Origin of the sequence: Ferrimicrobium sp. (assembly GCA_022690815.1) — a bacterium.
GTDB lineage: Bacteria > Actinomycetota > Acidimicrobiia > Acidimicrobiales > Acidimicrobiaceae > Ferrimicrobium.
Genome location: JALCZJ010000019.1, coordinates 1 through 50,461, shown reverse-complemented (window position 1 = coordinate 50,461; position 50,461 = coordinate 1). Strand labels below are relative to the sequence as shown.

Genomic DNA, 50,461 nt, shown 5'->3' with positions numbered 1-50,461 from the left:
TTTCCCATCGGTGTAGTGTCACTGAGTGGACTCTAAGCTCTTGTGCCACAACCCAATAGGTACTCACCTTGTTCTAGAGACATGATGGCAAACTATGTTCAAGAGTGACCAACGTAGCCGTATCGGTAGCGTGCCCAAAACGCTGGACGGTGGCATGATCCGCTCGACGCCTTGACATCTCCTATCACACGCTTGGGAGTAGTTTCACATCATCGCCAACGAGCCCCAGGGTGCTCTCAAGGCGGCGTACCAGCCGCTGGTCGTCTAACCCCCACCAGCGCAACCGAACACTTGGTCCCTGGCCTCCTGATCACACGAGCGGGTACCCTGGTACTACGATTGAGGCATGGTAAACACAATTCACGGGGTCGAGGGCCTCAAGGAAATCGTCGGTACCGACCTTGGATACACCGAGTACCGCGCCGTCACCCAGCATCAGATCGATACCTTTGCTGACGCAACGGATGATCATCAGTGGATCCATGTGGACCCCGAGGCCGCCAAAGCGGGACCCTTTGGAACCACGATCGCCCACGGGTTCTTGACACTCTCGCTCGTCTCTGCAATGTTGCCAGAGGTCTTGCAGGTCGATGGCATCTCTATGGGCATCAACTACGGTACGAATCGGGTGCGATTCCCCGCACCGGTACCCGTCGATTCTCGTATTCGTCTCGGTGCAAAACTTGGAGAGGTCACCGATATCGAAGGAGGAGCGCAGGTCCGAGTCGATGTGACCATCGAGGTCGAGGGTGCAACCAAGCCCTCCATGGTGGCTGAGATCCTCTTCCGCTACTATCGTTAGCCGCTGACGCCGCTCAGCAACGCATTCTCGCAACAGCCCTGGCGCCAGGGGGCCGTGAGTCAACCGACGCTGGCGATCTCAAGTTGGAACTACGCGATGAAACGACCTGCAACGGCTACGGCTTTCACAACGGTTCCCACTAACGGACAATAAATGCACCAAGAACCCAAATACCGGCAGCTACCACCAAAATCAAGAACAAGAAGGTGACTGCGAGCTTGAAGATCAGCCGGACGCCGATGAGCACCACCACGATAATGACGAGAAACTCAGGCAAAGTCCGCAAATTCCAACTCGGCAAATGGCTAATGTGCATTGGATATCGTCGCTCCTCTAGTCTCCAGGCAATGCGGTCGCACGTATGATCGTACCGTATCGGGATCAACCGCGAGTTTCAGTATTGCCGAGTCATGTTCGCAAAGGGCATTAGCTCACGAAATAAGAGTAGGGTCGTCGTTATGAAATCTGACGCAACCCCTGCACCGGATCATTGCTGGTCTGAGCTCACGCGACTCGTCCGCCACGGAGCCATGCCATCGGAGACCGCCACAGTGCCCCATGCCCCCACCCTCACCAAAACCGAAGGGCACCACCTTCTCCATGGTGCAAACCGCTCGCTGGTGGCTCTTCAGGAGGCCCTCTACGCCCAAGGTGCCGACGGGCTTCTCGTAGTGCTCCAGGGCTTAGACACCGCAGGCAAGGACGGCACATCGCGTGCCATCTTCGACGGCGTCAATCCTCAGGGGGTGGTGGTTCACGGCTTTAAAGTGCCCACTCCATACGAGGCCGCCCATGACTACCTCTTCAGGATCCATGCAGCCGTCCCTGGGAGAGGGGAGATCGGCGTCTTTAACCGCTCTCACTACGAGGATCTGATCGTACCCTTTGCCACAGGGACCCTCAACGAGCACGATCTACATGCACGCATCCAGGAGATCCATCAATTCGAACGTTACCTACGTGATCAACACATCGTCATCGTCAAGCTCTATCTTCACGTCTCGTACGAGGTACAAGGCAAGCGCCTCCTGCGACGCCTGAGCCGGCCCGACAAGTACTGGAAGTTCTCTCCCAACGACCTCGTCACCCGCGAGCACTTTGAGAGCTATGCCAACGCCTATCGCCGCATCATCCCAGCCACATCGTTCGACGAGGCTCCGTGGCACATCGTCCCAGCAGATCACAAGTGGTATCGCAACGCCATCGCCGCCGCTATTGTCAACGACGCGCTCACACAACTCGCGCCACATGTGCCGAGCGTCGATATCGCTCACATCAAAAAGATACGGGCAACGCTCGAAGGCGAGCTCAACCGACACCACACCGAGGACCGGCCTGGCTAACGCTATCGCCTGAGAAGCGCCATCACTCACTCGCCGTCTTGGCTTGCGCGTCCACATAAGGCGCATGGTCGGGGCGAGCCTTGCTTGTCTAGGGGATCCGATGTCGAAGGGCTGGCTTGAGAGTTCAGGCGCAGATCAAAGCACATGCGCGAACCACCGACGCTGACATCGCCCCGCTGGCAACATCTGCGAAAGCGATCTTCCCAACGTACGCTTTGTCGCCACTACACCGCCGATTCGGCGTCACAGGAGACCAACCCTGAGGCCGTGCTGGACGACCTTGTGACTCCGAGCCCAACGAACGACGCCCATAATCGACACGCATCAATGGCCGTGCCCTTCGCCCCATGATCATGCTAGGCACTACGCCCCAGTGCTTTTTCGATGGGTGCTTTTTCGAGGAACTCGGATCTCTTCGCCAGGGAACCACCCGCACCTTGGCGCGATACCCGCCAGGGAACTGGTCAGTGAAACCAGGTCTTGGCGTACATCCGTGAGTGTGGATGGACGAACAGCGCAAACATCACGATAACCAAAATGACGTTCAAGAGCTCAGCACCAAAAAGCGCCGAAAGACCAACGGTCAGCCCAAGGTAGATCAGCAACAGCAACGGGAGCCCAGTTGCCAGCAACGCTGCGTAATACCCGTACTTACGCGCATTCGCCACGCCGTAGGCACCGCCAAGCGGCAAAACGATGTCGATCAAGAGAAACGGCAGGGACAGGCCACCGCCGAAAAGAAGACCCAAGATTGCAAGGGCCGCATTCAGGTAAAGAAGGAGGACGCCGATCTGCAAGGTCTGCGGCTGCGTCCGATCAAACAGCTTGAGTTCTCTCATGACTCCAGTGTAACCTAGTTGTACGAATAAATCCCAACACAGCTCTCAGGAAATCAGTCTCCCGTCATTTTAGCTTCCGCTGTGAAGTAAGCTGACAGCATGGAAACTCATCACAGCTCCCATCGTGACATCTCCGGCGGAGGTGCCCGTGCTGCGGTGTTCGGCGTCTCTGATGGCCTTTTATCGAACGTCGCCTTGATCCTCGGTGTCGCCGGCGCCCACCCCGCTCCAAAAGCGGTCGTGATCGCTGGCTTAGCCGGCTTGGTGGCTGGTGCCTTCTCCATGGGGGTCGGCGAGTACATCTCAATGGGAGCACAACGAGAGCTTTTTGCTCATGAACTCCGTATCGAAGAGCGCGAAATCCAGGAACGTCCAGAGGCCGAGACCCGCGAACTGGAACAGCTCTACGTCTCGCGAGGAGTCCCCACCGAGCTTGCTGCTGAGGTCTCGAAATACCTGATGCAAAACCCCGACACGGCGCTCAAGGTCCACGCGCAGGAAGAGCTCGGTGTAGCACCTGACTCCATCGGCTCACCCATTCAAGCCGCATTGGCATCGTTCTTCTCGTTTGCTGTCGGCGCCGTGATCCCGCTGATCGCCTGGTTCATCACCGTTGGGACGGCGGCTGTGGTCGCATCAGCCATCTCGGCGGGCGTTGCAACCCTGCTTGTCGGGGGTGGCCTCGCCGCCATGACTGGCCGGAGTGTTAGCAAGGGTGCCCTGCAGCAGTTCCTGTTGAGCGCGATAGCAGCGTTAGTCACCTTCGGTGTTGGCTACCTGCTTGGAACGGCAATTCACTAACGAGGCGTCTGGGGGACACCCGCGGCGCTAACAATGGGAGGCTCCCGCAACGATGACCGCACAATTGGAACCATCTCCAACCACAAACGAACAAAGTCCACCACCGAACGTCCCTTATTGCTATCGACCGTTAGCTTTCGATTACCAACACTCCTCGTAGCAATTTAGGTGCCGAGCATGCACGCGCAACAGCTCGGTTACGGCATCAGTTGCAACGAAGGTGACTTGTCCGAGAAGTCAGGGAAATCATGGTCACGGGCTTTCCTTTCTGATTGTCGTTGTTTTCTTACTGATCTTTTACTAGGAGATCCAACACAACCAGTTCACTCACCTCAATTTTTATTCACCACGATCATTCGTGGGCCATACACAAGTTGTTTTCATACTTACTTGCACCCTCTAGGAGCGTGAGGCACAATCCTAACACCCTATACATGGAAGCTGTTAGTCGCATCAGCATGCACACGAAATGCTCGTATCTCAACCATATAATTGAATTATGCAGCTCTACCCAATTCTCACCTATGCTCCTTTGGATAACGGGTTTCAGCGATAACATGTGGCAAAAATTCGCGAGGATACCCACAGATCCACAACAGGTCTGAACCTTGAGGCCTGCCCGGACATGGCCTACCTAATGTGGGTTAGACTTCTATGGTCGGGCTGGCGGTGGCAAAACCTCCCCTTCTCTTGGTCCCCAGTCTCGACGTCTACCACACCAGTTTTTTCGTGGCTACAGCGGTCGACCCCACAACGTGTTCAATGCCACTGGATTGGAAAGCGACCAAGACGATCGCAAATGATCGAGGTGTGCCACCGAAATCGATAATCGATTAGCCGAGTCGGAGTTTGAGGGCCGTCGTACCTACGAAACTTAGCGACGAGACGCTTCTGATTTCGCCTTTCAGGGCAGTCCACGACCTCTGCTACGACTTGACTAAGACGAGCCACGGTGCCAAAGTGGATCCCATCGAGCCTCAACCCATGGCCTTGGAGAACCTCAGCCTTAATGGCAAGCATCCTAAGATTTTTGGTTGCAATTTCACTGATAGATGGGCTTCATAGGCCACAAATTCAGCCTCGCTTTTGGGCTTACGGTCTAATCCTTCCAAGACAAAGGACTCCAAGAATCCTGGCTAAAAAGGCCTCTCTGAAATGCTGCGCTCCTCTTCCTGGACAGACTTGCGGCGTCCGAAGAAGCGGGGTCTACTCTCATCCAAGTCCGTCTAGTCGTAACCCCTCTTTACTGAACACTAGTAGCTGGGAAGCCAGCGCTCGCACACACTGATACTGAGACCTAGGGCTTCCCTACCAAGGACTCTGGCGTCTCCTTGGACCGGACTCTCACCGGCTAGCCATCGTGAACTTATCGCTCGGTCTATGTCAACTGAACTCCTTGTTTACTGTGACATACGTCCGAGCTTGTGGACGCACGTAGACTCACGCATATGGCTTTAGCGCACACGATCGAGACTCGACGGGTCATCACCATCCACGATGGCGTTACCGGTCTCATCATGGATTCCCTACTTCAAGAGCAACCACTGGTCATCGACGTGACGTGGCCTGGGGGCGAAACCCACTTCACCACGACTATGCGAACACCAGGAGACGATTTCGCACTAGCCGTGGGTCTCCTGGCCACTGAAGCCCAGGTCACGAGGGAGCTCATTCATCAAACCCGTTACTGCGTCGGTGCCGGCAATACCCAGGATTACAACAAGGTCACCGTCTCGCTTAAACAGCCAATCGACCTGCAACCGCCAAGCCTACGCCCGGTGTCCTGTGGATGGTGCGGCGTCGCCGATCTCGTCGATCGACTGATACCCACGACCACGACAGCGATCGATGCCATGGTGAGTACCGACGAACTCTTCTCGCTCGCCAACGAGTTCGGCGAGCGTCAACGCCAATTCGCTAGCACCGGCGCTTCCCACGCCGCGTTGCTTAAGACTCATGATGGCTCACGTATCATTGGGGAGGATGTCGGTCGACACAACGCCCTCGACAAGGCCATTGGTCACGCCGTCCTCGACCAGATTGAAATTACCAACGGCATCGCCCTGCTCTCGGGAAGAGCCGGATCCGACCTCGTGCTCAAGGCCGCTCGGGTTGGGCTTGCCTACGTTTGCTCGGTGTCAGCCCCTACCGCCCTCGCGGTCGACCTCGCCAATGAAGCGGGCATTACGCTGATCGGCTTCCTGCGACCAGGCAGGATGAACATCTACAGCCACCCAGAAGGGATCACTGAAACTTATGACGCGACCCGCGCCCTGCGCTGAACTCTGCGAATTCGCCGGATAACCCGTCGCTCTTCTTCGTCCTTGCCGCCCCATATGCCGTACTCTTGATTCGTCCGCAAGGCGAACTCAAGGCACTCAAGTGACACCGGACAATCGGAGCAAAACTCTTTCACGCGCCGAATCTGAATCTCGGCGTCACCCGTCACCCCAACGGGGAAAAACCATCCCGGATCAGTATCACGACACTTCGCGTTGCTACGCCACGCCTCATAATCCCAGGTCGCCAACTTCGCCGACTCCATCGAGCACCTCCGAATTCGTTCCTTGGAACCTCGATCCCCCGAGTTCGAGCTACCAACCGAGTCGTCAAACCAACGAGCAGTGCTCACGCCGGACGTCATTGTCCCTCAGCTCATCGCCCACTTGACCGGACGACAATATAAGTATAATACAAGCTTGCGACCATCGGTATACAGAAAGCCACAATAACTCTGATAACGTCGCAAGGTTGATAATCCTTCCGACAATCGCGCGTATCGATTATTACTAGCGATTGTCACAGTCTCACGTGCCTCGCTCGATACACCGTGCCCTACTGGATCTCTAGCACCCCAGCAGTATCCTTCAAGCTTGCGCCCTACTCCCCCCCTTCCCCGCCGATTGCTTCAAGCCGACCGATCATTCCTCGGACCACAGCAGCCGTCTCGATAGGTGCCACACGCAAGACATCGTGTCCCGCTGAGGGCAGCACCTCGAGCTGGACATCCGCCAAATGCTGTGCGGCTTGCGCCATGGCTGCCAGCGGAACCACCCGATCACGAACGCCGACGATGACGATCGAAGGACAGACAACCAGGGGAAGTTCCCCCTCAACCAGGCGCAATTCGCCGAGTAAATGACGCTGCTCGGCAAGGAAGCTACGCCTGGTGCGCCGAAACTGCGCTCTGCGTGCTGGCCCAAGGCTCACCCCTGCGATCAGTGCCGAGGTCATCTGTCCGATAAAACGGGCGGCCAGCAGCCGGTCGATCGCCACCAACGAGCGCTGGGTGATCGGAGGAGCGATCAGGATCAGACCCGCAACACGATCAGGGAAGAGCTGCGCTGTTCGAACCGCGATGGTAGCGCCCAACGAGTGTCCAATCAGCAGCACGCGGCGCGTCTCAAACTGGCGTGCCACCCACTCGGCGTTACCCTCTATCCCAATAACGCCCAGTGGATTCGACCCCCACCCTGGTCGATCCAGACAACGCAGACGCAACCGGGGCTCCAGCCACTCAGACACCAGGGCAAAATCTTCCTTTTGTCCCGGTTGTCCGTGGAGGAACACCACCTCAAGATCACTCCTGGTCATGAAGTTTCACGTTGATGCGCACCTCGGAGCGCGCCAAGTAAATAAGCGCAAGGATCTCCACCGCGAGGGCGATCACGCTTACTGGCGTACGCACCCCGCCTGCAAACAATGGCGTCTGCAACGCTGCGGTGCTGATGGCGATCGCGGCGATCGGTTCCCCAACCGTCACCAGCGGGAGGACGCGCGCGAGACTCTGTTGCTGGAAGGCACTTTGTACCACCAGAAGGGCCAGGGTCCCCACCACGACCAACACCCAAAGCTCCCAATGTTCGAGGGTTCGCACTGCCCCTTCGTCGCTCCAGACGATTCCTACCTCACGCTCAAAGATCGAGACAACCCCGAGCAGCAGCGCTCCAACCATCGCCTGGATGCGCCCATGGCCCGCAAGCGCCGGACGAAGCACCGTGATAGTAGCAACACCAACCGCGATGCCGATGACACCAACCACGATGGATGGTCCGACATAGATCATATGACCGCTGGCCTGGGGGCTGAGCACCAAAAATGCGATCAAGGCCCCACAGCTCACCAGCAGAGCGATCACATCCCCAACAGCAATGGGCCGACGTGCAAGAAAGTGCTCGAGGAGGATGGCCAAGACAAATCCGCTGGCCAAGATCGGCAAAACCTGTGCTACTGACCCATATTTCAGTGCAAAGAACTGTGCGGCCCCACCGACGACATCAAACACTGCACCAAGGCCGAAACGCGGATTGGCCAACAGCTTCCACAGGAGGCTGAACCGAAGATTCAACTCGCTTGCCGACACCGTGCTTGCCTGAAATTGGAGCACCGCAGCCATTCCAAAACAAACCGCAGCCAGGAGAGAAAGAAGCACCACCACGAGGTCTCTTATTCTATGGCGTCCGAATAAGATGTGTGTCAATGTCAAGCACAAAGGCACTCCTGATCTCTGCTCGGATGGGGGGCGGTCACGATGGCGCCGCCCGAGCGATCACCAACAAATTACGCAGCTATGGGATCGAATGCGAGACGCGCGATTTTCTTGATGCTTCTCCCCGGATGGGCCGCTTGCTAGAGCGTGGGTTTAAATTAGAGGTCAAGCGAGCCCCGTGGGCCTACCAGCTCGAGTTCTGGCTATGGAATCGGTTCGCCCCTATGGCCACCTTCACACGTCGAACATTGCAGACGTTCTTCCAGCGGGGCGTAGTCAAATGGATCGAAGAGTCGGATCCTGACATCATCATCGCACTACATCCGTTCAGCGCTCAACTCCTTGGCCAGATGCGTCGGCACCACAATCCAGTCATCTCGCACCGACCGATCGCCACGTTCCTCACCGACTACTCCGTCCATCCCTTGTGGGTGCACCCCGATGTTGATCTCCATCTCTGCGTCTCCGAGACCGCGGCCGAGCAGGCCAAGTGTCGCGCAGGCGCCTCTGGTGACATCGTGGTCGCCGGCCCGTTCGTGGACTCTGCGTTCTTTGAAACGATCGATCGCCAGGCTGCACGAGAGGCGCTCGGTCTCCCAGATGACAAGATCATCGCATTAATCTCGTCAGGATCTTGGGGGGTCGGTGATATCGCTGAGACTTTTGCACTCATCGCCAGCCATGACGATCTCCACCCTGTCGCCCTCTGTGGGCACAACGACGAACTCCTGCACCGTCTCGCTCCCTATCCCAACGGCACCGCCGTCGGTTGGACCGAGGATGTTCGGCTGTATATGGCGGCATCTGACGTCATCATCCAGAACGCCGGCGGACTTACTGCTCTCGAGGCGATGGCCTCACGGCGCCCGGTTCTTTCGTTTCGCCCCATCGTTGGCCATGGCCGCGAAAACATCGCCGCGATGGACTCGGTGGGCGCCACGATCTGGTGCCAGTCCCCCCAACAGTTGATCGACGAGGTGCGCAAACAGGGCGTCGCACCGCAGATCCAGGTCGCCAAGCAGCTCGAACAGTTTCAAACTAAACCCCAACAACCCATTCTCGAGCTTCTCCACGAGGCCCGCCTGTCGCCAACGACTCGCCATGGCGTCCTGGCACGACGCCTCACTCGATCGGCTGCAACGTTGGTGGTCTTATTTGTCGTTGCCAACCTCCTTTCTGGTGTGATTGGCTATCACGGCCTCAATCTCACCAGAACAGCGAAGAAGTCAAATTATGTTTATGTCTCCGCTCGCTTATCCTCAGAGGCGCTGGCCAACCCCGCCATCGACCAACTCGTTACCAATGCCGGCATCGGCGTGGTCGTCACCGGTCAACAGGCGATTGCCGATCCGACGGCTGTACGCTCCGCCTATCGCAACGGGGTGGGGATCATCAACGGCGGAACGGGCGCCTCATCGGACTTCAACTTCATCCTTCCGGACAATGATCTCTCAACGGGACGCGCCGACCTCGCACGTATACTCGGACTCCAGATCAACACCTACCTCCCCCAGAATACGATGAACGCTGTAGACCTTGCGTGGGCCTCGATCCATCACCAGACCGTCGTTCCTGCTCGAATCATTAGCCACCACTTTGACATGAAACCAAACCCGGGAGCCATTCTCGAATTGAACTTAAGCCATGACTCGGCGGCAACAGCTTTGTCGATCATCAAGTCTGAGCTAAACCATCTGACAAATGACCACCTGATCCTCGCTCCTTTTGCCACGCTGCATACCCATGTGAGCGCGCGCGCATGAAGACGACGACGGCCCTCGCAACGATCGCCGGCACCAAGCTTGCCATTCACGTTGGCTCCTTCGTGACCCACACATGGATACTCGCTCCAATCACCGCTCCATGGTTGCTCGGCTTTGGGCACCCTCAATCAGTCGCGCTTACCTTCGACGATGGTCCGGACCCGATCTCGACACCGCTCGTCCTCGATGCACTTGAGGCCAACGGCGTGCAGGCCACATTTTTTCTGCTTGGCGAGATGATCGATCGCCAGCCTCAACTCGCGCGCGAGATCGTCGAGCGTGGACACGAGGTTGGGACACACGGGTATTGGCACAAGAATCACCTCTTCCGGAGCTCTCGCAGTGTTCGCTATGATCTCGCCCGAGCACTGGATGCGACCGAACGAGCAACCGGGGTGCATCCAGCCTGGTACCGCCCACCGTATGGAGTTGTCACCCGTGCCGACCTCGCCGCCGCCCATGCCCATGGTTTGCGCATCGTCCTCTGGGGCACGTGGGGCCGCGACTGGCGTCGACAGGCAACCTCTGTCTCGGTCATGGCAGAGCTTCGTTCCCGCTTTCGCCCCGGCGTCACGATACTCTTGCACGACAGCGACTACACCTCCTACCCTGGCTCCTTTCAAGCCACACTGAAGGCGCTTCCTCAGTTAGTCGACCTCGTCAACTCCCAGCAGCTAGGCTTCTCCGTCCTCTCGGGGCACGGGATTTGAACCTTGTGGATTGAGCTTGGAGCGCAGCCATGGCGCCAGCAGGCGCCGTGCTAGGACTTGCAGACCACTCGCGATTGGGATACCCACCAACGCTCCTGGAATGCCGGCAAACTGCGCACCTACCAGCACTGCAAGCAAGATCCACAGTGGGTTCAATTGAACCGTCCGCGAGAGGATCACAGGATTCAGAATGTGATTCTCAATCTGCTGATAGATCACGAAGACCACCAACACGATGATCGCTGCGACGATCCCGTGCAGTAGCGATAAACCAACCGCCGGAATACCAGCCAAGAGCCCGCCCACCAACGGAATCAGATCGACCAATCCCACCCAGACGGCGACGAGCAACGCAAAAGGCAAGCCCAGTGACTTAAAGGCCACGTAGACGACGACCCCTGCAATGATCGAGGTTGCGAGATTGCCGAGCACATAGCCACTCACAGCAACAGCCGTCTCGTGCAAGGCATCAAGAAAGTGACGGCGGCGAACCTCGGGAAGTAAACCAGCGATCACATCGATCGCCTTTGGTCCCTCCAATGAGAAGAACACCGCCAACATCGCGGTAATGACGACGTCAGCCAGGAACGAAAGTACCCCCGTGGCAGCCAGCAAAGCTGGAACCAGCGCTGTACTTGCAACCTTGGCCAATCCTTGGGCTGAGAGATTCAAGTAATGTTCGATATGGAACTTGGTCAACAGCGAATTGAGATGGGACTTCTTGTGCCCAACGTCTCGAATGAGCGTCGGAAGATCATTAGCGAGTCGCAACCCTGCGGAATAGAGTGGCACGCTAAAGATAAACAAAATTCCAACCAGCACCACGGCCGCAACGAACACGGTCAAGGCGACCGCCGCACCCCGAGGCAGGTGGGCACGCATCAGCAGTTTGACAAGCGGCTCCAAAATCACGGCACCGACGATGGCAACCAGCACTTCAATCGTGAGGTGCCGAAGATACAACAGGACAATAACCACCAAGACGAGACCGAAGAGGCCAACCTCCGCGAGAAAGATCTGTCGGCCCAAGCCGCTATATCGACCCGGTGCGTCAGCTCGTGCCATCAGGCTCCATCAACAATCTCCTCGAACCAACAGCATCCCAAGGTTGCACCAATTGACCTCGCCTCTCACCCAACGATGAGCGTACCTTAGTGTCTCACACAACGTTGACCAACGCCGACACCGCCCCGATCGCTCATAGGCTACCCCCGATCGATCAAGCTACTGTTTCACAAGGAGTCGTCACGCAATCGAAGCTACTCCCCGATCAACTGACACCCGAGCATTGACAACCACTTGGGGGAACCTTTTCTGGAAAGCCTCCACTAAGGTAAATGGGGTGAGCACGTGGAGGTCGAGGAGCGGTGACGGACGCCGCAATAGCTCTCACCGACTCCCGACTGATCAATCGCGTGAGGTTATCACCGGGACACGTCGCAGTCTCGGTAAGCTGATTCGCCACTTCGCCATCCGCGGCATCTGGGGTTTTGCCATCCTTTTGGTGATTGAGTACCTCGTAATTCCCCAGATCGCCGGTGCAAGAAAAACCCTGCATCTCTTGAGCCAAGCCAACTATTGGCTCGTTCCGCTGGCCGTCGTCGCCGAAGCGTTCTCACTCTTTGCTTATGCCAAGCTCACCTCGGCCGTCCTGCCGCACCCTCAGCCCTCACTGAAATCACTCGCAAAAGTCGACATGTCAGGGCTCGCCGTCTCTCATGTGCTCCCAGGCGGGACAGCGAGCGGTGCCGGTCTCACCGTCCGCCTCTTGAATGGACTCGGGGTGCGAGGCACCGATGCCGGGGTCGCCCTCGCGACCCAGGGAATCGGCTCCGCAGTCGTGCTCAACGCCATGCTCTGGCTTGCACTCATTATCTCGTTACCACTCTTTGGTTTCAACACGTTGTATCTGATTGTCGCCGCTCTCGGCATCGTCCTCATGGCGGCCGTGATCGTGCTCGTCTTGACACTGACGCGAGGCAACGATCGGGTCGTCGTCCTCGTTGACAAATTGGTCGGCAAGGTTCCGCTCCTGAAACGAATCCAGGCCCCGTTACACTCCGGCGTCATCAGGGCCGGAGAGCGCGTTCGCTCCCTTATGAGTGATCCTGAACTGCTCAAGCGAGCGATCTTCTGGGCGGCGTGCAACTGGCTCTTCGACGCCCTGAGTCTCTGGATCATGTTGCTAGCATTTGGCTCCCTTGTCAATCCGGATGCGCTATTGGTGAGTTACGGCATCGCCAACGTAGCAGCTGCCATCCCCATCACGCCGGGCGGCCTCGGTGTCGTCGAGGGAATTATGATACCGCTCATCACTGGATTTGGTACCGCGAAGGGCATCGCCATACTCGGCGTGCTCTCCTATCGACTTTTTAACTTCTGGATTCCCATCCCAATCGGCGTTGGCACCTACGTATCATTGAAATTGAGCCGAGGCGAGGCGATCACCATGGAGCTCGATAAGATCGAGCCACCCCCAGACGACGAAGAGTCTCCAGAGTAGACGGGCCATAGTGCACCGGTCACCCAAGGCACGTTGGCGGTGCTTGAGCCTTCGTTGGACAGCGCCTTCGTTGGACAGCGCCTTCGTTGGACAGCCCCTTCGACCAAACCCACGAACCGTAGCCGGCGGTCCAGAGCACCATCAGAGGACTGCCACCAGTTGCGGTCGTCAAGCCCTCGATCTGGAGCTATGGATCGACCGAGCCCGTGTCGTTCGGGGCAAGTGGCGGAACAAACGTTCGGTAAGCACTCCTGCAGACAGACGCACGTGCAGACTTACGCCAGCATTGCGATCGACGAGGTGCCCCGTGAGCAAAGCTGACCAAAACCCAGGTCAGGCAGGCGTTCTCAATGTCCGAAGGAGGCCACACAACGTGACCTCCCTAACAAGGACTTAGCCTCGCTGCATGATGATGTGCGTTGGCAGACCCTGAGCCACCTCGGCGGCCTCCGGGTACATTTCGGAAAGTGTCGGGTGCGGATGGATCGTCAGGGCAAGATCGTCGATCGTGGCTCCGAGTTCGATCGCCAGCGCCGCCTCACTGATCAGGTTTGACGCGTCCACACCAACGATATGAACACCGAGGAGTCGCTTGCTATCCTTGAGCGCGATCAACTTTACCTCGCCTACCGCCGCTCCGAGCACGATCGCTCGACCATTCGCGCGATACGGAAAACGAGCAACTACGACGTCATCGCCATGGCGGGTGCGCGCCTCCTGCTCGCCGAGCCCGGCCGAGGCCACCTCAGGCTCAGTGAAGATCACCGCCGGGATCACCGTCGCATCATTGCCCGCAGCATGACCAGCTGCCACCTCGGCGGCTACTTTGGCCTCGTAATAGGCTTTATGCGCCAGCATGGGTCCAGGTACGATGTCGCCAATCGCGAACACGTGTGGATTCGCCGTTCGCATCTGCTCGTCGACGATCACGCGCTGATCAGCCCCGATGGTCACACCAGCCTCACCCAGCCCAAGATCAGGACCTAAGTTAGGTACCCTGCCGACCATGACAGCGACGGAACCTGCACGGATCTCCTTGGAGTCGCTCCCATTCTGGATCTCGACCACCACGGCATCGCCAGCGATCTTGAAACCCTTCACAGCGATTCCGGTATGGACCTCGACGCCCATCTGCTTGAGCACGCCACGCAGCGTGCGCTGGATCTCTGGCTCAACACCCATAAGGATCTCGGGCGCCATTTCCAAAATCGTGACCCTGGTGCCGAGACGAGCATGGGCACTGCCGAGCTCGATCCCGATATAGCCTCCCCCGATCACGATCAGGTCGCGACGCACAACCGGACTGAACAGCAGATCGGTTGAGTCCAGCACCCGCTGATGGTCGACGGCAAACCCATCTAACTCTCTGGGTGATGATCCGGTCGCCAAGATGCAATCCTTGAACTTGATGCGACTCGTCTCGTGTGCAGCACGGATGCGGACTTCATTGGGGCCGACAAAGCTCGCTTCTCCCTCAACGATCTCGACATCTGCAGCCTTGAGCAGTTGTCGAACGCCTGAGGTCAACCGCTCAACGCTCCCAGTAACCGTTTGACTCAGCGCGATCGGGTCGATATGGGCATCCTCGGTGACGACGCCCCTCTTGGCCAGCCCGTCAAGCTCATGAAAGCGGTTCGAAAGCTCAATCAAGGCCTTTGACGGGATGCAACCGACATTAAGGCAAACGCCTCCGATGTCCCCGCGCTCCACCAGCGTGACACTACGGCCAAGCTGTGAAGCGCGGATCGCTGCACTGTATCCACCCGGTCCTCCGCCGATGACGACCAGGTCTGCTTGCTCTGTAAATTCGCCGACAACCACCTAGCGCATCTCCAGTATCAGTTGCACCGGATCACTCAACAGCGAGATCACCCGCATCAGGAATCGCGACGCATAGCCACCATCAATAATCCTGTGATCGAAGGTGAGCGAGAGCGTCATGACATCACCGACGCCAACGGTACCATCGCCAAGCACGACCGGTCGCTTTCGAATCGGCCCGACACCGAGGATACCCACCTCTGGATAGTTGATAATCGGTGTCGCGTAGACACCACCGATGGTCCCGTAGTTGGTGATCGTGAAGGTCGACCCCGTCAGCTCCGAGGAGGTCAATGTGTGGGCACGAGCTCCCTCAATAAGCCGAGTCAGCTCCCGAGATAGCCCAAGCACCGATCGCTCGCCAACCGAACGAAGGACTGGGACCATCAACCCTTGAGGATCATCGACCGCAAAGCCAAGATGCACGTCACGATAGGTGACGATCTCACCAGCCTCCTCATCGAGGCGACCATTGAGGTCGGGAAACTCCGCCAACACGCCAGCAACCGCCTTGGCAATCAACGGCAGATAACTTATGCGCTCCGGCGCCAACCGTTCGTTCATGTCGTGACGAAGATCGACCAGCGCGTTGACGTTTGCCTCTTCAAAAACAGAGACCTGTACCGCGTGCGACCAAGAACGTGCCATGTTTTCAGCAATGCGCTTGCGAATCCCCAATAGAGGCCTTCGCTCCTCGCGGGCCGTGGGACTAACCGCTGAAGTCTCAGGGCTCTGGCGCGTAGTCAAAGGACTCATGGTCTCAGGCGGCGCCATCGCTGCACGTGGTCGCTCATGGGGTGCCCCAGCACCAGCCGCCATTGCCTGGAGATCCTCAGCCAAGACGCGTCCATCAGGACCCGTTCCTCGCACGAGGTTGATATCGAGGCCGAGCTCGCGGGCCAACCGACGAACCGCTGGTGTCGCGAGTGCGCGGCCCTTTGTTTCACCCGCCCGGCCCAAGGACGGTTCGCGCGCTCCAGAAGGCACGGCCCCAGCCGTCGACGGGCCAACCGTCGAGGTGACCTCAGATCGTGCTTGCGGCGCCATTGGCGGCACTACCGATTCCGAGCCCTTCTCACTCGAGACCTGATCGGTCGAGAAGGCGACGACAACCTCACCAACGTTGACGGTATCGCCCTCACGGAACAGCACCTTGTCGATCGACCCAGTGACCGGCGCACCAATCGTGACGACCGACTTGTCTGTCTCAACATCGAGCAGCGGCTCGTCGCGCTTGACGTCATCACCCTCGTGGTGATACCACTTCACGATCTGGGCCTCGTGTAACCCCTCCCCTACATCGGGAAATTTCCACTCCACAGTCAATAACTCCTTAAAACCGTACCGACGAGAGGGCAGCAGTGACGACCTGAGAAGTGTCTGGCAACCAAAGATCTTCAAACATTGTCATCGGATACGGTGTGTCGTATCCCGTCACCCGAAGCACTGGAGCCTCAAGGTAGAGGAACGCCTTCTCTTGGATGATGGAGGCGATCTCGCCACCGAAACCAGAAGTGCGCACAGCCTCATGCACAACGACCGCACGTTGGGTCTTTTGTACCGAGGTCACAATCGTCTCTTCGTCCAACGGCGTAAGCGTGCGAAGATCAATAACCTCAGGCGAGATGTCGTACTGGGCAACCAGCTCATCAGCGGCGGCTAGCACCAGAGCCATCGACGGGCCCCAGCCAATTAGCGTCACATCGGTTCCCTCGCGGACCACGCTGGCTTTACCGAGCGGAACCCGATAGGGCTCCTCGGGGACCTCATCACGGAAGGCACGATAGAGCCGCATCGGCTCGAGGAACAACACCGGATCCGGATCGTCAATGGCGCTCAGCAGGAGACCCTTGGCGTCGTAGGGATTCGAAGGAGTGACGACCTTGATCCCCGGCGTATGAGTAAACAACGCCTCCAGCGAGTCTGAATGGATCTCGGGTGCCTTCACACCGCCACCAAAGGGGGCCCGAATCACCATCGGAGCACTGTAACGCCCGAGCGATCGAAAGCGCACCCTCGCCGCCTGGGAGGCGATTTGGTCCATCGTCTCGTAAATGAAACCAAAAAACTGAATCTCGGCGACCGGCTTCATGCCAGCCATAGCCAAGCCAACCGAGGTGCCCACGATCCCTGACTCTGCGAGCGGTGTATCGATGACTCGATCAGGACCGAACTTGTCAAACAAACCATCAGTGATGCGGAAGACACCGCCGTCTTTACCAACGTCCTCGCCGAGGACAACGACCGATGGATCTTCGGCCAGCGCCAACTCCAACGCCTGATTCAGCGCCTGTGCTATCGTCAATTTCGCCATCTCAGGCACCCACCTCTTTCACTCTGGCTTCGAACTGCGCTCGTTGAGAGGCAAGATTCGTCGGCATCGTTGCATACACGTTGTCAAAGAGCACGAGCGGCGACATACTAAGGGCCTCACGAAAGATGGCCAAGATCTCCTCTACCTTTTGCTCCGACTCCGCGTCAAGGGTGACCAACTCCTCATCGGTCAAAAGACCCTGGGCGCGCAGCCACTTTTCGAGGCGCAGCAACGGGTCACGACGACCCCACGTATCCTCCTCTTCAGTGCCACGGTACTTACCAGGATCATCAGCGGTGGTGTGTGCACCTAGTCGATAGGTGACGGCCTCCACGAGGAACGGACCCTCGCCGTTGCGCACCCGCTCGGTCAGGTCATGCATCAAGTTGGCGACCGCCACGTAGTCATTGCCGTCGACTCGAAAGCCTTCGATACCATAGGCTACCGACCGCTGTGCGATGGTCTCGGCATGCATCTGATGGGCCAATGGCACTGAGATAGCCCATTGATTGTTTTCACAGAAAAAGATGAGTGGCACCTCAAGCACTGAAGCGAAGTTCATCGCCTCGTGGAAGTCACCTTGTGATGTCGCACCATCGCCAAAGGTGACAACGGTGGCGACGTTTTCGTGCCGTAGTTTGGTCGCCCACGCGACCCCGACACCGTGCAGCGTCTGTGCAGCAATCACGACCTGCGCAGGAAGCACCTGCTTGCCCACGGGAATATCCCCAAGACTGGGGTGACCCTTGGAAAAGAAGAGACCATGCTCCATGGGAACGCCGCGCAAATAGCTGGCCGCCCAGTCACGATAGGTCGGCACTAGCCAATCGCTATCGTTTAACGCCGCGACGGCACCCATCTGGGCCGCCTCCTGGCCTTTGAACGGCGCATACGTCCCAATGACGCCCTGGCGCTGCAGATTCCACGCCCGCTCGTCAAAGGTCCGCAGAAAACGCATCGTCGTGTAGGTTTCCTTTAGACTCTCCGCGCTCAAGACTCCGAGCTCGCCGGTGAGATTACCCTCTTCGTCAAGCCGCTGAATCAGCGGAAACATCTCGATACCATCGGTCACGAGAGACCACCCCCTTTCTGGGTTGTCTTCGAACATCGCCATCTATGTGCTGAGACGGCCAGTTCGTCCTCCGTCAACGGTCTTGGGATCGCCAAGCCACCAACGCCACTTACTAATAATAGTGCATCAGCGTCCAAGGGCCAAGACCGACCTCGGTCATTACTCTGTCCCAGATTAGAGTCGAAACGTTACCGGCTGGTTACAGCCGTCAAAACTCCTCGCCACCAAGGGCGCGCAAGAGGGCTAACGCGATGCCGATTCCCCGTCGGGTTGACGGCCAACGCAGTTGTCGTGCCAACTCACGCCAGCTCGGAACATCAGCCGAAGCAACCTTACTCGAGGTCGCTTTGATGCCTTCGGCCAGGCGCTCTACCAAGAGCGGCGTGTATGAACCCGTCAACAACGACAGTTTCGCGATACGCGTAATCGCAGCCCGACCAGATGGAGAGTCGATCTGGTCAAGCACCACGGCAAGCGCATCGGCTCCACCGCCACGAACCGCTTGAATGATCTCTGCGACTTTGGTGCTCTCTCCCAGTTCATGCCGAGGCACGCTCTGTCGAACGACGGGGACCGCCGTGGGCGTGTAGTCAATCGGTTCAGCCATCACTCACTCACTTTCGATCATCACTTCATGGTCAATCGCGTGCGACACAGCCGACGCAACCGGGTTCTGGTAATCGGCGCGGGAACGCTTGGCATCGATGTTGACTCCTCGCTGAGGCGTGCGTTGTCCGTAACGGAAGTTATTCTCCGGTAGCGCACGCCGAGGGCGGTCTTGGAGCACCTCCATCTTGGCCGCCAACTCCTTGAACGCCGGGGTATGGGTCGCCTCGTCCACCTCCGAGGAGGTCAAAATGTTGACCGCCGACTCGTTGAGGCGGGCATTCATCGGTAGATACACTTGGTTCCCTCGCACCCGATCGGTCACCACAGCACGCACCTTGATCGAACCTCGACGTGAGGTGAGCCGCACCAACGTGCCATCGACAACTCCACGTTCGGTCGCGAGTTCGGGAGAGACCTCGACGAACGGCTCCGGCGTGTGCGCAGCAATCCCCGGCACTCGATAGGTCATGTTGCCCTCGTGGAAATGTTCTAGAAGCCGTCCGTTGTTGACGTGGATATCGTAGACCTCGTCAACCTGATCGGTCGGCTCCTGGAATCCGACCGGATGAAAGCGGGCCTTGCCTGACGGGAAGTGAAAACGATCCAGATAGAGGATCGGCGTGTCCACGCCATCGCGAGCCACCGGCCACTGCAGCGACCGATATCCCTCGAGGCGCTCGTACGAGACCCCTGCGAACATCTCGGCAAGGCTGGCTGCCTCAGCCATCACCTCACTCGGATCGCAATAGGCCCAGTCAGCCCCCATGGCGTTCGCAATCCCTTGGGTGATCTGCCAGTCCGGTCGTGAGTCACCGAGTGGCTTGAGCGCTGGATACAGGCGTTGGATACGCCGCTCGGTACTCGTGAAGGTGCCAGCCTTCTCGAGCGACGGAGAGGCCGGTAGCACCACATCGGCAAATCGCGCCGTGTTGGAGAAGAAGACATCTTGGACGACGAAGAACTCAAGCTTGCGGAAGGCGTCTTGAACGACATTCGAGTTCGCGTCCACCAACCCCATCTCCTCACCGGTAAGGAGCAGAGCCTTGAGCGAACCGGCATGGATGGCATCGACCATCTCGTGATTGTCGAGACCCTTGGTGGTTGGCATCGATCGGCCCCACGCGGCTTCATACTTGGCAATGACCCCGGCATCGGTAACCGACTCATAGCCAGGAAAGTAGGTGGGCATCGCACCAAAGTCGCTCGCCCCCTGGACATTGTTGTGACCGCGTAACGGATACGCACCGCACCCCGGCTTGCCAAAGTTTCCGCTCATCAACAACAGATTCGCGATCGCTGTTGAGGTATCCGAGCCAGCGCTGTGTTGAGTAACCCCCATTGCCCAAAGCACGCAGAAGGTGCTGGCGTGGGCAAGCTCCTCGAAGACCGTAACCAACGTCTCCTCGGACACTCCAGTGACTTGGGAGGCATAGGCCACCGTGAAGGGCTCGAGGGAGGCGACAAACTCCTCAACACCCTCGACCCGTGTCGCGAGAAACTCCTCGTCGTGATGACCGTAATCGTAGAGGTACTTGCTCGCAGCCGACAGCCAGACCAGATCGGTTCCTGGCCGTGGCGAGAACCAGATATCGGCACGCTGGGCCATCTCATGCTTGCGTAAATCAGCGACGATGAGACGCTGGCCTCGTGACTTGTGTGCCCGTTTCACCCTCGTTGCGATGACCGGGTGGCTCTCAGCGGTATTAGAACCGACGATGAGGACCAGATCACTCGCCTCGATGTCGGTGGCCGACCCCGAGTCTCCGCCATAGCCAACCGTGCGCCACAAACCCATCGTCGCCGGTGACTGGCAGTATCGTGAGCAATTGTCGACATTATGGGTACCGATGACGGCGCGCGCCAACTTCTGAGCGAGATATGCCTCCTCGTTGGTGCATTTTGAAGAGGCGATGACACCGACAGCGTCAGGAGAATCGCGCTCGATGATCGCACGAAGCGATCGCCCGATGTAGGCAAAGGCCTCGTCCCACGAGGTCTCACGAAATCCCTCCCCGTCGCGAATTAATGGATGGGTGAGGCGCTCAGAGCTATTGACGAATTCAAACCCAAACTTACCCTTGACACAGGTCGAGATACCGTTCATGGGTCCATGTGCGGGATTCACCTTGAGAATCGTGCGACCCTTGGTCCAGATATCGAAGGAGCAGCCAACACCACAGTAGGTACACACGGTCTTAGTCTTCTTCACCAGCTGGCGCCTCAGTCGCTCCTCCACCTCCGAGAGGGTAAAGATCGGCTTTAGACCAATGGCTGGCTCAAGGGCTTTGGTGAGGTTGATCATCGGTTCGCGGACCTTGGGTTTGAGGTTTGTCGCTAGTCCCGCCTGCCCGATCATCGACTTCTCCATCAGCGCATTGCACGGACAGACCGTCACACAATGACCGCATCCCACGCAACTGGATTCGCCGGCAGGCACGCCACCATCAAAGACAACGCGTGGTATCGGGAGCGACCAATCGATCGAGAGCGTCTCGTTGACCTGGACCTCCTGACACGCCTGGACACAGCGACCGCAGAGAATGCATTGCGATGGATCGTACCGATAGAAGGGATGAGAGTCATCAATCTCGTAGGGCTTTGGCCGATACGGCTCCGGTTGGTCGTTGATACCCATGTCGCGCACGGTGTTGTGAAGGACACAGTCAGCGTTGTTGTTGTCACAGATCGTGCAGTAGAGGTCGTGATTGACCAGAAGCCGCTGACCAGCACGCTCGCGTTCGCGCTCGGTCGATCGCGTGGACACCACCTCTTGGCCCGCGACGTGGACTTCACAAGCGCGTTGGGTGATTCCATTCACGGTAACGAGGCACAGATCACAGGTTCCAATGGTTCCGAGCATCGGGTGATAACAAACCTGTGGCAACTCGACACCGGCCCGGTTGATCACCTCGATCATCAGCTCTCCCTCGGTGGCCTCGACGGGACTAGAATCGATGGTGACGGATACACGATCTGACAACGCAACCTCCCTTTAGAGCTACAGTAGCACAAGACCAATGCACCTATAACCGACATACCCGGCTTAGGTTATCGCCCGATGGGGTCGACATCGCTGGTGCTTAGCACACACCGGCGAGAAACGGGCCAGCCACGAGCAATCCGGTCACCAACAATCCGGCTACTGCCCTGCAACGGCGCGCTATCGCTAACCTGGTCATTGTGCCAACATCACCTGAACCCACCACCATCGACTACCACTTTGACATCCTCTGTCCGTTCGCCTACATGACCTCGAAATGGATCAGGAACGTTCGAGAACAACAGCCACTCACGATCAATTGGAGGTTTTTCAGCCTCGAAGAGGTCAATCTCGAGCCCGGCAAGATCCACCCCTGGGAACGTCCATGGTCCTATGGTTGGTCGATGCTCCGCATCGCAGCCCTCTTGCGCCGTGAGGATCCCGTGCTCGTTGATCGGTGGTATGCGCTTGCCGGTTTCGCTCTCCACGAGGCAGGGCTCAAACCCCATGACCAGTCAGTAGCTCGCGAGCTCATCAGCGAGCTTGGCATTGACCCCGGGCTTGTCGACACCTCGATGGAGGATCCAACCCTTGACGACGAGATCCGCGCTGATCACCAACGGGTGCTAGACGCTGGAGGCTTTGGGGTCCCAACGCTCATCTTCGAAGGCGGCCACACGCTCTTTGGACCCGTTCTCATCGATCCACCAACTGGTCAGGCCGCCCTCGATCTGTGGGGCATGGTGCAAACCGCAGCGCGTTACCCCAACTTCTTTGAGCTCCAGCAGCCCAAGGGGCCAACGCAGATGCACGCCATCACCCAAGCCCTCAAGCCTTACCTCGAAGGTCGAGACTGGAAGAGCATGAATCGCGGCGTTGAGGTTCAGTTCGATCGCTAACCCGATCCCAGTGAAAAAACAGACATCAACCACGCAAGAGACAAGAGAGGAGACAACCAATGGATCCGGCAATCAAGATGCTCTTCACCGAGTGGGATGCCCTCGATACTCTGATCGACGAGATCGAGAGCGACGATTGGCGCGAGCCATCGATACTCCCCCACTGGACAAACGCCGATATCTTGGCTCACATCATTGGCACCGAGCGATTTCTTAGTGGCGAGCCTACGCCCGATGTATTGCTACCCGACGATCGACCATATCCCAACACCGTTGCCGAACTTAATGACCGCTGGGTCGCATCGTTACGGTCGCTTACCCCAACCGAACTGATCGCCAACTTCCGGGCTACGATCGCTTACCGACGCCAAATACTGGCTAATCTCGACGAAGCCGAACTCGCGAAAGAGGGTTGGACGCCAGTCGGTGAAGCGCCGTTTCGTCGATTCCTTCAGATCCGGGTCTTCGATTGCTACGTGCACGAGCTCGACCTTCGAGCCTCGACGAATCACCCAGGGGCGAGCTCTGGAGCCGTCGCCGAATACGCCATGGACGAGGTGGAACGCGCACTGGGCTACATCGTCGGCAAGCAGGCACAGCTGTCCCAAGGGTCCAGCGTTCGGCTCAAGCTCACCGGAGGTGTCGAGCGAACCTTCAACATCCAGGTTGACGAGCGCGCTCGGCTCGTCCCAGAACTTGGGACACCCACAACCGAACTCGAATTGGATTCAACCCTGTTCATGGCGCTGGCTTGCGGGCGGCTGGATCCCCCCGACGCAATCGATGAGATTCATATCACCGGCAATGACATCATTGCTAAGCGTGTCGTCGAGCATCTTGCCTTTACCATCTAGTCCTCGCTACCGCTTACCATACGCCGACATTTTTAGGCCGCCCGCTCTACTCCTTGCGCCCTGCCAACTGCCACACTCCTTGAGCTTTGCTCAGCAACCAGGCCCTTAGAGTCACAAGCGCCACTTCGTCGCTACTATCACGGTCATTGACGAAGGCGCCGTCCAACGTCAAATATGCAGCGCAACCGACACTCCATTGCGATCTCCTCGGCATCTGCTGCAAGGATGGTGCGAATCGCGTGCTGAGCGGATCGAATGCTGCTGGACTTAGGGTGTTGGAGTGACTGGCGTGAAGTGATACGAACCATCGCGTTCGGCTTGCACCAAATAGCCTTGGATGGCAAGGAGTTCAAGGTGGTACTTTGTCTCCATCACCGCAAGCATCTGATTGAAGGCGTCCAGCTCCTCTAGTTGGCGCTCACGACGCGTCCAGCGCAACCGCTGCGCGACCTCGAACGGCGTAGCTGCGCCTTCTTCCACGGCAGCTCTCGTCGCATTGAGGCGACCATCATGGTGCTCGAGCAAGGCATCGATTCTCGGGGAGAAACGATCAGCTGGCAATCCATGTGCGGGTAGTAGCTTCGCCTCCGGCAAACGACGCACGTGTCGCAACGAGGCAAGGTAGTTACCCAACGGGTTGGGGTAGACGATGGGCTCAAAGCCAATCGAGGGCGTGATGTGAGGAAGAATATGATCACCTGCGAAGAGCAGTCCGTTCTCCTGATCGTAAAAGACCACATGCCCTTTGGTGTGCCCCGGGGTCGCGATCACTCGCAACCGGCGTGAAGAAAGCTCAATGACCTCCTCGCCGAGCCAGGCATCCGGCTCCTCGTAGAGACGACCTGCGATGTCGTCGGGGGCCGGAGATGGCACCAGCAGCGTCACCAGCTCACGTGCTCCACAGCGCTCGAGTTCGATCATCTGATCGCGGAGTGGATTGGGCCTCGGACTGGCGGCATGACGAATCGATTCACGCTCCCCGATCCCAAGGCTGATGTGGGTGCCAAAATCACGCCGCAAGGCGACCGCCTGCGTGTAATGGTCGCGATGGATGTGCGTCACTAAAAAGCGACCGATGTCCTTGGGCGAGGCACTCAACTCCCCTAACGCCGCCAACAACCTCTCACGGGCCACGTCAAGCTGTTGGCCCGAGTCGATCAGGACCAGACGCTCACCATCGACAATCGCATAGACATTCACCGCACGCAACCCATCGTGTGGTAACGGCAGCGGGATCCGATAAACATTGGGGGCTACTTCAAAACACCCGGGTTCTTCCCAGGAACCAACTCGTGCCGGTTGACTCATGCGTACTCCATTCTGAACACGAGCCTATCGGGGGTTAACGTCGTACACAAGACAACGACCTGGGACCAGCCAATCGATGGCCTCGAGCTACAACGGAAGAGAGCATCCTTCCTCGGGACGCCTTGCTAGGCGTAGCGCTCGATTGCGTGACCGTGTCGCGTAACCATCATCGGCAGCGTTTCATGATCGACCGACACAGGGGTGAATCGGTGGCACCCGCTCGTCGGCATCAACCGATGCGACAGCGACGCTTCAGCTGAAGTACTGGTTCATGGCGCTCAAGCGCAGCCCTGGGTCAGTTAACGGTACCCTCGCGGAGCAACTCGATCGCAGAGGCGATACCGTCTTCAAAGCTGATCGCGGCCTCGAACCCAAGCTCAGCCTGTTTGGTAGTGTCACCCCCGCGCGCAAAGACTCCAACGGGTCGATCGTCGCGACCGTGCACAGCAGTCTCGTATCCACAGGCCCGGACTGCAAGGGCTGCGAACTCAAGGAAGCTCGTCAAGACTCCGGTTGAGAGGTTGATGGCTGCTGCATCGTTCACAGCGTCCATGGTGGTAATCACACCACGCACACAGTCATCGATGTGCACAAAATCGCGCATCTGTCGTCCGCTACCCCACACAATGAGCGGTTCAGTTGGCGAACCCGCGAGTGCCCGTTTGCAGATCGAAGGAAACGGATAACTATCGTCCTGATCGACGCCGTAACCAGAGAAGGGCCGATAGCACACCGACGCAAGTCCATGACGCTCGTAGGCAAGCCGTGCCAGGTACTCACAAGTCAGCTTTGCCCAGCCATAGGACATGTCCGGCATGCCAATGTCGTCGCCAAAATCGATCATCTCCTCCGACAACAAGACAAAGCCTTCTTCGCGCTGGAGTTTGATCGGGTAGGCAGCACTCGACGAGAAGCAGATCGTCTTTGTCGGTTGAGCCGTCGCGGCCCATTGCCAGTATTCAGCATCGATGGAGAGGTCATCGGCGATCGCAAGCGGATTGTGCTCGATCATCAGGCGGCCACCGACCATCGCCGCGAGATGGAGCACGAGGTCAAACGGCTCGTGCGGGTGAGCTCGAAACCACTCACGACAGTCTTGGGGCACGTAGTGAAATGATGTGAATTCCCGCGGGTCAAACAACGGCCACCCCGCGCTCGGATCGATACCACCGGTCGCGGTGGCGATCGGGTCAACGACCACGACGTCATCACCCGCTTCCAGGAAGTAACGCACGAAATGACGTCCAACGAAGCCGGCGCCTCCGGAAATCAAAACCCTACGCACGCTCAAAGTGCTTTCGATACAGATCCCATGCTCGAATTGCAGGTCCCGGCAGGTAGGCAACGATGGACTCCGGATCCTTTGTCAGATCACGGATCAACGCCAGGTTGTTGGTGTAGCCGATGATCTCGGCTTTCATGTCGCGGATCAGGTCGTGGTCGTTGCGATCCTGAAAGACTGATGGCTCACTAAAGACCACTTGAAACCCATGAGCCTGCACGTAATAGGCTGCCCAGATGTCATCCATCCTGCCAATGTAGGGATACAGGAAGTAATAGGGCAGAACCCGGCGGGCCAGCATCGTATTCTGCGAGTTGAACGGCGCCATCACCGACCCTGTCAGCGGAAAGAGTGATCGGTCAAAGTCGCACTCTGGTGCGTGCTCAAGCCGACAGATCGCGTCGATGTCAGGGTCACCGTTCCAGAATCCCGCGTCGATATCGACCTGCACTCTTCGCACGACTGGATCGCCATAGCTTCGTTGGGCCAACAACTCGAGCGGGTAGCCTCGGTGCCAAAGCTCGCCATGGTTCGTGGCCCCGACGGGATCGAAGGCCTCGAGCGAGGTCTCATAGACACCCACCTCGATCTCGGAGCCAACTCTGACCTCTTTACCCCAAGTTGGCTCGGGAATGTTATCGTCGTCGATCAGCGCGACGACGTCGGCACCCATCTCGTAAGCCATTACGACTCCCAAGTTGCGACGCTGGATACAGTTCCAACCGATCGCCTCGGACAGCAGGGGGTCGTAAGCGTCCTGTTCAGCGGGTGAGACATAGCGTCCACGTTCCAGCCGGTAGTCGGTCGGGGTCTTACGGTCACCGATAACGATGAGTTCCCAGTCCTCCATTGCGTCATAGCGCAGGACTGCCTCGGTCGGAGGATTGATGGTGGTAGTGACGATGATCTTGCGCATAGCGAGGTTGAGTGTAGCGAACCAGATCAAGCAAGCAGGCTTGCTCGAGGCCGCAATCTGGTTCGAACACCGATCCGAAAATACATAAAGTTACGAAAGAAACTGTTCGACGACTCCCCTTCGCTACGAGCCCGCCAACGTGAGGGAATTTCGTAGACGGACACATCAAGTCGCAAGGGCTTGAGCATCGTCTCCAGCAGGAAGGGGTGGCGAAGCTCTTCCCATGCGATCGCTTGCACAAGCGCCGTTGGGAACAAACGATACCCATAGGTCATGTCAGACAACGGCGTTTCATACAGCAGCGCGAACGAGCGCTGAAAGAGTTTGTTGAGCACGAGCTTTAACGGCGAGTAACCATCGAAGGAGCCAGGCTGTAACCAGCGTGACGCGGTGATGATCGCCTCGGGAAACTGCTTGGCTCGCTCGATCATGACGGCAACATCGTGGGGATCGGTCTCAAGGTCGCTCGCCATCATCACCAGGTGCGAACCTTGTGCGAGTGCGAATCCTTCGCGCAAGGCACCGCCGAGGAATGGCATTGACTGCACATGGACGCGAATACGATCGCCATAGCGTTTTTGCAGTTCCTCAATCACGACCTGGCTCTCGGTGGCGGTACGGGGCGAAACCAGGATGAGGTATTCGCAGACGTCCATCTGGGCCTGTTGCTCGATAATGGCGATCGTCTCACGAAGCGCATCTGTCTCGTTTATCACTGGCAAAAGGACTGTCGCCGACCGAAATTCGTGCACTCGTGGCAATCCCCTCACGCTTGATCGCTCCTTGGGTTCAAAGACCTACGCAGCCATGGTACTCGGTCGCACTGAGATGAACCGCCACACAGCATGCCCAACGAATCTGGCAGAGAACGAGGCGCACCCCAACAGGTCTGCGCTGATCAGCTGCGGTTGGCCAGACAAGCCTTACTTGACCGTAAAAGCATCGTTGGTTTCGATCAAAGGGCGCAGTCGTTACTTAGCGCGTGCCTTTGGCACTGCGATCCGGCAAGCTCCGGCTATCACGTCAATCGCAAGTCGGGCAGTCGATCCACGAGGTTCGCCATCGAGTGAGACCACAAACGGTTGGTGTGCTTCAACGGTGACTCGTGTCACCTCAGCAACCATCGCGTGACGCGGTGTCGGACGAATGCCCTGGCGAATCGAACTCACAAGCTCGCCAATTACCACTCGCCCCGCTGACCGTGAGATCGTCACCAACTGAGCGACTCCGTCATTGGGGCTGACTTTGGGCAGTGTCACACCAATCCTGCCGCCGATTCTCGGCGCGTTGAGGACCGCCACATTAAGATACTGTTGAGGTTCGCCGACTTTTGACTCATCGTTCGTCCGAATCTCCAACTCCAACGGTCGATGTCGGCGCCAGGCTCGAAACGCTAGGAATGGATAAACAAACGGTCGCCTCCAGCCGCGGACATCACGGACCCGTTGAGCGAAATCTGCTACCAGCCCAATGTTGACTGCATGGGCTGCCAAGCCTACGTCGGTACGGAGAATGTCGATGCGACAGGTTAAGTTCCCGTAGGCAACCAACGCAGCCTCCTCTGGGTAAAGTGGCACTCCGATGGAGCGTGCGAGGTCGTTTCCGGTGCCCACCGGCAGGACACCCAAGATGTTGGGCGTGTGAGCCATCAACGCGATCGCTGCCCCCACCGTGCCGTCACCTCCCCCAACAACGACCCTGCCGCCCCCGGCAACCCTGCTACGGGCAGCCTGCAACGCCACCGACAGATCCTCGCCTTGGGTGAGTATGACCTCAAGGCGACCGCTGGAGCCATGCGTGATGGCCCGAACCGCCCGCCTACTCAGTCCCGATGAGCCCGAGTCCCGATTGATTACCAGCACCGTTAGCGTTTGCGAGTGCGTCCGTTGAGTACCGGATCGCCTTCCAAGGGCTGCTTCAACCACTTGCACCGCGATAGCGGTAGACGAAGTCACGATGAGTAACCGCCCCAATCGACCCCAGCTTTGTCCACAAAGGCGCTTGTACAACCCATAGGCTCCGATCGCGGTGGCGAGCGGAGTCCTGGCCGTCGGCGCAACGCGTGCCAATGTGTATCCGAGGCTCACGACGAGCGAACTAGTGCCCCCGAATAGCGTTCCCACCGTGACCCCAACGCCAACGCTCTCAGCTGCCAAAGGGCGGCCCCTCACAAGCAAACGTCCCACGGCCCCCACGGCCAGGGCCCGAAGCAGCCACAGCGCCAGTTCATCGTGTGGTTGATCGAGCGGACCAAATCTCAAGCGCAACGAACATCCGTCCTTTCGGGTATAGCGCCAACTTAGTATGATCCGCCACCTCAAGAACCCGCGCTACTACCACGATCCACGTCAAGCTGCGCAGAGCCGAGGCCATGTACCAACCCCAATGACAGAACGCATTTCGCATGTATCCGTTCCAACAGCGACAAACCTCACAGCATTGGTGGCCAAACCTAATCACATGGGCCGCAGCCATTGCGCTCACTGCTTCTCCTTTCCCATCTGGCCATGAACACCACCAGACCAGGCGAAGACCACCAGGGTCGAACCCGGCGGATCGCCAACATCGCTAGCTTCGCAACTGAGCGGGCATCAGGGTTGTAAAAGACCTGTGGGTACGGACACGCGCGTTAGAGCAAATACGGTAACGACCTCGCAGTCCAACTAGTCGAACCCTGAACCCCTGACCTTGAGCGCTCGCACCAAGACCCAGACCTCCGGAAGTAGGACCTAGAGTTCACATCAAGTCCTCTAGCTCCTAAGGACGTAGGTGATAGGTCTGGCGTCGCCGGGGAGATGAGGTGGTTCGTTGTTGATCTCTTCGATGAGAAGCGCGAGAGCACGTCTAAGACGCGGTTGGTCTGGACGGTCGAGATACACGGTAATTCCTCTGAGCCCAAAGGAGATCGTGCCGCCCAAATGGAGCAGGTTCCGGGTGATTCCCCGATACTCGTCGTCATCGCCTAAGTAGGCGTTGATCCGTCGAGCCAGATCGAGCTCTGCGTTATAGGCAAGCAGGCGACACACCATCTGAAGTCCGCGACGCTCAAGATGAGGCTTTGCCCGAATCGCCCCGGGATGAATCTCGTTGCGGCTCAGCCTGGCCGGGGTCCCTGTCAATGCAGCTGTTGCTGCCCCGAAGTCCTCCTTGGCGATGCTGACGGAGTCTTTGAGCTCCGTGATGAGCGCGAGATGATCATCAATGTCGGAACTAGGGTGCACACACTGGTCTCCGAGGGCTTCTTTGGCCTGTTTCAAGGTGTCCTGTGCTTGCTTGCGCTCACTGTAAGCGACAAGCCGAGCTGGGTTGGCAACCACGGTGTTATCTGGAACCTCGTCCATCTCGTAGCTACAGAGCCAGTTGATGCCATGATGGGCTTGTGCGTACTTGAAGGTATTTTCGATACGCCATCTAGCTCGCAGTGCTCTAAGTAGTCGCGCTCCATTCAATGTTGTGTCGCAGGTGAGGAACTGAAAGACGATCTTGTCGTTCTCGTACAAGCTGAGCTGGCGGGCTTGCCCGTAGCCTTTGAGTTCGACGATCTCATCGGCTAGGTGATAGAGAACGCGCTTGTGGTCCATCTCTACCCAGGAGATCCCAGAAGTTACCGTAGAGGCGGCTAGAGGAGCCCTGCGGTAGGTGACCCAGCCTACTCCTCGTTCTTTGAGAGCATTGAACACCTTAGGGTAAGACCCACCCCGATCGAAGCCGACCATGACCGGGCGGTCTCCGCAGATCTCTATGAGTTGATCGATCACCGGGGGTAGGTTGGCCGAGAGTCCCTTCGGGTCCGAGGAGAAAAAACACATAGCACGCCAGCTGCTATCTACTATGAAGGTATCGTCTCTTGCCCTCTCCGCTCTGCGCTTGCGAGTGTTGTAACCCTTTACGACTGGTCTGGCTCCGGTGTAGGTGACGAAGTGATCATCGCAGAAGTACAACTTGGGGGGCTCCTCGTCTGCATCGAGCATCGCCTGAGCGAAAACTACCTGGAGCAGATGTGGATCGCTTGCCTCGGAAATAGCTGCCAGACGGGGTCCAAGCGTGCCCAACTTAGGGGAGGACTCCATCTAGCACTTCGCTCGGACCCAAGACAAGAGTGTGCCTACGTGGTTCGGGTGGCTGACAGGCCCGCCCTGGCCCTGGTGATGCTAGCTTGTCGACCGATTGACTTGCAGCTTCCCTACGAGACGGCCGTTCTACCCATATGAATGTCAGGGGATCCCAATCCCATAGGTTCGTCTTTTCGTTGATGTCGGATAGAAGTCCTCTATGGCTTTCACATCGATCAGCCCCCCATCACCCTTGCAGACATGTTATCGTTTTACGTTATTTCGTCTGAACTTCGAGCGCTCCAGGTACAGAGCGAATTGTCGGATGCGGTCACGGTCAACGGCCAAATGTTCCAGCAAGCGTCAGTTCAACTGCTCGGTTGTGGGAACCATGGCCACTACTGGCCAGACATGACCCCAATCATGGGGCTGGGGATTAAACCCGACCTCGAACCTCGAAGCCGTGTTTCCCTCCACTTGAGCGGGCGAGGTGTTAATGGTGACTTTGTATGACCCCGCGGGCAGGTTAACCTTCACGGCGGGAATAATACCTTGAAACGAGAAGAAGGCGAGATTAGTTGCACCGAGAAAGGCTGGTGCTATTGTATCCATTCCCGTTTCAACGTTCTGCGGGGTATCGTTACGAACGATGGCTATACCATCGCTAGTTGAAGTCACCATCTGTCTATCCGCGGCAGCCAGTGACCCGTAGAAGGGCGCGAACACTCGAGCGATGTCGGGCAAGATTGACTTATTGGTACGACCATTGGTGCCGGACGTGTCTAAGTATTGATCGATGCCAAAGGTATAGCGGTAGGTCGCGTACAACTTGGCGGTATAGATCTCCATCCGCTGTGTAGGCGTCCAGGTAGTGCCGACATAGGTATCACCGATCTTGGCCAATTTGGTATCGCGTACTTCCTTGGCGAGTACCTTCGGTGCCAATATCCTCATGGTGTCAGGTACAGAGAATGGGTAACCATTCGATGTCACTGGGCTATTGGGGATCCCTTTATAGATGTTCAGATACTCAGATCCGGGAGACGCCTTAACCTTAGCTGCGGGCTTCGACGATTGTGTGGATGTGGACCCACATGCCGCAAGCAATGCTGCCCCTAGCGTGACTGTTCCAAACATATGCCTACGTCGCATTAGACTAACCTCCTGGCATCATTTGCTCTGTAGTAAGCACCAGTGATGCTAACACGGACCCGCCAGCCAGTGTCTCCCTGATTGTGAACAAACATGAAGAGTCCTCGCCAATCGGACAGCGCCCGACAGAAACCTGAAATACGGGTTCGGGCTGATCGGTGATGGAGTGAGAAATGTAAGTGCAGCGCAATCTTTGTTGGTAGTGCCAACTGATGTATGCATCATAATGGTGCTGACCATTAAAGCCACAGAACCGTGGAAACACCCTTTGGGCAGCACGAAGTGCCTGTTCCGCAGTTCTAACGCGAGCCGACACGTCTCCCGGCGACGCTTCGCCTGCGGAATTTACGTGCGCAAACACGCTACTTAAATGCACAGTACTTCGTTCTTGGCCATTCGCTCTCCCTTGATCCTGCTGAGCCGTCTGTGAAACCAGGCTAACCTATTCGAACCCGTGGGCGATGCCACGAAATTCTCTCCCAACACATCGCTATCCCCTTCTTGTGATGTTCAAGAGATAGCCCACCAACTGGGGTGTATGGGCGATTTAGCAACATCACTGCTATCGGCGAGGTGATCGACCCGGATCATGGGCGCTGCCGACCGCGTATCGGTCCACCGCCGCGACCCACGCGAAGCCGGAATTCATCTTCATACAACTCGGCCGAGAAACACGTGGTCCAGGTTTACACAAGTTCCATAGTAGGACGGCATCGATTTGTACCAGGTCACTGAGTAAAGGTATCGTTCATTAGGTTGAATTGGGCGACACCACCATTTGCGTAGCCCAACCTAAGCATTGTTCCAGAGTAACTTGTCTCGACCAAGTGATGTTTTCCAGCTGGCGCATAGGTATAAGTTCCGACTACTACTGGACCAGCGGTCGTGTCTCGTTCTACCAAGACGGCGGCTTCGACGGGATTACCCGCAGAATTCGTCGTCACACCGCCAAACACCTGATAAACAGCGCCTTGAAACCTCGTTTCCCACTCTTTACCGGAACTCTCAAACGGCAACCCCGGCGGTTGGTTTCCTATGTGAAGTCCGAAGTCGTATTGCGGAGTTGGCGCTGCCGCAGTCTCTTGCTCTACCTGGCTCCTACCTTGGGCAGCTGCTACCGGCCCCGTAGGCGCGGTTTTGTTGTTTGCAATCGCCGCAGCCTGACTACTAGCGAGACTCTTGGCAATCGCTGCCTTGTCTGGTGGCAGGTTCTTCGCGGTGGCGAGAAGCTGCTGCACCGACGGGGGTGTACCACCAGTCGAGCTTGTCAGGCTCGACGAAGAAAAGTGAGCCACAGCGAGGCCACCTAGCCCAAGAACTGCTAGTGCTATTCCCCCTGAAGTGAACTTCATTGCTTTACTAGTCATCTAACTATGCCGCCCCTCGTTTAGTTGTGTTGTCCATGCTACACAATCCCTTCCTCTATCTGATGTGGACTTACATGTATCCAGATTGAAATTCCGTACTGTTTGGTACATCCTGTTGGACGGCCCCTTGAGCGTGGCTCCATTACAAGAACCCAGCCGGTTGGTGAACGCATCGGTCGTATCAGAGCCAAGTACCCAAAGGTTGCTCCTCACCACGACACTGTCCTGACCCATCATGAGGACCAAGGCAAGGTCGTTCATCGCCGTCGCATCGATCGGGTCATCGACCTCACGGTCGTCGAACGTGTCACCAAACCAGCCGACGAAGCCCTACGTGGTGCCTATATCATTGAGACGACGCATGCTCACTTGAATGAAGAGCAGATCTGGGGTCTCCGTATCACGTTGACCCGAGTTGAGAACGCCCGTCTATCACCAACTCAACCACAGGACCATGGCCCACCTGTTTATCTCGGTGCTGGCCTACTACCTTTTGGCCTCCATCGAATTGACCCTGAGGAATCAAGGAGATACCAGGAGCTTTGCGACCATTCGAGAACAGCTCTCAACGCAGCAACGCAGCACGCTTGCTCACCAACGACGAGGGAGTCATTACCCACATCAGAACCTCCTCCATCCCTGAGCCAATCCATAAGGAGATCTACTCCCCTCTTGTGGTCCGGGATCCACTCCGGCGTATCAAGACAACTGCGGCGCATTGGTAGTGTCCCACTGAACTGCTCAGACCACGCTGCGCTGGGGTGATACGGGGGTACTCCGAAAGTTGGGCTAATGGGCCCACAGCTGAACCAATATCGTTGCTGCAATGGTTGGCGACCTCGCCCCTTCGACTTAGCTCACTGCAGAAAGGATCACTGCAGAACTCTGCTCCCAACACCACCTGGCAACCCCGCTCGATCTCGTACCCAGGATGGACACAAATTGGCAAGGGAGACTTCGCACTCGAGCCACCACCTCGATGACCTGCAAGCAGCCCCGACTGCACCACACTGAAAGATTCCCTCGTAGCCAATCCCCCCACTCGTTGCCAAGCTACCCGATCTGAGACTTAGGGCGCCGCCTGAGCAAACCATGTTCTGTAGCTTCATCATTGCGCCGTGTGGCACTCGTCACTACTAGAATTAGTGTCTAGTACAATCACGAACCTAACACATCGTGGCGACGATTGCAAGGCATTTTGTAATAGTTCGGCGATCCTGTCGGCATCGATTGTTGTTAGAAGCGGTTATCGACTTCGTTCATGAACTAAGCATCTTGATGATCCCGAGCCACCCGGCCTAGTTATTTCTCAACCGTTCACGTTGGATCTTGCCCATTCGATTCCGTGGGAGCGCTTCGACATAGCGCACCTCATCGGGGACTTTGATCCGATGCAAGCGCTCGGCTACGAACCGTCCTACGGCCTCCTGCTCGGGTGGAGCGCTTGTGACAACAAGAAAGGCCACGATCCTCTCCCCCCAATACTCATCTGGCTCACCGATCACCGCTGCCTCGATGACCTCGTCCATCTCCTCAAGGCAAGCCTCGACCTCTCGTGGGAAGACATTCTCACCCCCCTTGATGATCAGCTCCTTTGCGCGACCGTTGATCACCAAGTAGCCATCCTCGTCAATACAGCCAAGATCACCAGTGCGAAACCAATGATCGTCGGTGAAGGCTTCCCTCGTCGCAGCATCGCGCTGCCAGTAGCCTCTGAAAACAGCTTCGCCACGGACGAGTATCTCACCGTGATCACCGTCCGAAAGTCGTATCGCCACACCAGGCAGCGCCTTGCCAACACTGCCGGCGATGCGGCGTCCACGATATAGATTCGAGGAAATCATGCCAGCCTCGCTCATGCCATATCGCTCGAGCGGCTCCTGCCCGGTCACCTCGCAAATGCGGCGGAAGGCCTCGGCTGACAGCGGGGCTGAACCAGAGACTATGAGCCGTAACCCACCGAATGCTTCAAAACCCTCTGAGCCCAACAATTTGGCGTAGATGGTGGGTACCCCGAAGAACATGCTCACTTCCTTGGCACGCACCTGTGCGATGGCAGAAGTCGGGTCGAACTTCGCGAACGCCACGGCTGTGGCTCCCGCGCACAGCGTCCCGTGTAAGCCAACGCCGAGCCCGTGCATGTGGTGCAGTGGCAGTGTGAGCAGCAGAGAATCCTCCTCGCTCCATTCCCAGGCGGTGATCACCGACCGTGCGGTAGCGAGAAGGTTGCGATGCGACAGGGGAACCCCCTTAGGTTTTCCGGTGGTGCCCGACGTGTAGAGCATCAGGGCGATTGCGTCAGGATCCGCATCGTCGATCGCCACCGTGGTGTCAGGAGATACGTGAGCATCGAGACTCGTTGCGAGCACTCCGTGCGCATCCCATAACGAGCTATGCGATGGATCGCTCAACGAGGCCAACGGCGAACAATCTGCGACGATATCACCGACCTCAGCACCGCTCGAACCCTTAGGTATCGGCACGCCAATGGCGCCAAGACGCATGACGCTGAGATGGGCGATAAGAAAGTCAATCGGACCGTTAACGTCGATGGCCACACGATCTCCCTTACCACATCCGAGTGCTCCCAGTCGCCTGGCGCCAAGCTCTGACCTGGCGAACAGACTCTCTGCTGTGAGTCGGATCGAACGATAGGGTTCGACCACGACCGCCTTGGAGGGGCAATCTTTATACATCTCCTGCCAAACTGACACCAGGGTCTCGCCCATGAACCCTCCTCTCATCGGACCATCTCGCGAACAGACCCTCTGGTCGGTGCCCGAGCGTCACAACACCCACATATCAGCTCTCATCGGTGAGTATCGCCACAGTCCTCGCCAACAAGTTATCCACACCGTCAACAAGACTGCCACGAGCAAGCCTATCTGCGGCCACCATTGGAACGGAACCAAAAGCCATCGTGCACGCAACGTCATCATTGCTGAACTCAACAGGCACACCCGGGTCAACCCAACCGGCGTCGGCTAGAGTTCAACCCGGCTACGTCCCTGTGGCCAGAAAACAGTCAAATTGACTGAGCTGGCGCCTCATCGAGCCATTACGTCATGGCGCCATCGGGAGGCAGACGATACGACGAGGCAACGTCGTGATCCTTGTGGTGATCGCGGGCATGAGATTCCCTGGTCCAAGATCGACGTGCACCCACTTCGCCAACGCCACGGTAGCCAGGCAGACGACGCAGATCGGGTCCTACGATCCCGATGAGATCGCCTCCGTCTCGATTACGCAGGCATAGCTGGTGACCTCGCCCTATCCATGCTCCTTCCTGGATCGACTGATGAGCGTCAAGGGCACCACCCAAACGCACAAGATTGATGCTTCACTTGCCACCACCCGAGACCTGTAGGTGATCTTTACCTCGACTCGGGACAGCTAAGTGCTCCTCTCTCGCGCAGTCTCAATGCGTACACCAAGCAACCAAGCCGCACCCTATACCAATCGAGTCTTCGAGCTCACGTCGATGGCCATCAACAACGCCCCCCTAACTCCTTCACCCAGCCATCATCCCGGTGACGACCAAGTGTGCTGGCGCCTCCTGCATACCGGGAGAATCTTCACGCTATCGACGTCGGACGCCCAAAGTTACCTCACAAGTTCTCCGGCACCTATCGCCGGCACGAGCCAGCAGAGGTACCTCCACCAGGATGCCGCCGTGATGATCGAACCCCCATCATCGCATTCTCGGATCCCCAATCTCACCACCGTGCTAGGATCGATTGTGGCATTGCACTGCGTGGCATCGGTGAGCAGGGAGTTCAAGGTTGCCTGACGATCGTGGCACAACAGCCTCTGACAATCGCAAAATTATCCATGTCGACATGGATGCATTCTTTGCCGCTATCGAACAGAGGGACAACCCGGATCTGCGAGGCAAACCCGTCGTCGTCGGTGGAGATCCGTCGGGCCGCGGTGTCGTAGCAACCTGTAGTTACGAGGCCCGCCGCTTTGGCATCCACTCTGCCATGGCCGCCTCCCGAGCAAAGGCCCTCTGCCCTCAAGCCGTCTTCCTTCGCCCACGGATGGACACGTACCGGAAGACTTCCCAACATGTCATGAGCATTCTGCGTAGTTACACTCCCCTCGTGGAGCCCATCTCGCTCGATGAAGCATTTCTTGACGTAACCGCGGCCACCGAAGACGGCACGCTCGCCGTACAAATCGCACAAGAGATACGTGCAAACATACAACGCGAAACCGGCCTTACCGCCTCGGCAGGTGTGTCGTACAACAAGATCATCGCAAAGCTCGCCTCCGATTGGCACAAACCCAACGGAATCATGGTGGTTCCACCAAGTCGTGGCTTGACATTCCTGGCGCCGCTGCATGTCAGCAAGCTCCACGGCATTGGCCCATCTACCGTCGACAAGCTGGCTCACCTGGGGATCAGCACGGTCCTGGACCTACGCAGCGCACCTTCGATCATGCTTGTAGAACACTTTGGGAAACTCGGCATTTGGTTCCATCAGATAGCCAACGGCATCGACCTTCGCCAAGTGCAACCGGATCGTGAGCGCAAATCCGTTGGCAGCGAACGGACCTTCCCAACCAATCTCACCGACATGCAAGATATGGTGAACGTCGTTGGCGAATTAGTTGAACAAGTCTCCTCCCACTTATCCCGAACCGGTATTGCCGGGCGGACGATCAGTCTCAAGGCCCGCTTTCCAGACTTTACGACCGTGACCAGGTCCCTCACCGTCTTGGAACCGATCTGGCGACGCGAGGACATCATGGCTGTTGTGAAGGTGCTGCTACCAAAAGCCATCCCTACCGACAAGGGAGTACCCGCATCAATTCGTCTACTCGGAGTATCCGTCAGCACGCTGGTGGACACCGCCATGCATCGATCATCCTTGACCCAGTTGAACTTGTTTAGTGAGGCTCGATCCGACGAACCTACATCACCACCGCCAGAGCCCAAACGCGGCGAGGGTACCACGACGACAACACCTGGCAGCTGATCACACGATCATCCGTTGAGGACTGCGCTCCCTGTCGTGTCGTCGCTCGCACCACGTACCAACAAGATCAGACCGCGTCCGATTAACCTGGATACCGCAGCCCGAGATGAACTAGAGGAGGAGCCCAATTGACCAACCGGCCAGCCGTCGTTCTTTTGAGCGGCGGGCTCGACTCGACCACGGTATTGGCGATCGCACTCGATGAGGGTTACGACGCCTACGCATTGAGCTTCGACTACGGGCAGCGACATCTTGTTGAGCTCGACGCCGCGCGTCGGGTCGCTCGCACCTTTGGTGCCAATAAACATATTGTGGCCAACGTCGATTTGCGGGCATTTGGAGGCTCAGCGCTGACCGACACGATCGACGTGCCACACCATAAGCGAGTGGAGGAACTCGACTCGGCGATTCCGGTCACCTACGTCCCGGCTCGGAACACGATCTTTCTCTCGTTCGCACTCGCTTGGGCCGAGACCCTCGGCGCCAGCGACATCTTCATTGGGGTCAATGCGCTCGACTACTCTGGCTACCCAGACTGCCGTCCCGAATACATCGCCGCTTACGAGACGATGGCAAATCTCGCCACGAAGGCTGGAGTCGAGCAGCGACAACATCTTCGGATTCACACACCGCTGATCGAGCTGACAAAGGCACAAATTATCACCCTTGGGCGCAATCTGGGGGTCGACTACGGCTTAACCCATAGCTGTTATGATCCCGATCCAGGTGGCAAACCCTGTGGAACCTGCGACTCATGCCTTCTTCGCCACAAGGGCTTTCTCGAAGCTGGAATCGAGGATCCAGCCCGCACCCAGAAGGCTGGCTCGTGTCCTACTTCGTAAAGGAGATCTACTACACCTTGCAAGGCGAAGGCACCCAGGTTGGAAGACCAGCGGTGTTCTGTCGCTTCGCAAGGTGCAACCTTTGGAGTGGCAGAGAGTCAGATCGCCAGCGAGCGGTCTGCCAGTTCTGTGATACCGACTTTGTGGGCATGGATGGCCCTGGAGGCGGACGCTTTGCTAGCGCACACGATCTTGCCGTTGCTGTGCGCACCACATGGGGTGGCGATACGCACAAACACAGCTTGCCCTATGTCGTGTGCACCGGTGGCGAGCCGTTGTTGCAACTCGACGAAGCCGCGATCGACGCATTCCACCAACAAGGCTTCAGCGTCGGTGTGGAGACCAATGGGACTCAACCTGCCCCGAAAGGGCTGGATTGGATCTGTGTGTCGCCAAAGGCGAACGCTCCCCTCGCTCTCCTGTCTGGTGACGAACTCAAACTCGTCTATCCTCAACTCCTCGCCCCGCCAGAGCGGTTCCAAGATCTGGCCTTTGACCACTTTCTACTACAGCCAATGGATGGTCCGAACCGGGAGGATACCACCGCTCGGGCCATCGAATACTGCCTTGCTCACCCACAATGGAGGCTGAGCCTCCAGACTCACAAATACACAGGGATTCGTTAATGGAGATTTTTAAGGAATTCACGTTTGAGGCCGCGCACCGGCTGCCCAATGTCGATAAAGACCACAAGTGTGCCCAACTCCATGGCCACTCATACCGCATTGAGGTCCACGTACGTGGTGCAGTAGATCCGGTCAAGGGCTGGGTGATGGATTTCGCAGACATCACAGCAGCCTTCGCCCCAATTCGCAAGGAGCTCGACCACCATCTCCTGAACGACATCGACGGACTGTCCAACCCGACGAGCGAACACCTCGCCCTGTGGATCTGGCACCAGCTCACACCTGCGCTCCCCCTTGCTGCCATCGTCGTCAAGGAGACAGCATCATCTGGGTCCATCTACCGAGGTGAGTAGCGGTCATCGAACCTGGATAGCTGGCCTCTGCCTCGGTCACCCCGCAAGTATTCGATCGGCTCGCCGACTTGGTGTCCCATCTGGTGAGCAAGTCCAGACAGCCTGAGGGCGCTGTGGATTCTCACGCTTGGTATCGGGTTGCGGTGAGGAGAGGCGCTAGGGCTCGAATGGAAGGACTACGACGAGAGAGCCAGAACCCTCAGCGTGACGAAGGCACGGAAGGAGGAAGGTTCCAAAGTGGTCACAGGATTACTTAAGACCGATAGCTCTCGACGGGTGATCCCCTTACCTGTGTCCGTGTACACCGCTCTCGACAGGCATAGAGATGAACAGGTTGCAGAGCAAGAACATCTAGAAAGTCTTGGAGTTAAATGGAAGGAGCCGACAGCGATGTTTGCCACTTCTTGGGGTCACTGGCTCGATCCCGACGGGCGAGTAAAGCGTTTAGACGTCTAGCACTCAAGGCCGGGCTGGGCAACTGGCACATGCACGAACTGCGACACTCTACGGCATCACTCATGCTGGCTCAGGGTTGCCGTCTCGAAGAGGTGAGTGAGATCATTAGACATGCGTCAATCAGGGTGACAAAAGATGTGTACGGACATCTCAGCGGAGAGCGACTGCGCGAGGCCACGGACAAAATGGGCGAGTTTCTCGGTGATTTGTAAGTCACGCGAGATCCATAGATGCTGTGAAGTGACTTTACAAGTGACGCATGTGAAAGATCAATTCTGGCCAGAAGGCGTTCTATAGCCTCTTACCTGGTCATTTCTGGTCGGGCTGGGGAGATTTGAACTCCCGACCTCTTGACCCCCAGTCAAGCGCGCTAACCAAGCTGCGCCACAGCCCGTGCGCTCATTCTACCGAGATACGTCTGGCGCGGTGCTACAACGCACTCGATTCCCAAATCCGTAGATGTCCCAGATGTGGCTCTTGGTGGGCCACAAGCTACTCGGCTCGGACACCAAAACGCCGCTCTGAATCCTCTGCGGACCCTTCCGTTGCGACAAGGATCCTTGAAAGCCTATCTGAGATCTCCATTGTCGCTTGTTCTTGTTGTTCTGTAGCGCTGTTAATGCGAAGAAGCATCTCGCGCACTTGCCGGTTTGCAGTCAAGATGTCCTCGAGGGCTACCGCAGCTGCCTCGGCATCCGCCGTGCCCCGCAACGCCTCCTGGAAGCTCTCTTCGAACCCCTCACTCACCTCGGTCGTACCGGATCGAACTTCAGCAATACGGCTCGTGATCTCAGAGGCAGCACCACGCGCCCGGCTTGCCAATTGACGCACCTCGTCGGCGACGACCCCGAAGCCGCGCCCTGCCGCCCCAGCCCGGGCCGCTTCAATCGCGGCATTGAGAGCCAAAAGATTCGTCTGATCTGCGATACCCTGGATTGTCGATACCATCGCGTCGATCAACTTCGTCTTTTCGGAGAGTCGTGCAAGGGTTGCCGAAGTCTCAGTCATCCGTCGCGATATCTCGTCAATCGCACCCTTAGCTGCAAAGAAAACATCGCGACTCTCAGCAGCCTTGCTGTTGACAGAATCTGCCGCTTCCTTGACTACCCTAGTGTTTTCAGCCACCTCTCCAGCGGTGACCGACAACTCTTCTACCGCGGCTGCAATCTGACTTACCGCCTCGGCTACAGCGCTCGATCGATACTGGTTCGACTCTCGGCGAAGTTCGTCATCACGAACACGAACCGACACGTCTCTCCATTGCACCAGAAAACACTCGTCAGCCTGCCTATCAGCGTCGGTTACCAAGGAGATCTTGGCTATGTAGTGGCGATCACCGGAACCGTATTCCAACTCCACCTGATTCTGTCGCCGGTCTGTGCGTAGACGCTGAAGCTGACGACGGGCGAACTCCGCATCAGGAAACAGGTCGGCAAGGGTCGCATCATGACCAGCAACTACTAACTTCAATCGACGTTCTGCACTCGGGTTGACGTAGGTGACACGCGCCTCCGCATCTGGTGTCGCCAGCGCGATCGGTGCATCCAGACGATCAAGCACCCCCCTATCCATCAGCGCAGAACGACGCAGTCCAGAAAAACCTCTTGCCATGTAGCCATCATCGGCACGATCACCCAGAGCTTGACAAGGAGCACAGTCTCTTAAGCCATGCAGATAAGCGGCCCGCCGTGATAGGTAATCATATCGGTAAAAGCCGCAACGACATCGACTGAACCTCCAGGCTCGAGGCCCTTGAGTTCAGCCATGGCGCGATGCAGATTGCCAACAATGCGCTCGCTGTCGTGCCACTCGGCGAACTCACCAAGATCGGTACTCATCGCAGCCTCGAGCGGCGCGATATTGTCGCTGAGGGCACGTCCAGCGAGGTTAAGCACCCAGTTGAGGTAGCGCTCGATAGACTCGAACACCTTCATCGAACACGGCTCACCGTGGCCAGGGACCACCGTCTCAACCTCAAGACCGCGCAGAGATGTCAGCGTGTTCAACCATCCCTGGACCGAACCCATCAGTGCAAACGGCGTGCCTCCATTAAACGCGAGGTCGCCAGCGAAGAGCAGTCGATCATCAGGAAAGTAGACAACCGCATCCCCAAGCGTGTGGGCAGGATGGCCGAAATGGCGCAGCTCCACACGGCGCTCACCAATCGCGAGACCCAGGCTTTGATCGAACACGATATCGGGGGGTCGCACCACAATATCGCCCCAATCGACGTCGGTAAAGAGACCCGGTGGTGGCACCGCAAAACCCGACTCCATCTCACCGGGGACTGAGGCCTGCGCCACGATGAAACATGGGTCAAGGGTCGCGTTCCCATTCGTATGGTCACCATGATGATGGGTTGCGATCATGCCAACGCGATCACCGACGCCAACGCGCTTCGCCTCGTTGATGAGCACCTTGGTCCGGTCCACCGTCGCTGCTGAGTCGATGAGGTACGACAACCCAGCCGTCGGAATTACACCGGCATTGTTGAGATACCAGGAGCCGTCCCGTTGGATGAAGGCGAAGATGCCGTCAGCGACCTCTTGCATGCGAACCTTGGGCAACGATTGCATCTTATGCCTTTCTAGGAGTTCCCTATCGCTGAGATATCTTCCTCACCAGCGGTTATTAGCTTGTTGACGTCCGTTGCACTCTCTCTTGCCCAGAATCGCGTTGGCAAAAAATTTACTCGCACCCATGAGTAACTCGGATACCAACACTAGTCCTGACGCCCCACAACAGCTAGAGAACGTGGTGGAGCCAGAGGATGAGCTGAATCAACCGATAGGTCAAGTAAAGGATGGTGGCAACGATCAGGAGCTTAAAGTGCCACGGCTTTTTCTTGGGCGCCGCAATGACCGTTCCACAGCTTGGGCAGTGTCCTTCGCCGTCGAGTTCGTCTGAATCTTGAAAGCGCTCGCAAGTATCGCACCATGGCATAGTTACATCCTATTCGGTGCTCAACAGCATTGAAGAAGTCACCGCTTCAGCTCATGCACTGTCGGCGCATCGAGCAAGCGTCGGCGCGCCCTAGACTCCCGACCAAAGACCCACCGAAGCGCCATCAGCCGAAAGAGTCCGCCCACTCGTCGCTTCGCATCCAGCGCACGTCGCGTGATAGCATGCCAGTCTTCCGTTACCCAATCGACCGATCCACGAATCACGATGATGGTGGCGATCATGCCCACTGATTATGGTCTGACTACGCTACCCGCAAGCTCACGTTAGCCCGCAAGCTCACGATTGCCAAGACGCCAGCCAGGCACCCGATCCAATCATGTCGGACCAAGCAGCGATGGTTGGCACTGCCTACAGGAACACGGCATCACCGATGACCAACGTTGCGATCTAGACCGGCGGTACTCCATGTCGACGACCAGAAAAGAACCGATCACGACGCCGTGCCCGATCGAAGCGGGCGATCAGTTCATGACGCAAAAACCGCCCCTCGATGATGACGTCAATCACGAGATCACTGGCAAGCCGTAGCAGGTCAACATCTTTTTCGTACTCTTCGCGCATGGCGCGGATAAACTCTGTTCGCTCCTCGGGGTCCTCGATACTCGCGATCTTGTTGTAGTAGACGGCATTGACCGCAGGTTCTGGACCCATTACGGCGATCGCCGCCGACGGCAACGCAATCGTCGCCTCAGGAGAAAACCCTGGCCCACACATGGCATAGAGACCAGCTCCGTAGGCCTTTCGCACGATCACCGAGATCTTGGGTACCGTCGCCTCGGCCACGGCCGTAATCATTTTGGCACCGTGACGGATAATCCCTTGGCGCTCCACCTCAGACCCAATCATAAAACCTGGCACATCGGCCAAAAAGAGCAGCGGGATGTTGAAGGCATCGCAGTTCCAAATGAATCGAGCTGCCTTGTCGGCCGAGTCTCCAAAGAGCACCCCACCCTTGGACATCGGATTGTTGGCCACGACACCGATGACCGCGCCGTCCAAGCGGGCAAAGCCAACCAGGATCTCCGATGCAAACAGTGGCTTGATCTCAAAAAAGCTCCCTGCATCGACGATAGCATTGATGATCTGATGCATGTCGTAACCTTGCTGAGGCATGGTGGGGATCATCGAGTCGTCAAGTTCAACGATCGGATCCAACGCCTCTTCGTGTGGCGGGGTCTCCTTATAGCTGGTCGGCAGGTAGGAGAAGTACGCACGTGCCGCGGCAAGCGCACCTGCGTCATCGGCAACCAGGTTGTCACCGCAGCCAGAGACAGAGGCGTGCATTCTGGCGCCACCCATCTCATCGAGCGTCACCCGCTCACCGATCACCACCTCGGCCATCCGCGGCGAACCCAAGTACATCGACGCGTTCTTCTCAACCATGAACACCACATCGCAGAAGGCAGGAATGTAGGCTCCTCCCGCCGCCGAAGGGCCAAAGAGACAGCAGATTTGGGGTACCCGACCCGAAAGGCGCACCTGGTTGGCGAAGATTCTCCCGGCACCGCGACGACCGGGGAAGAGCTCGACCTGATCGGTGATCCTGGCTCCGGCGGAGTCGACAAGGTAAAAGATAGGCAACAACTCGTTATAGGCAAGTTCGGTGATGCGAATGATCTTCTCAACCGTACGTGCCCCCCATGAGCCGGCCTTGACCGTCTGATCATTGGCCATGATCGCGACCGGCCGACCATCGATCGTGCCGGTGCCGGTGATCACACCATCGGCTGGCAGGCTTGGATCGCGCTCATTAGCAAAGAGTCCGTCTTCGCGGAATGAGCCCGGGTCAACGAGCAACGAGATGCGCTCCCTGGCATGGAGCTTCTCTGCCTTTTGTAACTTCTCCTCAACCGACTTGGGCCAGCCGTACTTGATCTGTTCAGCCCGCTGAACTACCCGATCGCTCATGAATGCTCCAACCTCTCTGTCGCTCACGTGCCTAGGTTAATCCCTGCGACGCACACGCAGTTTGATCGGAGTAGAACCGAGCTTGTAGTGCTCGCGAATCCGGTTCTCGAGGAACTTGAGATACGAGGCCGTCAATGGCTTACTGGCAAAAAGCGTAAACGTTGGAGGCTCGCTAGCGCCCTGGACAACGTAGAGGATGCGGCCTTCACGAGGCGGGTTTGCCCCTTGGAGCGATCGAAGGAAACGATTCAGCTCGCCAGTTGGTACTCGCGATCGATAGGCCGCTTGCGCCTCGAAGAGCTTGGGCAACAATCGATGCACGCCCTTGCCGCTCTGAGCGGAGATGCGCATCGGTTCCACACCGGTAAGAAATGACAGACGATCGCTCACCTGGGCATTGACCATGAGACGGGCGTCGTGATCGAGCAGGTCCCACTTGTTGAGCACCAAGACAATCGGAGAACCCGCCAAGTCGATACGCTCAGCGAGCCGCTGGTCCCAGCCCGTGACCCCAACCGTCGCATCAACCACGAGGACCGCGACGTTACAGCTGTCGATGGCCCGAAGCGTACGCACCATCGAGTAGTACTCGGTGGCCTCCGCATAGCGAGAGCGACGACGCAGACCCGCGGTATCGAAGAAGCGCACCGGCCCCATCTCGGTCTCGATGACCGTGTCGATCGTGTCAACCGTCGTACCCGGTCGGTCGTAGACGACCGCGCGCTCTTGGCCGACCACCCGGTTAAACAACGTGGATTTCCCGGCATTCGGTCGACCAACGATAGCTACCGAAAGCTCATGTGTCTCGGTACGAACAGCATCGGTGAAGGCGAGCTCATCATCTGGACCATGCTCGACTTCTGGGCCGAACTCCTCCTCTGGGTCGAAGTCATCCCCGTGCTCATACATCGGCAACTGGCCGGCTCCCGCATCACCAAACCCTCCGGTGAGCTCACCGATCATGTCCAAAAAGTCGCCAGTGTTGCGCCCGTGCATGGCCGAGATGGCGACCGGGTCGCCAAAGCCGAGCTGGAGAAACTCGTAGATCTGGGCATCGTAGCGTTCGTGATCGACCTTGTTCACAACGACGACGGTGTTCCCTGGCCAGCGATGCAACATCTTGGCGACGTCGAGATCCTCTTCGGTGACACCAGTACGAACATCCACCAAGAACACGACCACGTCAGCCTCGCGTACGGCGCGCTCCGCCATCTGTGATACCTTCTGATCCAGCGCATCGCCTTTACCCAACCAACCGCCGGTATCCATAAATTCAAACGTGCGGCCGCGCCATTTGGTCTCGCCGACCTTGAGGTCACGAGTGACCTTCGCCCGCTCCTCGACGACGGCAACCCGACGCCCGACCATGCGATTAAACAACGACGACTTACCGACGTTTGGACGTCCAACAATCGCGACTTTTGTGACCTCAGCCATGTGATCCTCCGATCAGCGGGAAGGCCGTCCCATCTAGGGCCAGCGCCAAGGATGCACCGTCTGTGGGTACGACCTCCACCTCTCTGGGCAACTCGCGGGCATCGAGTCCGTCGATGAATCGACCCTCGCTGAGACAGACGTCGGGCAACAGCAGGCGGTCGTAGTCGACGGTGGCGATAGCACGGGCAACATCAGCACCGCTCATCAACCCTGTCACCGCGATATTGCCGCCGAAGAATTCATTGCGCACCTCGATCACGTCCACCGGTGGCTGACCAGCCGCCACAAACACGCGTTCAAGCGCTAACTTGCCATAGGTCGACGAGATAATCGCGACCTTGAGCGCATCCCCGGCCCGGCGCTGGCCAAAACCCTTGGACCGAAAGCGTACCGCGCGATAACCCAAGGCCGGTGCTCCATCGATAGACGAGAAGAACCCAGAGTGCGCGGGCACCTTGGTGCTCTCGCGGTGGGTGAACTCGTCCTCGAAGGAACGTGTCACCCCGACACCATTCTCGAGCTGTTCGAAGTCACCGTAGGTCTCACGATCAGGAAAGGTGACGTCGCCTAAGAGATAGAACTCGTCTGAGCAATAGAACAACGTATGCCCCAGGACCGAACGAGCGAGCTCTGCGTAGGTGGTGACCGTTTCGATTGCCGCGCGAGCCTCGTGCTTGGCCATCGGGCGCATCCTCGCCTCTTTGGTGTACTTGGAGACCCCGAGTGGGACGACACCAACCGAGGCCAACGAAGGAAATCGCAAGAGGATGTCGGTCAAGGTGGCCTCGAGGTGCACGCCATCGTTGATGTCAGGCGCTAGCACGATCTGCCCGTGCACCCGAACACCAGCCTCGAGCAGATGCTCAAGCCAACGCAGCGAGGTTGCCCCTCGACGATTGCGCAACATCTCGGCACGTAACAGCGGGTCGGTCGTGTGGATCGAGACATAGAGCGGGCTGAGTCGTTCGGTTATCACCCGCTCGAAATCCGCCTCAGTAAAGCGGGTGAGCGTGGTGAAGTTGCCATACAAGAACGACAATCGATAATCGTCATCTTTGACATAAAGGGTGCGACGTAGCCCCTTTGGTAGCTGGTAGATGAAGCAAAACTCACAGTGATTGTCACAGGTGCGCACCTTGTCAAAGAGTGCGTCAGAGATCTCCATGCCCACCAACGATCCTGCGGGCTTGTCGATGATCAACTCGAGCTCGATGCCAGAGCGCTCGATCGTCAGGATTGGATCCGGACCGTCCACCAACTGTTGATAGTCGATGATATCACGAGGAGGGACGCCATTGACGGCGACGAGAGCATCACCAACCATAACTCCCCCACGTTCGGCGGGCGAGCCTGGAGAGACACGAAGGATGGAGGGGTGAGGCATACAGAACCAGCCTAAAGGCTGAAGGTCTCCGCTACGGGCAATAGCGTAGCTTTGGAAGTCGCCTAGACTTGCTTGCGTGACGGTTGAAAAGGTCATCCTGGCTTCCCCCCGAGGCTTTTGCGCCGGTGTCGAGAAGGCGATCAACGCCCTTGCCTGGATGGTGCGGATCTTCCCACCTCCTGTCTATTGCTACCACGAGATCGTCCACAACCAACTCGTCGTTGAGACCTTCCGCCGTGTCGGCGTCATTTTTGTCCAAGACATCTCGGAGGTCCCAAGGGGACTCCCGGTGATGCTGAGCGCGCACGGCACAGCCCCCGAGGTGGTAGAGGAAGCCCGACAACACGGCGGGACCGTGATCGATGCGGTCTGCCCACTCGTCACGAAGGTTCATCATGAGATCAAGACCCGGGCCAGCAAGGGTTATCGAATCGTCTACATCGGCCATCGAGGTCACGAGGAGGCCGTTGGTGCCATCGCCGAGGCCCCCGGGGCCGTTGACTTTGTCGAAGCGCTCGCCGATGTGGAGGCACTCAACGTTGATGATCGCCCGGTCGCGTTGCTCGCTCAAACGACGCTGGCAGTACCGGAATGGGGTGAACTCGCCGATCGTACCAAAGAGCGCCTCGGAGATGTTTGGATGCCTGGTCGCTCAGATCTGTGCTATGCCACCACCAACCGCCAGGCCGCGGTGACCAAGATCGCCCCACGCCTTGACGTCCTCGTGGTAATCGGCTCCGCCAACTCTTCAAACACCTGTGCCCTCGTCCGAATTGGCACTGCTCACGGGGTACCGCGCGTTCTGCGCATCAACTCCGAGCTCGAACTCCCCGACGACCTCGAGGGGACGATTGGAATCACCGCTGGCGCATCGGCGGCAGAGGACGTCGTCACGCGCGTGGTTGCCAAGCTCGACCCTCGCCAAGGCATCGAGACGGTGCATGCGATCGACGAGGACGAGTTCTTCCCTGCCCCACCTGAACTTCGCGAGCTCTTGGGTGGTCTTGGCTGTGCGACCGCCCTCCTGCTCGACAAAGAGGCTCCAGCCGATGTCGGCGTCCATGATGCCGCTCGTGACGCCCTGGATGAGCTCAACGCTGAACCCGCTTGGGTACCACCATCCCGATAACCAAATGGTGGGCCAAAGCGCCTCGTCTTGGATTGTCTCCCGTCGTCACATCCATCTCAGCACGTCAGCACAGACCTCGACAACAGGGCTATGCAGCCGGGCGTGTGTTGCGACACCGACGCTCATGCATTGGCAACGCCGCGATGCTTACGGCGCCATGCTCGCTGTCGATCGACGTCTTCGTCGGTCGGCGCGGGAGCCATCCAGTGGAGAAGCATTCGTTGATAACACATAGCAACCAGCGCGCAACCCATAGTCTTTTGAGACAGATCGTAGCAGACAAGACCACAGTCAGCAGAGCCGTAGCCAACAGGGCCGTAGCCAACAGGGCCGTCGCAAACAACACGGCCTTAACCCGATACCGCTTGCACCATTGGCCTTAGTCCTGATGAACTAGCGCACACCACAGATGCATGTAATGCTTGTGTTGGACCGTCTCGTGAGTCATCGAACGTTTCTTGCAGCCTTGGTTGCGCGCCCTTAGTCTGATGCGGGGAATCAGGA

General features: G+C 57.7%; 43 protein-coding genes and 1 tRNA gene. 15 read left to right on the top strand and 29 right to left on the bottom strand.

Annotated elements, in window-relative coordinates:
- Nucleotides 1-346: 346 nt before the first annotated feature.
- Nucleotides 347-802 carry a MaoC family dehydratase gene (locus MP439_07260; protein ID MCI2975860.1) on the top strand — a complete coding sequence of 152 codons (456 nt, stop codon included), beginning with the start codon at nt 347-349 and terminating at the stop codon, nt 800-802.
- A 139-nt stretch (nt 803-941) separates the two neighbouring features.
- Here MP439_07260 and MP439_07255 read toward each other — a convergent pair whose 3' ends face one another.
- Nucleotides 942-1,118, bottom strand: coding sequence for a hypothetical protein (locus tag MP439_07255; GenBank protein ID MCI2975859.1), 177 nt, complete (start codon nt 1,116-1,118; stop codon nt 942-944).
- A gap of 142 nt (nt 1,119-1,260) precedes the next feature.
- Here MP439_07255 and MP439_07250 point away from each other — a divergent pair, with 142 nt between their 5' ends.
- Nucleotides 1,261-2,145, top strand: a complete 885-nt coding sequence (locus tag MP439_07250; protein ID MCI2975858.1) for a polyphosphate kinase 2 family protein — start codon at nt 1,261-1,263, stop codon at nt 2,143-2,145.
- A gap of 464 nt (nt 2,146-2,609) precedes the next feature.
- Here the strand turns inward: MP439_07250 and MP439_07245 are convergent, their stop codons facing one another.
- On the bottom strand, nt 2,610-2,984 hold the full coding sequence (locus MP439_07245; protein ID MCI2975857.1) for a hypothetical protein: 375 nt from the start codon (nt 2,982-2,984) through the stop codon (nt 2,610-2,612).
- 99 nt (nt 2,985-3,083) lie between these two features.
- On the opposite strand from MP439_07245, the gene MP439_07240 reads away from it, so the two are divergent.
- Together MP439_07240 and MP439_07235 are read left to right on the top strand one after the other, a co-directional pair.
- On the top strand, nt 3,084-3,785 hold the full coding sequence (locus MP439_07240) for a VIT1/CCC1 transporter family protein (GenBank protein ID MCI2975856.1): 702 nt from the start codon (nt 3,084-3,086) through the stop codon (nt 3,783-3,785).
- A 1,448-nt stretch (nt 3,786-5,233) separates the two neighbouring features.
- Nucleotides 5,234-6,067, top strand: a complete 834-nt coding sequence (locus MP439_07235; protein ID MCI2975855.1) for a formate dehydrogenase accessory sulfurtransferase FdhD — start codon at nt 5,234-5,236, stop codon at nt 6,065-6,067.
- On the opposite strand, the gene MP439_07230 is transcribed toward MP439_07235, so the two are convergent.
- The 3 genes from MP439_07230 to MP439_07220 all read right to left on the bottom strand — a co-directional run bounded on the left by MP439_07230 (nt 6,040) and on the right by MP439_07220 (nt 8,172).
- Nucleotides 6,040-6,330, bottom strand: a complete 291-nt coding sequence (locus tag MP439_07230) for a WhiB family transcriptional regulator (protein ID MCI2975854.1) — start codon at nt 6,328-6,330, stop codon at nt 6,040-6,042. The two genes, MP439_07235 and MP439_07230, sit on opposite strands and share 28 nt — an antisense overlap.
- A gap of 335 nt (nt 6,331-6,665) precedes the next feature.
- Nucleotides 6,666-7,379: an alpha/beta hydrolase gene (locus tag MP439_07225; GenBank protein ID MCI2975853.1), complete on the bottom strand. Its 714-nt coding sequence runs from the start codon at nt 7,377-7,379 to the stop codon at nt 6,666-6,668.
- On the bottom strand, nt 7,366-8,172 hold the full coding sequence (locus MP439_07220; GenBank protein MCI2975852.1) for a DMT family transporter: 807 nt from the start codon (nt 8,170-8,172) through the stop codon (nt 7,366-7,368). Before MP439_07220 ends, MP439_07225 begins: the two co-directional genes overlap by 14 nt.
- A 92-nt stretch (nt 8,173-8,264) precedes the next feature.
- Between MP439_07220 and MP439_07215 the strand changes: the two genes are divergently transcribed.
- Nucleotides 8,265-10,037, top strand: coding sequence for a hypothetical protein (locus MP439_07215; protein MCI2975851.1), 1,773 nt, complete (start codon nt 8,265-8,267; stop codon nt 10,035-10,037).
- Nucleotides 10,034-10,747 carry a polysaccharide deacetylase family protein gene (locus MP439_07210; GenBank protein MCI2975850.1) on the top strand — a complete coding sequence of 238 codons (714 nt, stop codon included), beginning with the start codon at nt 10,034-10,036 and terminating at the stop codon, nt 10,745-10,747. The genes MP439_07215 and MP439_07210 overlap by 4 nt, the downstream gene beginning before the upstream one ends.
- Here the strand turns inward: MP439_07210 and MP439_07205 are convergent.
- The gene (locus tag MP439_07205) at nt 10,712-11,812 is read right to left on the bottom strand and encodes an AI-2E family transporter (protein MCI2975849.1); all 1,101 of its coding nucleotides are present in this window, start codon (nt 11,810-11,812) and stop codon (nt 10,712-10,714) included. The genes MP439_07210 and MP439_07205 overlap by 36 nt on opposite strands.
- Nucleotides 11,813-12,089: 277 nt before the next feature.
- Here MP439_07205 and MP439_07200 point away from each other — a divergent pair, with 277 nt between their 5' ends.
- On the top strand, nt 12,090-13,250 hold the full coding sequence (locus MP439_07200; protein MCI2975848.1) for a flippase-like domain-containing protein: 1,161 nt from the start codon (nt 12,090-12,092) through the stop codon (nt 13,248-13,250).
- A gap of 393 nt (nt 13,251-13,643) precedes the next feature.
- On the opposite strand, the gene lpdA is transcribed toward MP439_07200, so the two are convergent.
- The 6 genes from lpdA to fdhF all read right to left on the bottom strand — a co-directional run bounded on the left by lpdA (nt 13,644) and on the right by fdhF (nt 22,046).
- A complete protein-coding gene (lpdA, locus tag MP439_07195) occupies nt 13,644-15,071 on the bottom strand; it encodes a dihydrolipoyl dehydrogenase (protein ID MCI2975847.1) in 1,428 nt (475 codons plus the stop codon).
- Nucleotides 15,072-16,391, bottom strand: a complete 1,320-nt coding sequence (locus MP439_07190; GenBank protein MCI2975846.1) for a 2-oxo acid dehydrogenase subunit E2 — start codon at nt 16,389-16,391, stop codon at nt 15,072-15,074.
- Nucleotides 16,392-16,404: 13 nt separating this feature from the next.
- Nucleotides 16,405-17,385: an alpha-ketoacid dehydrogenase subunit beta gene (locus MP439_07185; GenBank protein MCI2975845.1), complete on the bottom strand. Its 981-nt coding sequence runs from the start codon at nt 17,383-17,385 to the stop codon at nt 16,405-16,407.
- Between the two features lies 1 nt (nt 17,386).
- On the bottom strand, nt 17,387-18,457 hold the full coding sequence (pdhA, locus tag MP439_07180) for a pyruvate dehydrogenase (acetyl-transferring) E1 component subunit alpha (GenBank protein ID MCI2975844.1): 1,071 nt from the start codon (nt 18,455-18,457) through the stop codon (nt 17,387-17,389).
- A gap of 208 nt (nt 18,458-18,665) precedes the next feature.
- On the bottom strand, nt 18,666-19,064 hold the full coding sequence (locus MP439_07175; GenBank protein MCI2975843.1) for a DUF1641 domain-containing protein: 399 nt from the start codon (nt 19,062-19,064) through the stop codon (nt 18,666-18,668).
- Between the two features lie 3 nt (nt 19,065-19,067).
- Nucleotides 19,068-22,046: a formate dehydrogenase subunit alpha gene (fdhF, locus tag MP439_07170; protein ID MCI2975842.1), complete on the bottom strand. Its 2,979-nt coding sequence runs from the start codon at nt 22,044-22,046 to the stop codon at nt 19,068-19,070.
- Nucleotides 22,047-22,246: 200 nt separating this feature from the next.
- On the opposite strand from fdhF, the gene MP439_07165 reads away from it, so the two are divergent.
- Together MP439_07165 and MP439_07160 are read left to right on the top strand one after the other, a co-directional pair.
- A complete protein-coding gene (locus MP439_07165) occupies nt 22,247-22,945 on the top strand; it encodes a DsbA family protein (protein MCI2975841.1) in 699 nt (232 codons plus the stop codon).
- Nucleotides 22,946-23,004: 59 nt separating this feature from the next.
- Complete coding sequence (locus MP439_07160) at nt 23,005-23,799, top strand: maleylpyruvate isomerase family mycothiol-dependent enzyme (protein ID MCI2975840.1); 795 nt, start codon at nt 23,005-23,007, stop codon at nt 23,797-23,799.
- Between the two features lie 267 nt (nt 23,800-24,066).
- On the opposite strand, the gene MP439_07155 is transcribed toward MP439_07160, so the two are convergent.
- The 9 genes from MP439_07155 to MP439_07115 all read right to left on the bottom strand — a co-directional run bounded on the left by MP439_07155 (nt 24,067) and on the right by MP439_07115 (nt 36,605).
- Nucleotides 24,067-25,107: an MBL fold metallo-hydrolase gene (locus MP439_07155; GenBank protein ID MCI2975839.1), complete on the bottom strand. Its 1,041-nt coding sequence runs from the start codon at nt 25,105-25,107 to the stop codon at nt 24,067-24,069.
- 295 nt (nt 25,108-25,402) lie between these two features.
- The gene (locus MP439_07150; GenBank protein MCI2975838.1) at nt 25,403-26,392 is read right to left on the bottom strand and encodes an NAD-dependent epimerase/dehydratase family protein; all 990 of its coding nucleotides are present in this window, start codon (nt 26,390-26,392) and stop codon (nt 25,403-25,405) included.
- On the bottom strand, nt 26,385-27,335 hold the full coding sequence (locus MP439_07145) for a hypothetical protein (GenBank protein MCI2975837.1): 951 nt from the start codon (nt 27,333-27,335) through the stop codon (nt 26,385-26,387). The genes MP439_07150 and MP439_07145 overlap by 8 nt, the downstream gene beginning before the upstream one ends.
- Complete coding sequence (locus MP439_07140) at nt 27,332-28,075, bottom strand: glycosyltransferase family 2 protein (GenBank protein MCI2975836.1); 744 nt, start codon at nt 28,073-28,075, stop codon at nt 27,332-27,334. The genes MP439_07145 and MP439_07140 overlap by 4 nt, the downstream gene beginning before the upstream one ends.
- A gap of 201 nt (nt 28,076-28,276) precedes the next feature.
- The gene (locus MP439_07135; GenBank protein MCI2975835.1) at nt 28,277-29,461 is read right to left on the bottom strand and encodes a hypothetical protein; all 1,185 of its coding nucleotides are present in this window, start codon (nt 29,459-29,461) and stop codon (nt 28,277-28,279) included.
- 594 nt (nt 29,462-30,055) lie between these two features.
- The gene (locus MP439_07130) at nt 30,056-31,375 is read right to left on the bottom strand and encodes a hypothetical protein (protein MCI2975834.1); all 1,320 of its coding nucleotides are present in this window, start codon (nt 31,373-31,375) and stop codon (nt 30,056-30,058) included.
- A gap of 345 nt (nt 31,376-31,720) precedes the next feature.
- Nucleotides 31,721-32,509 (bottom strand): hypothetical protein, encoded by a 789-nt coding sequence (locus MP439_07125; protein MCI2975833.1) that lies wholly within the window; start codon nt 32,507-32,509, stop codon nt 31,721-31,723.
- A gap of 728 nt (nt 32,510-33,237) precedes the next feature.
- Nucleotides 33,238-33,876 (bottom strand): hypothetical protein, encoded by a 639-nt coding sequence (locus MP439_07120; protein MCI2975832.1) that lies wholly within the window; start codon nt 33,874-33,876, stop codon nt 33,238-33,240.
- Nucleotides 33,877-35,174: 1,298 nt separating this feature from the next.
- Nucleotides 35,175-36,605 carry an AMP-binding protein gene (locus tag MP439_07115; GenBank protein MCI2975831.1) on the bottom strand — a complete coding sequence of 477 codons (1,431 nt, stop codon included), beginning with the start codon at nt 36,603-36,605 and terminating at the stop codon, nt 35,175-35,177.
- A 1,053-nt stretch (nt 36,606-37,658) separates the two neighbouring features.
- On the opposite strand from MP439_07115, the gene dinB reads away from it, so the two are divergent.
- The 5 genes from dinB to MP439_07090 all read left to right on the top strand — a co-directional run bounded on the left by dinB (nt 37,659) and on the right by MP439_07090 (nt 41,347).
- Nucleotides 37,659-38,858: a DNA polymerase IV gene (gene dinB / locus MP439_07110; GenBank protein MCI2975830.1), complete on the top strand. Its 1,200-nt coding sequence runs from the start codon at nt 37,659-37,661 to the stop codon at nt 38,856-38,858.
- A gap of 128 nt (nt 38,859-38,986) precedes the next feature.
- On the top strand, nt 38,987-39,700 hold the full coding sequence (gene queC, locus MP439_07105) for a 7-cyano-7-deazaguanine synthase QueC (GenBank protein MCI2975829.1): 714 nt from the start codon (nt 38,987-38,989) through the stop codon (nt 39,698-39,700).
- The gene (queE, locus tag MP439_07100; GenBank protein ID MCI2975828.1) at nt 39,685-40,326 is read left to right on the top strand and encodes a 7-carboxy-7-deazaguanine synthase; all 642 of its coding nucleotides are present in this window, start codon (nt 39,685-39,687) and stop codon (nt 40,324-40,326) included. The genes queC and queE overlap by 16 nt, the downstream gene beginning before the upstream one ends.
- Nucleotides 40,326-40,679: a 6-carboxytetrahydropterin synthase QueD gene (gene queD / locus MP439_07095; GenBank protein ID MCI2975827.1), complete on the top strand. Its 354-nt coding sequence runs from the start codon at nt 40,326-40,328 to the stop codon at nt 40,677-40,679. Before queE ends, queD begins: the two co-directional genes overlap by 1 nt.
- A gap of 371 nt (nt 40,680-41,050) precedes the next feature.
- The gene (locus tag MP439_07090; GenBank protein MCI2975826.1) at nt 41,051-41,347 is read left to right on the top strand and encodes a tyrosine-type recombinase/integrase; all 297 of its coding nucleotides are present in this window, start codon (nt 41,051-41,053) and stop codon (nt 41,345-41,347) included.
- 104 nt (nt 41,348-41,451) lie between these two features.
- Here MP439_07090 and MP439_07085 read toward each other — a convergent pair.
- The 8 genes from MP439_07085 to MP439_07050 form a co-directional block, all read right to left on the bottom strand.
- Nucleotides 41,452-41,529: transfer RNA gene (locus MP439_07085), tRNA-Pro, on the bottom strand.
- A gap of 98 nt (nt 41,530-41,627) precedes the next feature.
- Nucleotides 41,628-42,695, bottom strand: coding sequence for a methyl-accepting chemotaxis protein (locus tag MP439_07080; GenBank protein ID MCI2975825.1), 1,068 nt, complete (start codon nt 42,693-42,695; stop codon nt 41,628-41,630).
- A 101-nt stretch (nt 42,696-42,796) separates the two neighbouring features.
- Entirely contained in the window at nt 42,797-43,711 is a 915-nt protein-coding gene (locus MP439_07075; GenBank protein ID MCI2975824.1) for an MBL fold metallo-hydrolase, read from the bottom strand.
- Between the two features lie 169 nt (nt 43,712-43,880).
- Nucleotides 43,881-44,078 (bottom strand): hypothetical protein, encoded by a 198-nt coding sequence (locus MP439_07070; GenBank protein ID MCI2975823.1) that lies wholly within the window; start codon nt 44,076-44,078, stop codon nt 43,881-43,883.
- 38 nt (nt 44,079-44,116) lie between these two features.
- Nucleotides 44,117-44,320 carry a hypothetical protein gene (locus tag MP439_07065; protein ID MCI2975822.1) on the bottom strand — a complete coding sequence of 68 codons (204 nt, stop codon included), beginning with the start codon at nt 44,318-44,320 and terminating at the stop codon, nt 44,117-44,119.
- A 166-nt stretch (nt 44,321-44,486) separates the two neighbouring features.
- Nucleotides 44,487-46,007: an acyl-CoA carboxylase subunit beta gene (locus MP439_07060; GenBank protein ID MCI2975821.1), complete on the bottom strand. Its 1,521-nt coding sequence runs from the start codon at nt 46,005-46,007 to the stop codon at nt 44,487-44,489.
- Between the two features lie 36 nt (nt 46,008-46,043).
- A complete protein-coding gene (gene der, locus MP439_07055) occupies nt 46,044-47,444 on the bottom strand; it encodes a ribosome biogenesis GTPase Der (protein ID MCI2975820.1) in 1,401 nt (466 codons plus the stop codon).
- Nucleotides 47,437-48,828, bottom strand: coding sequence for a DUF512 domain-containing protein (locus MP439_07050; GenBank protein MCI2975819.1), 1,392 nt, complete (start codon nt 48,826-48,828; stop codon nt 47,437-47,439). Before MP439_07050 ends, der begins: the two co-directional genes overlap by 8 nt.
- Nucleotides 48,829-48,904: 76 nt before the next feature.
- Between MP439_07050 and ispH the strand changes: the two genes are divergently transcribed.
- Nucleotides 48,905-49,957, top strand: coding sequence for a 4-hydroxy-3-methylbut-2-enyl diphosphate reductase (gene ispH, locus MP439_07045; protein ID MCI2975818.1), 1,053 nt, complete (start codon nt 48,905-48,907; stop codon nt 49,955-49,957).
- The last annotated feature ends 504 nt before the right edge of the window (nt 49,958-50,461 follow it).

Bases quoted from the DNA above. Each gene is read 5' to 3' on its own strand.
- MP439_07260 (MCI2975860.1), top strand. From the start codon at position 347: ATGGTAAACACAATTCACGGGGTCGAGGGCCTCAAGGAAATCGTCGGT.
- MP439_07255 (MCI2975859.1), bottom strand. From the start codon at position 1,118: ATGCACATTAGCCATTTGCCGAGTTGGAATTTGCGGACTTTGCCTGAG.
- MP439_07250 (MCI2975858.1), top strand. From the start codon at position 1,261: ATGAAATCTGACGCAACCCCTGCACCGGATCATTGCTGGTCTGAGCTC.
- MP439_07245 (MCI2975857.1), bottom strand. From the start codon at position 2,984: ATGAGAGAACTCAAGCTGTTTGATCGGACGCAGCCGCAGACCTTGCAG.
- MP439_07240 (MCI2975856.1), top strand. From the start codon at position 3,084: ATGGAAACTCATCACAGCTCCCATCGTGACATCTCCGGCGGAGGTGCC.
- MP439_07235 (MCI2975855.1), top strand. From the start codon at position 5,234: ATGGCTTTAGCGCACACGATCGAGACTCGACGGGTCATCACCATCCAC.
- MP439_07230 (MCI2975854.1), bottom strand. From the start codon at position 6,330: ATGGAGTCGGCGAAGTTGGCGACCTGGGATTATGAGGCGTGGCGTAGC.
- MP439_07225 (MCI2975853.1), bottom strand. From the start codon at position 7,379: ATGACCAGGAGTGATCTTGAGGTGGTGTTCCTCCACGGACAACCGGGA.
- MP439_07215 (MCI2975851.1), top strand. From the start codon at position 8,265: ATGTCAAGCACAAAGGCACTCCTGATCTCTGCTCGGATGGGGGGCGGT.
- MP439_07210 (MCI2975850.1), top strand. From the start codon at position 10,034: ATGAAGACGACGACGGCCCTCGCAACGATCGCCGGCACCAAGCTTGCC.
- MP439_07205 (MCI2975849.1), bottom strand. From the start codon at position 11,812: ATGGCACGAGCTGACGCACCGGGTCGATATAGCGGCTTGGGCCGACAG.
- MP439_07185 (MCI2975845.1), bottom strand. From the start codon at position 17,385: ATGGCGAAATTGACGATAGCACAGGCGCTGAATCAGGCGTTGGAGTTG.
- MP439_07175 (MCI2975843.1), bottom strand. From the start codon at position 19,064: ATGGCTGAACCGATTGACTACACGCCCACGGCGGTCCCCGTCGTTCGA.
- MP439_07160 (MCI2975840.1), top strand. From the start codon at position 23,005: ATGGATCCGGCAATCAAGATGCTCTTCACCGAGTGGGATGCCCTCGAT.
- MP439_07155 (MCI2975839.1), bottom strand. From the start codon at position 25,107: ATGAGTCAACCGGCACGAGTTGGTTCCTGGGAAGAACCCGGGTGTTTT.
- MP439_07130 (MCI2975834.1), bottom strand. From the start codon at position 31,375: ATGGAGTCCTCCCCTAAGTTGGGCACGCTTGGACCCCGTCTGGCAGCT.
- MP439_07125 (MCI2975833.1), bottom strand. From the start codon at position 32,509: ATGCGACGTAGGCATATGTTTGGAACAGTCACGCTAGGGGCAGCATTG.
- MP439_07120 (MCI2975832.1), bottom strand. From the start codon at position 33,876: ATGACTAGTAAAGCAATGAAGTTCACTTCAGGGGGAATAGCACTAGCA.
- MP439_07115 (MCI2975831.1), bottom strand. From the start codon at position 36,605: ATGGGCGAGACCCTGGTGTCAGTTTGGCAGGAGATGTATAAAGATTGC.
- queD (MCI2975827.1), top strand. From the start codon at position 40,326: ATGGAGATTTTTAAGGAATTCACGTTTGAGGCCGCGCACCGGCTGCCC.
- MP439_07090 (MCI2975826.1), top strand. From the start codon at position 41,051: ATGGAAGGAGCCGACAGCGATGTTTGCCACTTCTTGGGGTCACTGGCT.
- MP439_07075 (MCI2975824.1), bottom strand. From the start codon at position 43,711: ATGCAATCGTTGCCCAAGGTTCGCATGCAAGAGGTCGCTGACGGCATC.
- MP439_07070 (MCI2975823.1), bottom strand. From the start codon at position 44,078: ATGCCATGGTGCGATACTTGCGAGCGCTTTCAAGATTCAGACGAACTC.
- MP439_07065 (MCI2975822.1), bottom strand. From the start codon at position 44,320: ATGATCGCCACCATCATCGTGATTCGTGGATCGGTCGATTGGGTAACG.
- MP439_07060 (MCI2975821.1), bottom strand. From the start codon at position 46,007: ATGAGCGATCGGGTAGTTCAGCGGGCTGAACAGATCAAGTACGGCTGG.
- der (MCI2975820.1), bottom strand. From the start codon at position 47,444: ATGGCTGAGGTCACAAAAGTCGCGATTGTTGGACGTCCAAACGTCGGT.
- MP439_07050 (MCI2975819.1), bottom strand. From the start codon at position 48,828: ATGCCTCACCCCTCCATCCTTCGTGTCTCTCCAGGCTCGCCCGCCGAA.